Source organism: Candidatus Nomurabacteria bacterium (assembly GCA_023898465.1).
Lineage (GTDB): Bacteria > Patescibacteriota > Patescibacteriia > HK-STAS-PATE-3 > HK-STAS-PATE-3 > HK-STAS-PATE-3.
This window is the reverse complement of the sequence record CP060223.1, coordinates 980,235-1,037,905: the sequence shown is the minus strand read 5'-3', so window position 1 is coordinate 1,037,905 and position 57,671 is coordinate 980,235. Positions and strand designations below refer to the sequence as shown.

The 57,671-nt window shown below is 48.0% G+C and carries 53 protein-coding genes and 2 tRNA genes (1 of these 55 only partly in view); 22 read left to right on the top strand and 33 right to left on the bottom strand.

Annotation, left to right across the window (positions count from 1 at the left end; genetic code table 11):
* The first annotated feature begins 9 nt into the window (after nt 1-9).
* Nucleotides 10-735 carry a hypothetical protein gene (locus H6760_05165; protein USN53514.1) on the top strand — a complete coding sequence of 242 codons (726 nt, stop codon included), beginning with the start codon at nt 10-12 and terminating at the stop codon, nt 733-735.
* 176 nt (nt 736-911) lie between these two features.
* Here the strand turns inward: H6760_05165 and H6760_05160 are convergent.
* A tRNA-Leu gene (locus tag H6760_05160) sits at nt 912-997 on the bottom strand.
* A gap of 90 nt (nt 998-1,087) precedes the next feature.
* Here H6760_05160 and lgt point away from each other — a divergent pair.
* Genes lgt through H6760_05145 form a run of 3 tightly spaced genes read left to right on the top strand, consistent with a single transcriptional unit; the run spans nt 1,088 to nt 4,021 of the window.
* A complete protein-coding gene (gene lgt / locus H6760_05155; protein ID USN53513.1) occupies nt 1,088-1,972 on the top strand; it encodes a prolipoprotein diacylglyceryl transferase in 885 nt (294 codons plus the stop codon).
* Entirely contained in the window at nt 1,929-3,158 is a 1,230-nt protein-coding gene (locus H6760_05150) for a serine hydroxymethyltransferase (protein USN53512.1), read from the top strand. Before lgt ends, H6760_05150 begins: the two co-directional genes overlap by 44 nt.
* 2 nt (nt 3,159-3,160) lie before the next feature.
* A complete protein-coding gene (locus H6760_05145) occupies nt 3,161-4,021 on the top strand; it encodes a bifunctional 5,10-methylenetetrahydrofolate dehydrogenase/5,10-methenyltetrahydrofolate cyclohydrolase (protein ID USN53511.1) in 861 nt (286 codons plus the stop codon).
* A gap of 37 nt (nt 4,022-4,058) precedes the next feature.
* Here H6760_05145 and H6760_05140 read toward each other — a convergent pair whose 3' ends face one another.
* Entirely contained in the window at nt 4,059-4,274 is a 216-nt protein-coding gene (locus tag H6760_05140) for a hypothetical protein (protein USN53510.1), read from the bottom strand.
* A gap of 87 nt (nt 4,275-4,361) precedes the next feature.
* Nucleotides 4,362-4,895 (bottom strand): hypothetical protein, encoded by a 534-nt coding sequence (locus H6760_05135; GenBank protein USN53509.1) that lies wholly within the window; start codon nt 4,893-4,895, stop codon nt 4,362-4,364.
* Nucleotides 4,896-5,017: 122 nt separating this feature from the next.
* On the opposite strand from H6760_05135, the gene H6760_05130 reads away from it, so the two are divergent.
* Nucleotides 5,018-5,524: an NUDIX domain-containing protein gene (locus tag H6760_05130; GenBank protein ID USN53508.1), complete on the top strand. Its 507-nt coding sequence runs from the start codon at nt 5,018-5,020 to the stop codon at nt 5,522-5,524.
* A 52-nt stretch (nt 5,525-5,576) separates the two neighbouring features.
* Here H6760_05130 and H6760_05125 read toward each other — a convergent pair whose 3' ends face one another.
* On the bottom strand, nt 5,577-5,843 hold the full coding sequence (locus tag H6760_05125) for a hypothetical protein (protein ID USN53507.1): 267 nt from the start codon (nt 5,841-5,843) through the stop codon (nt 5,577-5,579).
* Nucleotides 5,844-6,321: 478 nt separating this feature from the next.
* Between H6760_05125 and H6760_05120 the strand changes: the two genes are divergently transcribed.
* From H6760_05120 to H6760_05090, 7 genes are all read left to right on the top strand, one after another.
* A complete protein-coding gene (locus H6760_05120; protein ID USN53506.1) occupies nt 6,322-7,023 on the top strand; it encodes a queuosine precursor transporter in 702 nt (233 codons plus the stop codon).
* Complete coding sequence (locus H6760_05115; GenBank protein USN53505.1) at nt 6,962-7,648, top strand: dihydrofolate reductase family protein; 687 nt, start codon at nt 6,962-6,964, stop codon at nt 7,646-7,648. Before H6760_05120 ends, H6760_05115 begins: the two co-directional genes overlap by 62 nt.
* Nucleotides 7,645-8,382 (top strand): coenzyme F420-0:L-glutamate ligase, encoded by a 738-nt coding sequence (locus H6760_05110; GenBank protein USN53504.1) that lies wholly within the window; start codon nt 7,645-7,647, stop codon nt 8,380-8,382. Before H6760_05115 ends, H6760_05110 begins: the two co-directional genes overlap by 4 nt.
* A gap of 4 nt (nt 8,383-8,386) precedes the next feature.
* Nucleotides 8,387-8,719 (top strand): hypothetical protein, encoded by a 333-nt coding sequence (locus H6760_05105; GenBank protein USN53503.1) that lies wholly within the window; start codon nt 8,387-8,389, stop codon nt 8,717-8,719.
* A gap of 18 nt (nt 8,720-8,737) precedes the next feature.
* Nucleotides 8,738-9,787 carry a redox-regulated ATPase YchF gene (gene ychF, locus H6760_05100; protein USN53502.1) on the top strand — a complete coding sequence of 350 codons (1,050 nt, stop codon included), beginning with the start codon at nt 8,738-8,740 and terminating at the stop codon, nt 9,785-9,787.
* 78 nt (nt 9,788-9,865) lie between these two features.
* Nucleotides 9,866-10,384 (top strand): transposase, encoded by a 519-nt coding sequence (locus tag H6760_05095; GenBank protein USN53501.1) that lies wholly within the window; start codon nt 9,866-9,868, stop codon nt 10,382-10,384.
* 1,315 nt (nt 10,385-11,699) lie between these two features.
* The gene (locus H6760_05090; GenBank protein ID USN53500.1) at nt 11,700-12,212 is read left to right on the top strand and encodes a hypothetical protein; all 513 of its coding nucleotides are present in this window, start codon (nt 11,700-11,702) and stop codon (nt 12,210-12,212) included.
* Nucleotides 12,213-12,262: 50 nt separating this feature from the next.
* On the opposite strand, the gene H6760_05085 is transcribed toward H6760_05090, so the two are convergent.
* From H6760_05085 to H6760_05070, 4 genes are all read right to left on the bottom strand, one after another.
* Nucleotides 12,263-12,646, bottom strand: coding sequence for a DUF2202 domain-containing protein (locus H6760_05085; protein ID USN54068.1), 384 nt, complete (start codon nt 12,644-12,646; stop codon nt 12,263-12,265).
* 367 nt (nt 12,647-13,013) lie between these two features.
* Nucleotides 13,014-13,271, bottom strand: a complete 258-nt coding sequence (locus H6760_05080; GenBank protein USN53499.1) for a hypothetical protein — start codon at nt 13,269-13,271, stop codon at nt 13,014-13,016.
* 331 nt (nt 13,272-13,602) lie between these two features.
* Complete coding sequence (locus H6760_05075; protein ID USN53498.1) at nt 13,603-14,289, bottom strand: rRNA pseudouridine synthase; 687 nt, start codon at nt 14,287-14,289, stop codon at nt 13,603-13,605.
* Nucleotides 14,290-14,984: 695 nt separating this feature from the next.
* A complete protein-coding gene (locus tag H6760_05070; GenBank protein USN53497.1) occupies nt 14,985-16,193 on the bottom strand; it encodes a methyltransferase domain-containing protein in 1,209 nt (402 codons plus the stop codon).
* A 332-nt stretch (nt 16,194-16,525) separates the two neighbouring features.
* Between H6760_05070 and rpsF the strand changes: the two genes are divergently transcribed.
* The 4 genes from rpsF to efp are packed head-to-tail and all read left to right on the top strand — an operon-like array spanning nt 16,526 to nt 18,278.
* Nucleotides 16,526-17,023, top strand: coding sequence for a 30S ribosomal protein S6 (rpsF, locus tag H6760_05065; GenBank protein USN53496.1), 498 nt, complete (start codon nt 16,526-16,528; stop codon nt 17,021-17,023).
* 12 nt (nt 17,024-17,035) lie between these two features.
* A complete protein-coding gene (locus tag H6760_05060; protein USN53495.1) occupies nt 17,036-17,476 on the top strand; it encodes a single-stranded DNA-binding protein in 441 nt (146 codons plus the stop codon).
* Nucleotide 17,477: 1 nt separating this feature from the next.
* Nucleotides 17,478-17,702 carry a 30S ribosomal protein S18 gene (locus tag H6760_05055; GenBank protein ID USN53494.1) on the top strand — a complete coding sequence of 75 codons (225 nt, stop codon included), beginning with the start codon at nt 17,478-17,480 and terminating at the stop codon, nt 17,700-17,702.
* A 3-nt stretch (nt 17,703-17,705) separates the two neighbouring features.
* On the top strand, nt 17,706-18,278 hold the full coding sequence (gene efp / locus H6760_05050; GenBank protein USN53493.1) for an elongation factor P: 573 nt from the start codon (nt 17,706-17,708) through the stop codon (nt 18,276-18,278).
* Nucleotides 18,279-18,375: 97 nt separating this feature from the next.
* Here the strand turns inward: efp and H6760_05045 are convergent, their stop codons facing one another.
* Nucleotides 18,376-18,885 carry a peptidylprolyl isomerase gene (locus H6760_05045; protein ID USN54067.1) on the bottom strand — a complete coding sequence of 170 codons (510 nt, stop codon included), beginning with the start codon at nt 18,883-18,885 and terminating at the stop codon, nt 18,376-18,378.
* 252 nt (nt 18,886-19,137) lie between these two features.
* Between H6760_05045 and H6760_05040 the strand changes: the two genes are divergently transcribed.
* On the top strand, nt 19,138-20,844 hold the full coding sequence (locus H6760_05040) for a cation:proton antiporter (protein USN53492.1): 1,707 nt from the start codon (nt 19,138-19,140) through the stop codon (nt 20,842-20,844).
* 61 nt (nt 20,845-20,905) lie between these two features.
* Here H6760_05040 and H6760_05035 read toward each other — a convergent pair whose 3' ends face one another.
* Complete coding sequence (locus tag H6760_05035; protein USN53491.1) at nt 20,906-22,039, bottom strand: polymer-forming cytoskeletal protein; 1,134 nt, start codon at nt 22,037-22,039, stop codon at nt 20,906-20,908.
* A 156-nt stretch (nt 22,040-22,195) separates the two neighbouring features.
* On the opposite strand from H6760_05035, the gene H6760_05030 reads away from it, so the two are divergent.
* Nucleotides 22,196-24,580, top strand: coding sequence for a hypothetical protein (locus H6760_05030; protein ID USN53490.1), 2,385 nt, complete (start codon nt 22,196-22,198; stop codon nt 24,578-24,580).
* Between the two features lie 49 nt (nt 24,581-24,629).
* Here H6760_05030 and recA read toward each other — a convergent pair whose 3' ends face one another.
* The 17 genes from recA to H6760_04945 all read right to left on the bottom strand — a co-directional run bounded on the left by recA (nt 24,630) and on the right by H6760_04945 (nt 44,664).
* On the bottom strand, nt 24,630-25,670 hold the full coding sequence (recA, locus tag H6760_05025; GenBank protein USN53489.1) for a recombinase RecA: 1,041 nt from the start codon (nt 25,668-25,670) through the stop codon (nt 24,630-24,632).
* A gap of 35 nt (nt 25,671-25,705) precedes the next feature.
* On the bottom strand, nt 25,706-26,416 hold the full coding sequence (locus tag H6760_05020) for a helix-turn-helix domain-containing protein (GenBank protein ID USN53488.1): 711 nt from the start codon (nt 26,414-26,416) through the stop codon (nt 25,706-25,708).
* Nucleotides 26,413-28,713, bottom strand: a complete 2,301-nt coding sequence (locus H6760_05015; protein ID USN53487.1) for a DNA translocase FtsK 4TM domain-containing protein — start codon at nt 28,711-28,713, stop codon at nt 26,413-26,415. The genes H6760_05020 and H6760_05015 overlap by 4 nt, the downstream gene beginning before the upstream one ends.
* A gap of 325 nt (nt 28,714-29,038) precedes the next feature.
* A complete protein-coding gene (gene rpoC / locus H6760_05010) occupies nt 29,039-32,950 on the bottom strand; it encodes a DNA-directed RNA polymerase subunit beta' (protein USN53486.1) in 3,912 nt (1,303 codons plus the stop codon).
* Nucleotides 32,943-36,395: a DNA-directed RNA polymerase subunit beta gene (locus H6760_05005; protein ID USN53485.1), complete on the bottom strand. Its 3,453-nt coding sequence runs from the start codon at nt 36,393-36,395 to the stop codon at nt 32,943-32,945. The genes rpoC and H6760_05005 overlap by 8 nt, the downstream gene beginning before the upstream one ends.
* 322 nt (nt 36,396-36,717) lie before the next feature.
* The gene (locus H6760_05000; protein ID USN53484.1) at nt 36,718-38,025 is read right to left on the bottom strand and encodes a UDP-N-acetylmuramoyl-L-alanyl-D-glutamate--2,6-diaminopimelate ligase; all 1,308 of its coding nucleotides are present in this window, start codon (nt 38,023-38,025) and stop codon (nt 36,718-36,720) included.
* Between the two features lie 30 nt (nt 38,026-38,055).
* On the bottom strand, nt 38,056-38,451 hold the full coding sequence (locus tag H6760_04995) for a DUF1003 domain-containing protein (GenBank protein ID USN53483.1): 396 nt from the start codon (nt 38,449-38,451) through the stop codon (nt 38,056-38,058).
* 6 nt (nt 38,452-38,457) lie between these two features.
* A complete protein-coding gene (locus tag H6760_04990) occupies nt 38,458-38,700 on the bottom strand; it encodes a hypothetical protein (GenBank protein ID USN53482.1) in 243 nt (80 codons plus the stop codon).
* Between the two features lie 81 nt (nt 38,701-38,781).
* The gene (locus tag H6760_04985) at nt 38,782-38,985 is read right to left on the bottom strand and encodes a hypothetical protein (GenBank protein USN53481.1); all 204 of its coding nucleotides are present in this window, start codon (nt 38,983-38,985) and stop codon (nt 38,782-38,784) included.
* A 389-nt stretch (nt 38,986-39,374) separates the two neighbouring features.
* On the bottom strand, nt 39,375-40,358 hold the full coding sequence (locus H6760_04980; GenBank protein USN53480.1) for a ribose-phosphate diphosphokinase: 984 nt from the start codon (nt 40,356-40,358) through the stop codon (nt 39,375-39,377).
* 161 nt (nt 40,359-40,519) lie between these two features.
* Nucleotides 40,520-41,095, bottom strand: coding sequence for a hypothetical protein (locus H6760_04975; GenBank protein USN53479.1), 576 nt, complete (start codon nt 41,093-41,095; stop codon nt 40,520-40,522).
* Between the two features lie 117 nt (nt 41,096-41,212).
* Nucleotides 41,213-41,605 carry a hypothetical protein gene (locus H6760_04970; protein ID USN53478.1) on the bottom strand — a complete coding sequence of 131 codons (393 nt, stop codon included), beginning with the start codon at nt 41,603-41,605 and terminating at the stop codon, nt 41,213-41,215.
* Nucleotides 41,606-41,763: 158 nt separating this feature from the next.
* Nucleotides 41,764-42,327, bottom strand: a complete 564-nt coding sequence (locus H6760_04965) for a hypothetical protein (GenBank protein ID USN53477.1) — start codon at nt 42,325-42,327, stop codon at nt 41,764-41,766.
* Between the two features lie 21 nt (nt 42,328-42,348).
* Nucleotides 42,349-42,425, bottom strand: a tRNA-Arg gene (locus H6760_04960).
* A gap of 164 nt (nt 42,426-42,589) precedes the next feature.
* A complete protein-coding gene (locus H6760_04955) occupies nt 42,590-43,597 on the bottom strand; it encodes a peptidoglycan bridge formation glycyltransferase FemA/FemB family protein (GenBank protein ID USN53476.1) in 1,008 nt (335 codons plus the stop codon).
* Nucleotides 43,597-44,169 (bottom strand): Holliday junction branch migration protein RuvA, encoded by a 573-nt coding sequence (gene ruvA / locus H6760_04950; GenBank protein ID USN53475.1) that lies wholly within the window; start codon nt 44,167-44,169, stop codon nt 43,597-43,599. The genes H6760_04955 and ruvA overlap by 1 nt, the downstream gene beginning before the upstream one ends.
* A gap of 102 nt (nt 44,170-44,271) precedes the next feature.
* A complete protein-coding gene (locus H6760_04945) occupies nt 44,272-44,664 on the bottom strand; it encodes a hypothetical protein (protein ID USN53474.1) in 393 nt (130 codons plus the stop codon).
* 913 nt (nt 44,665-45,577) lie between these two features.
* Between H6760_04945 and uvrB the strand changes: the two genes are divergently transcribed.
* From uvrB to rpsT, 3 genes are all read left to right on the top strand, one after another.
* Nucleotides 45,578-47,638, top strand: a complete 2,061-nt coding sequence (gene uvrB, locus H6760_04940) for an excinuclease ABC subunit UvrB (protein ID USN53473.1) — start codon at nt 45,578-45,580, stop codon at nt 47,636-47,638.
* Between the two features lie 135 nt (nt 47,639-47,773).
* A complete protein-coding gene (locus H6760_04935) occupies nt 47,774-48,247 on the top strand; it encodes an adenylyltransferase/cytidyltransferase family protein (protein ID USN53472.1) in 474 nt (157 codons plus the stop codon).
* A 42-nt stretch (nt 48,248-48,289) separates the two neighbouring features.
* On the top strand, nt 48,290-48,553 hold the full coding sequence (gene rpsT / locus H6760_04930) for a 30S ribosomal protein S20 (protein ID USN53471.1): 264 nt from the start codon (nt 48,290-48,292) through the stop codon (nt 48,551-48,553).
* Here rpsT and holA read toward each other — a convergent pair.
* The 4 genes from holA to H6760_04910 form a co-directional block, all read right to left on the bottom strand.
* On the bottom strand, nt 48,543-49,520 hold the full coding sequence (gene holA / locus H6760_04925; protein ID USN53470.1) for a DNA polymerase III subunit delta: 978 nt from the start codon (nt 49,518-49,520) through the stop codon (nt 48,543-48,545). The genes rpsT and holA overlap by 11 nt on opposite strands.
* A 404-nt stretch (nt 49,521-49,924) precedes the next feature.
* Entirely contained in the window at nt 49,925-52,711 is a 2,787-nt protein-coding gene (polA, locus tag H6760_04920; GenBank protein USN53469.1) for a DNA polymerase I, read from the bottom strand.
* Between the two features lie 14 nt (nt 52,712-52,725).
* Nucleotides 52,726-53,589, bottom strand: coding sequence for a CPBP family intramembrane metalloprotease (locus H6760_04915; protein ID USN53468.1), 864 nt, complete (start codon nt 53,587-53,589; stop codon nt 52,726-52,728).
* A 2-nt stretch (nt 53,590-53,591) separates the two neighbouring features.
* Nucleotides 53,592-54,611 carry a hypothetical protein gene (locus H6760_04910; GenBank protein ID USN53467.1) on the bottom strand — a complete coding sequence of 340 codons (1,020 nt, stop codon included), beginning with the start codon at nt 54,609-54,611 and terminating at the stop codon, nt 53,592-53,594.
* An 83-nt stretch (nt 54,612-54,694) separates the two neighbouring features.
* On the opposite strand from H6760_04910, the gene H6760_04905 reads away from it, so the two are divergent.
* The gene (locus H6760_04905; protein USN53466.1) at nt 54,695-54,850 is read left to right on the top strand and encodes a hypothetical protein; all 156 of its coding nucleotides are present in this window, start codon (nt 54,695-54,697) and stop codon (nt 54,848-54,850) included.
* A 31-nt stretch (nt 54,851-54,881) separates the two neighbouring features.
* Here the strand turns inward: H6760_04905 and H6760_04900 are convergent, their stop codons facing one another.
* Nucleotides 54,882-56,375, bottom strand: a complete 1,494-nt coding sequence (locus tag H6760_04900) for a VCBS repeat-containing protein (GenBank protein USN53465.1) — start codon at nt 56,373-56,375, stop codon at nt 54,882-54,884.
* Nucleotide 56,376: 1 nt separating this feature from the next.
* On the bottom strand, nt 56,377-57,671 hold the 3' portion of the coding sequence (locus H6760_04895) for a hypothetical protein (protein USN53464.1). The gene runs 532 nt beyond the window's last position; only the last 1,295 of its 1,827 coding nucleotides appear in the window; the start codon falls outside the window, past its right edge; it ends in the stop codon at nt 56,377-56,379.

Here is a 57,671-nt window from a genome sequence, read left to right as displayed (position 1 = left end):
CGGTAAGGAATGTCTCATTTGCAGTATAGCGCATTTGGGTTCTCAATAAAAAATCGCTATACTATTGTTATGGAAGCACTGCAACTTATCGGACTTGGCATGCAGTTTATCGGAGGTATTCTCCTCAGTTTCAGTTTGGTAAAATCTCCTCAACAGATTGAAGATGAGACACGCGGATTCTATGGCCAGAATCCCTTTGCGGCTGTGAATCTTTTAGCGGAACGTCGGGCTACCCGAAATGGCCTAGCTATGATTGTGGCAGGATTTTCCTTCCTCTTCTCAACCACCCTCATGGAAATGGTTGGCGCTGGCTGGCTCCAAGCACTACTCTTTGGCGTGGTGCTACTTGGCGCAGGTTGGTTGCTTCTCTTCCTTTTCAGCGTGCTGAAGGACGAACGCCACCGACGCATTCATCGTCGCTATTATCGAAGTGAATTACGCAATGAGCTCATGCGATTGCGCGATGAGTTAAGTGAAAAAAATCGAAGCGGTCGCGCTCTAATCAGTTGGCAAAAAAATGCGTTGCCAGATATTTTGCGATATGAGTCCCAGGTAAGTAAGGAACTTTGGGCGGAGGTAAAAGAGGATATTGTAAAAATCTTTGAAGCAAAACCGCAGGCCAACGCTCTCCGTACTGCCCTGAATCGATTCCTAGATGCACACTTTGCTGAAATGAAAGAAACAGCAACAAAGGAGAGTGAGGATAAGAAGGACGATACGCTCGCCAAAGCGTAGTGCGCTCACATTACGGGAAAAAGAAAGAGGCCAGCAGCGCGCTGACCTTGTTTTGTATGTATATTCAAGACTTGGGCCCGAAGGGTTAAGCGCGAGACGAAGAGGCACACGCGGGTGGAGGCTTCCGTAGATTCAACTTGTTTGAATCTACGGAAGCCGCAGCCCGCGATGGGCCGTGGTGCCGGAGAGAGGACTTGAACCTCCACGGGATTGCTCCCACCAGGTCCTAAACCTGGCGTGTCTGCCATTTCACCACTCCGGCGTGCCCGTCTGCCAAAGCGGCTTCGCGTAGGCAGACATGCCCTAAGGTAGCGCGAAGTGCAGAGATTCGCAAGCGTGCTACACTTGAGCTATGGATTTCCTCCACGAAACACTTCCCAATGCCGTCGCTTTTACGCTAGGAAATATCTCTATTAGCTGGTACGGACTCTGCTTAAGTCTGGGCATGCTGAGCGCGTATTTTATTACCTACCTCCTTTCTCGTAAGCGAAATATCCCGCTCGGCCGACTGACCGACCTCCTCCTGCTCACTGCCTTTCTCGGCTTCATTGGCGCGCGGCTCTATCACGTGCTGAACGAACCCGTGTACTATTGGCAACACCCAGGTGACATATTCCAAATTTGGCAGGGCGGCCTGGCTATCCATGGTGGCATACTTGTCGGATTACTAGTGCTCTATTATGGAGCAAGGCGCTTGCAACTTCCCCTCCTTCGCCTGACGGACCTCCTGGCGCCTGGCGTACTCCTGGGCTTAAGTATTGGGCGTTGGGGAAACTATTTTAATCAAGAGTTATTTGGACGACCAACAAGCTTGCCTTGGGGCATTCCAATTGCTGAATCACTTCGACCAGAAAGCTATATCAACGCCAGCTACTTTCATCCGGTCTTCCTTTATGAATCGCTCATTGATCTTTTCGGTGTAGTGCTACTACTTGGCTTTATTTGGCTGGAACGAAAACGTCAAAATGACACAGCGATTGGGGTTGTTACCGCCCTCTTTTTCCTACTCTATGGAGTTGGCCGTTTTGCAGCCGAGCTCTTTCGCTTTGATGCAACGCCACATATTATCGGTATACGTCTGCCGCTCATTGTGAGCGCACTTTTTATCCTGCTCGGTTTCTGGATGCTCATTCGTATTAGCCAGAAACGCTATCCCTTGCCAGTCCGCCCAGAGCATTCTACACTCAAGTCCGATGCAAACCCACGACCCAATTATCCAAGAAGCCATCAAGGCTGAGCTGGAACGCCAGCGCCACGGCCTTGAATTGATTCCATCCGAGAACTTTGTTTCCTTGGCTGTACTTGAGGCACTCGGCTCTGTGCTCACAAATAAATATTCCGAAGGCTATCCTGGTAAACGCTATTATGGCGGTACCGAACATGTCGATACGGTTGAGCAGTTGGCGATTGACCGAGCTAAACAGCTTTTTGGCGCCGAGCATGTGAATGTGCAACCCCTCTCAGGCGCACCAGCAAATATCGAGGTGTACTCTGCCTTGCTGGAACCGGGCGACACAGTGCTAGGTATGGACCTCAGTCATGGCGGTCACCTCACCCACGGACATCCGGTGACCTGGATGGCTAAACTGTTTAACTTCATTCGCTACAAAACAACCGCCGAGGGACAGATCGATTACGAAGAAATGGAGCGATTGGCAAAAGAGCATCATCCGAAACTCATCCTGGTTGGCTACTCTGCTTATTCGCGAGAAATTGAATATGCGCGGGTAAAAAAAATTGCTGATGAGGTTGGCGCGCTGACCATGGCCGATATTTCCCATATTGCCGGATTAATTGCTGCTGGAGAAATGGCGAATCCAGTGCCGCTCTTTGATGTCGTTACTACCACTACGCACAAAACCCTACGCGGACCTCGCGGCGGTATGATTATGTGCAAAGAGCAACATGCCAAAGCAATTGATAAAGCAGTCTTCCCTGGTATGCAGGGCGGTCCGCATGAACATAACATTGCGGCGAAAGCTGTTGCTTTTGGAGAAGCGCTTACTCCTGAGTTTAAAGACTACGCGAAGCAAATTAAGTTGAACGCACAGGCACTCTGCAATGCATTACAAGAAGGTGGTATGCGCATAATGTTTGGTGGCACGGAAAATCACCTTATCCTGGCTGATGTCACTCCGCTTGGTTTAGGCGGTAAAGAAGCCCAGGAATTACTCGACAGCGTTCACATTACTTTGAATAAAAACATGATCCCGGATGATCCGCGCAAGCCTATGGATCCGTCAGGAATCCGTTTAGGCTCTCCTGCACTGACTACCCGAGGCATGAAAGAAGCTGAGTTCACTCGCATTGGTCAGGCTATTGCCGCACTGCTCAAGAATCCAAAGAGCGAGGAGCAGCAAAAGCAGACAATACAAATGGTAGAGGAATTAACTGCCGCCTTCCCACTCTATCCTGAGTTGTAATCATGTTCACAACCCAACTCATTGATGGCCGAGCACTGGCCAAAGAAATTACCGATCGTACTGCCGCGCAACTTGCTAAAATCTCAGGCACGCCTGGTTTAGCTATTATCCTAGTTGGCAATGATCCGGCTTCTGAGGTATATGTGAAAGTAAAAGAGCGAGCCTGCGAAAAACTCGGCATTCATTTTGCGCTCCATCGATTTCCAGCTGATGCAAATGAGGCTGATGTACTACGAAAGCTCGAAGAGTTGAATAGTGACGCAAAAGTGCACGGCATTGTGGTGCAGCTGCCTTTGCCTTCGCACTTGAATGAAGATCGTATCACCCAGGCCATAGACTGGCGTAAAGATGTGGATGGCTTTCATCCAATGAATGTAGAGCGCTACCTGACTGGACAGAGCGGTCAAGCGCCCAGCCTGATTCGCAGCATTATGGCGCTTCTACAAAAAACCGATGAGCAAATGAATAACAAAGAGGCGCTGGTTTTAGCTTACTCTGACACCTTTTTCCTACCCATGCGTAAAGCACTAGAAAGCGTAGGCTTACAAGTGAGCGCGCAACGAGCTGATGAAATGCAAGTTGATGATGTAAAAAAAGCCGACGTCGTTATTATTGCTGCAGGGAAGTCTAAATACCTCCGGGGTGACATGCTTAAACCCAAGAGCATACTGATCGACGTAGGAATAAACGAAATGCCTGATGGGAGCGTGACTGGAGATGTTGATGCTGAGAGTGTTGAAGGTGTGGCTGCCTGGCGCAGTCCGGTACCTGGTGGCGTTGGTCCTGTAACTGTCGCAATGTTGCTGCAGAGCACGGTAGAGGCGTTTATAGTAAAAGAAAAAGCGCCGCACTCTCTTCGCTAGTAAGCGAGAAGAATACGGCGCGGTAGCCCGTCGATGGCTAGTTCCACCAGCCCTCGTCCACACCGTGGTCGTAGAGATCGCACATCTCATCGACGTGCAACTCCTTACACATGATGAGAACGAGATTCCAGGCCTGAGCGTCACCGCTCTGACTGATCTCGACGCTTCCGTTGTCAGCCACATCGACCTTCGGGATCACGGCCGGGCTGGCGAGGAGCGCAATCGCCGACAGAGAGATCAAAAGCTTCTTCATCTCCGCTCTCCTTCTTGTGCAGTCGTCGGACTGCGTTTCTTCCGTGGCTCACGATGTGTCTATCATGATGACGCCACGAAACCGGGGTTACTCGAATACCAATCCCGCGACTTCCTTGTCTTTCCAATCCTTTCCGTCGGCCTTCCGCTCCGGGAAAACCACAAAAGCGAGGTAGGACTTTCCTTGATTGTTCTCGCCACTCCTACCGCTAGAAATGGGTGAGAAATGCAAGTTTCCTGGATCACTCTGAACCATGTGACCATTCTCTTCGTAGATCCACTGCTGAGCCCAAATGACTTCGCCGCTCTTGAGCTGGAGACCGACGTTCCACCGTAGGCTGAGATAGTGCATCTCAGGAGTCGGGCGAATCCACCCGATATACGTGATGGTTTTCGGATGCTGGAGAATGTACCGGATGGTACTCGCCATGTCTGGCGCACCCTTTTCTTCCAAGTGACGCAGGCGGTCGATCTCGATCGGGTATTCACCCAATCGAAAAGCGAACTCCGATGTCTCGACGCACCACTTCTGGCCGTTGCAGCCTTCCGCGTAAACGCGAGCAGGCAAGTGAGCCAGGCAGAGAGCCAAGACAAACAACAAAAAAGCAAGCGATTTACGCATCGGCTGCCTCCTTTTCTGTCAAAGGACAATGGTGTTGTATCTATTTCATTTATTACCTCAAAATCGCAATTTTGTCAATCCTTGCTCTTTTCGCAAAACCATTTCCGCAGTACACTAGGGCTATGCGCACACGACAATTTTGCATGTACTGTGGTGGACGACTCGTACAATTTGATGGACAACATCTCCGCTGCAGCCAATGCAATACTATGCAGTTTCATAATCCCATTCCAGCCACTGTGGGTATTTTTTATCAAAATGGAAAACTGCTTTACGTCCGACGTGCTCGTGAACCACGGAAAGGATGTCTAGATTTTGCTGGTGGTTTTCTCGACAACGGTGAAAGTGGCGAATCATGCATACTGCGAGAGTGCAAAGAGGAACTCAAAGTTGATGTGGAGGTTCGAGATTACCTTGGCTCTTACATTGATACCTATCAGCATCCAAGTGTTAGTGATGGAACAAAAGTACTCAATCTCTACTACTACTGCGAATTACTTGATCAGAACATTCAACCATCTGATGATGTTGATGGCTATGAGTGGATTCCGATTGATCATACGCCTGAAAATATAGCTTTTAAGCATATGCTTGAGGCGCTACCAAAAATTCGGCGTATATTAAGATAGAGAAAGAAGCCTCATCCAAGTAGGATAAGGCTTCGTTACGATTCTTTCACGCTCAGCTAAGCGGCTGGCCGGGCGCATTCCAATCCCAAAACTTCACATCCCTGATCATCCGAGAGCTACAACTGGGAGCACGCAGGGGTCCAATGTCAACTCCCGGGTACACCGTCTCGACATACACGTTCCATCTCGCATCAATCGGATTCCAGCGAATGGTAGTGGCCATGGTGATCACGCTCGTCAGAGGTGCCGGGAAACGATCATGGTAAGCCGGTCGTACCCGATACCCGTTTGCATGCTTGTTGATCTGAAAGAGCTCCATATACCGCGGCTGCAAACTGCGCCAGAGCAGGTGCTCCTTGGTAATGGTTGAGGTCCAACCAATCGGCCCAACACTGCTCACGGAAAGACGAAACGTGTAGCCACGCCACGGTACCGGAATCAAGAACCGGATCTGTTCCTCGATCTTTCCCAGGATCTGTTCGCACAAGTCCTCAGAGAAAAGCAAACAAGCAAAGCCAGCTCGCATGATCCGTCCCGACAATGCCGCGTGAGTAGGGCGGAAGCAGGTACCGGCCAGACGCTCTTCCTGCTCTTCAGTCAGAATCACCTGATACCTCTGAAACGTTTTCCCCGGGGTGCCGAATCGGGGCCCAAAGTTCCAATGCACGGCCTTACCTCCTCTAGTCAGGGCACGTGGAAAAAAGAAATCTTAATGAACGACACGACAATTTAACAACACAACTGCAGCTTGTCAATATTACTTGCTTTTCTGAGAGCTCACTGATAAACTTGGCGAGATGTTTTCCATCCGCAAATTTGACCTACTGGTCGCCATCTACATCTTCTGCATCATGTGCTCTGAGCTGCTGGGCGCCAAGACTTTTCCATTGCTGCACCTCGGCTCCTACACCCTGAATGCCAGCGTAGCAATTTTTGTGATTCCAATCCTCTTCACCATTAACGACGTCATTGTTGAGGTGTACGGAAGCGAACGAGCTCGTAGCGTTATCCGCGCTGGGCTACTCATGATTTTCTTGCTTTTTCTCTTCACTGCACTGGCGACCAGCTTGCCACCCTCCACTCGTTTTTCTGGGAGCGAAGCAGCTTATGATACTATCTTTGTACAATCAATTCGCATCTCCGCCGCTAGTCTGATCGCTTTTGCTCTGGCTGAATTCCTTGATGTAGCTGTCTTTGCCCGCCTACGAAAAAAAATGCAGGACAAAGGTTTGTGGTTACGCAATAACCTTTCTAATATCGTGGCACAACTCGTCGATACAGTTGTATTCATGACCTTGGCCTTCTACGCATTTGATAAAGGTTTGGGAAATAACGCCAGCTTCCTCTTCAGTCTCATCTTGCCATACTGGTTGCTCAAATGCGCTATGTCTATTATTGAAACGCCATTTGTTTACCTAGGCGTTCGTTGGCTACGCAATGACAAAACACCGAGCAAACCAAGCACTTTACCGACGGCTGAAGCTTCCGCTGAAGTCTAAGCGCCCTTACTTCTACACGAACTTTGTTCAATCAGTAGACGGTGTAGTGCAATCAAGGAAACATCCCCGAGCATACTGGCCTCTCGGCAGCCAGCGTGATTTTGCAACGCTGCTTGAATTGCGGGCCCATGCTGACGTGCTTATTCATGGCCGCAATACTGCACTAAACTCACCCACTCTGCAGCGCCTGACTGACCCGAACTTTCAAAAGCGACGAAAGCAGCTTGGCAAACACCGACCGCTCCTCTATATCGTAGTCAGTAGGCAAGCGCAGATTATGCAAGGCCTTCGCAGATCTGCACCTGCCTATACGGCGATACAGCAAGTGAAGGATAAAAACTTTTCTGCAAAAAAGTTAAGCGCCAAACTCTATCGGGATGGCTATCATCACATCTTAGTTGAGGGCGGCCCGCAATTAGTACAGAGTTTTGTACAGGCAAAATTACTCGATGAACTATTCCTCACTTTCACGCCAAAGTTGCTAGGCAGTGAAAAAGGTAATAGTCTTCATTTGCTAGAAGGAAGCATGTTCCAACCAAAGCGCCTGCCTCAGCTGAAGCTTATCAGCCAAAAAGAGCTAGACAGCGAACTTTTCCTGCGATACGGTATACAATACCCTCGATGAATATCAAAGCGATCCGCACTCCACGTATAACTGAGGAATCCGGCCCACTGACCGGTATTCTTGATCGCGCAGTAAAAAACATTCCGGAAAAAAGCATCCTCGTCGTAACGTCAAAAATCGTAGCACTGTGTGAGGGTCATATAGACCGTAGGACAGATAAAGACACCTTGATTCAAAGAGAGGCTGAATGGTATTTACCACGACAGCGCAGTAAATATCACACCATGCTGACAATTAAATACTCGCACTTATTCCCTGCAGCGGGAGTTGATCACTCGAATGCGGCGGGCGCGCACGTGATGCTGCCAAAGCATCCTAAAAAAAGTGCTAATGCGATTCGAACCTATTTGCAAAAGCGTTTCCGGCGTCAGCAGATCGGCGTTATCATCAGTGACAGCACTACTCGACCTTTGCGCTGGGGAACCACTGGAGTTGCGATTGCCCACTCTGGCTTCTTGGCACTGAAAGATTATCGCGGGACTAAGGATTTATTTGGTCATCCCATGTACTTATCGCAGGCAAATCACAGTGATGCCTTAGCCGCTGCAGCAGTTGCCGTTATGGGTGAGGGTACTGAACAAACACCACTCGCTCTTATCACCAAGCTCCCTTTCGTGCAATTCCAAAAACGAAATCCTAGTCCAAAGGAGATTCGCAATTTGCATATCAACAAACGTGATGATCTCTATGGGCCGCTACTGAACGCGGTGCGTTGGCGTAAGGGAAAAGGGTAGCGCTATGTCTATGCAACTATCACATAATCCCAGCTTAAGCGAGCTCCAAGAGTATTTTCAACGAGTACTCACTGAACGGGGTTTTGATGATGAGTCAGTCAAAGATAAGCTCGTGCTCCTAATGGAAGAAATCGGCGAGCTCGCTAGGGCGATTCGAAAGTCAGAAGGCCTAGCAATGGCCGATGACACCAAGCGGTCAGAAGCAGCTGAGGAAATAGCCGACTGCATAATTTACCTGACTGATATTGCGAATAAGCTTTCTATAGACCTTCCTCAAGCACTGCGCGCGAAAGAAGAAAAAAATCAGCAGCGCGAGTGGAAGAAAAATGTTTCATAATTTGTAACCCACTCCTCTATGTCACTGCAGGTCGGAATTGTCGGACTACCCAATGTCGGTAAATCAACCCTTTTCCAAGCGCTAACCAAAAAGCAGGTTGATACCTCTAACTATCCTTTTGCTACCATTGACCCAAATGTGGGCGTCGTTGCCGTGCCTGATGATCGATTGGAGCCTTTAGCAAAACTCTCAGCATCGCAGGAAATTATTCCTACGACAATTGAGTTTGTCGACATTGCCGGTTTGGTCAAAGGTGCTTCGCAAGGTGAAGGCTTAGGTAATAAATTTCTCTCAAACATCCGAGAGGTTGATGCAATCTGTCACGTCGTACGTGGATTTGAAGATGCGAATGTCCATCATGTATCCGGTCGAGTCAACCCAGATGAGGATGAACAAACTATCCTCTATGAACTGGCTATGGCTGATTTAGATCAGGTGACAAAAGCTTTAGATACACAAAACGGTAAAGCTCGATCAGGTGACAAAGAAGCCAAGTTGCAGGTGGGTATATTAGAGCGAATAAATGCAGCTCTGAATGAAGGGAAGCCAGCCAATACTGTCGATCTCAGTAAAGAGGAAAAGGAGGCGATTCGCTACCTCAATCTACTTACTATGAAGCCTATCCTCACTCTCTATAACGTGAGCGAAGATGAGGTAAGTGAGGCCACCACTCCGCTAAAAGTATGCGTAAAAATGGAAGCTGAACTAGCCGAGCTCCCCAGCGAAGACGCAAAAGCCATGCTGCAAGAATTGGGATGGAAATCGAGTGGACTTGATCGACTCATTCGCGCTTCCTACGAATTGCTCAACCTCATCACCATGTTGACCACGGGTCCGAAGGAAACCCGCGCTTGGACTGTGAAGCAAGGAAGTCCCGCCCCGCAAGCTGCTGGAGTGATTCATACCGACTTTATTAAGGCTTTCATTCGAGCTGAAGTGATTAACTGGAAAACCTTACTTGAGGCTGGGAGCGAAGCTAACGCAAAAGCAAAAGGCCTCATGCGCATGGAAGGCAAGGAGTACATCATCCAAGATGGAGACGTTGTGCATTTCCATATCAGTCAGTAAGGGACTCAGTATCGCGCAGCTTTACTTTTCCAGAACAGCAGTATAGGCTGGAAATGTGGCGATCTTTAAGGAGACGCCATGTTGTTTATTAGTAAGCTTAAACGAATCTATATTCCGGATGGAATATATTTTGTCACAATTGTAACTCACAATAGAATTCCCTTCTTCAAAGATTCTCATCTTGCGAATATTGTTATCTCCCGACTCCAAATAACAAAAAATATCCAACCTTATTATCTATACGCGTATGTTGTAATGCATGATCATGCACATTTTTTGTTACGGCCTCGTTATGAAAGTAATATTTCTGATCTTATGCATTGCCTAAAAAGAAACATTTCAAGGAGTATTAATATTATATATCCACACCTCATAGCCGAGGATGATCATCCTCGGCTATCTACGAAATTTATTTGGCAAAAATCATTTTACGACCACATCATCCGTGACCAACAAGATCTAAATCATCACGTGAACTATATTCATTATAATCCAGTGAGGGATGGGTTGGTAAATAAACCTGAGGACTGGCCGTGGTCAAGCTATAAAGATTTTGTAAATGCTAACTACTCTTTGATTGATTCGATCCCATACTAACTCTCTTAGCGAGGCGTTTTTGCAATAAAGAAAAAGCGACCATCCTAGGACGGTCGCTCACGAGTCTTGGACTTCAAGAGTCCATGCTCTTTCAGTGCTCTGACCACCTCTCTCTTTGGCCAATGAGGCCGGAGAAAACAGCCGCTCGAACCCGCTTGCGCATCTCGAAGGTCTCGTTGAGCTCGCTTGAGCTCTTCCCACCCTTCAGGCGTGCCGATCGAGTACTCGATCGATCCGCCAGTCGATTCACCATCCGCCACGGTAACACCTCCTCAGTTGCTTGATTCACCGTCACATACCTGAAGCCGCGGTCCAGGACAGGTCATCTTACCGTCCGGGGTGAGATGATCTACAAGTGGTCGGATATCTACCTGTCGGCAGATCGGACATTGCTCAAACTGAGCGTTCTTGGCCTTTACTGATTTGGGCATTTTCTCAGCCATGTGCACCTCGCCTAAAAAGAGCCTAGTAAACAAAACCACCTTAGCAATTCATGACCCTTTGTCAAGAATATACTCGCAGGTTTTTATTGACCTAAAGGTAAAAACTAACTACCATGCAAATGGCTGCAAACTCGGAGGTAGTCATGCTCTTTTACCTTGACCCTATCTTTGGACTAGTCGATCCGCCTCAGCCTGCGCCGGACCCCGACTACACCATACTTATGGTGTGCTTTCTCTGCGCACTGTCCATTTTCCTCGTCGTCGTACTCGTCGTGACTCGTCAGAAGCCCGATGTTTCCACCGGAAACCACGAAACCGACTGCGAAGAAGATTCTTGTCCGGCTTCAGCCGCGCACTCACTCTGAGTTGCGCGGCTTTACTAATAAAAAGGCAGGTGAGTATATTGCAACTCACCTGCAGACATCTCACCACCAGCTTGGCCTCTGCTGAGTGGACGAACCGTCCCGCCCATACTCCCTCGGTCGATTCGGGAAACGAGATCCTGACCGTTCGAGCGGCTTTGGGAGGCCCTCGAGACCAAGGGCTTCTGGACGCTCGCGAGTCAACTCCTGATCATTGCGATCATAGAGCACGCCATGCACCCACCTCCACGGACCAGGAGGCATGGTTCCGTTCCGTTGAAGTTGCTTTTCGCAACTCTTGCGCAAACGCTTCCTATTCCGCTGTTCCGGTGACACCGCAACCTCCTTTACTTGAATGTTTTGCGTTCACGGGATAAAGAGCTTCTTTGCTTTACCACAGGGAGCTAAAAATTTGCAAGTGCTACTTTAGACTTGGCGAAAATACAAAATCCAGTTAAGCTGTGCTCTATAGCAATTGCTCTTTAGGAAAACCTGCACAGGAGGTGCGTAGTGCGAAAGGCTTTTGGCTGGATTTCCCTTGTGATCGTCTCACTACTGCTTCTCATCGGCGTATTCCCTGCTTCGGTGACCTGGGTCTATGATCATGTCTATGGTCCGAAGCGAGTCCAAGTGACTCCTTATCCACGGATCGCCGTCTTTGACCCCGAACTCGAGGACATCGAACCTGACTCGATTCAAGTCTATCACTGTAATCGCGCCTTCCTTGGCTCGCGAGTTACACTCACAACCGCAGCAGGGAAACATACGAGCTCCTTTCCTTGGAGTCCGTCTGTGCACGATCAGTCAATCACTTTTGCAAATCCAGGTCATATGCGAGAGGGATGGACGCTCATCATCAAGCCTTGGTATCGCGACCCCATCATCTTCCGGTCAAAACGTACCGGTGATGAGGATCTACTTCACATCAGCCTGCTCATTCGCGATCCCACGCTCACCCCTGCACTCTGCCTAGCTGACGTGCCAGATGTTGACCGCTCATCGCTCGCCCTCTACCCCGAATGACTCGACCAGCCGCGCACGCTTCTCACAGGCTGCGCGGTTTTTCTCATTACTCAACTACACTTTTGAAATGCCGGAAGATGCTTCTCTTGTGAGGCATTCATTAAGCTTTCAAACACTGAGATTATGTCGGCGTATGCGCTCACCTCTGGTAATAACTCATCTCGATATAACGCAGCATTTGCAATTTCCGCCTCTACTCCAAGTTGACACGCTTCCGCAATTGTATCGGGGATGTCGAGAGCGTCGACCTCATACGGATCAACCGGGATATCTACTCCATACTTATCATATATAGCTTTAAGTGAGCTAATGTGCTGCTCCTCAGCCCGGATGATCATGGAGAAGGGTCGAGTGGAACCAAATTGATCAATTACCGCTTCGTAAGTCGCTCGCGCTTTATACTCATCATCAATTGCTTTGCCAAGCGCGGTGATTACATATGAAGGAAGATTGGCTGCTGGGTATTCCAGGTTATCAACCAAGAGACAATCATCAGCCAAACAATTCTTTTCGGTCACCGTATCAACCAAGACACTAGTGTTCGTTAATGAAGAATTTGTTGTCGCCGTGGTCTGACTCTCCTTATTTGTTCCTAATAAATAGATAATTACACCCGCCATTATGATAATAGCTACAGAAAGTGTTGCGGTGAGTATTTTTGATTGCATATGCTATTTGTTTAATGCTTTCTTTTATTATACTATTCCAAACTAAATTTTTTTTCAAAAAACTATTATAAGAAAAAGGTCGTTCCTTGATAGGACGACCTCTCTATTGGATGTTGATGTCGTGCATGCCGACTCACCATTCATGCGACTGGCGATACCAAGGTGCATACTTCGGCCGCTGCATTGATGCGTCAGGTCGCAACCACCTCGGCACCTGAGCAGGCGGCACCACTTCCATTCGACGACTCGAACCAGCCAAGGGCAGACCAAGAGCATCTGACATAGCGTCCAAGCGCGCTTGCATCTCGAGATAGCGATAGCCTTCCTGATGCTCCTCCCAGGACTCACCAGTCCGGATGCGTTCTCCACCAGTACATTCTCCGGTTCCCATACTGTCCCTCCTTAGCTCGACTCAGGCTTCTCTTCATTCAGGATCTTCGAAAAACGCAAAAGGCTAGCCCAGAAATCCTGTCTCAGACCTTCATCGATTCCAGAAAATCCGCTCGATTCTCGAGGTACATCCAACAGCGGAGAAGTTGGCTTAGGTCCCTGCAAAAACTCCACCCAACTTTCCCAGTCGGCACAGTCATGTGCATCGGGGCCATTACTAGACTCATGACAACCCATAACTCACCTCCAGGTTGAAAAGATCCATTCCCTTTTTTAACACATAGCAAAAAAATAGACAAGCAGCTGTTACAATGCTTTTTCTTCAACAATATCTAACTTAAAAAGTCATCCCTTTTCACACCGCGGGATGCGCCAAGTTCAAGTGTATCAAGCTTCAGACTCCCCATGCGAATTCGCTTCAATCGCAATACGCTTAAGCCAATCACTTCACACATACGACGAATTTGCCGTTTCCAACCTTGATGAAGTACTAGTCTTATTTTCTTCTCACTTATTCGTTGTACTTTATCCGCTTTTGCCAAACCTTCCTTAAGCGGCACTCCACGAAGCAGTTTGGCAATATGAGCATCAGTGATTCGCTGCGCAGTTACTACTTCGTATTCTTTCTCATGCTGGTAACTAGGATGGGTCAGCTGCTGCACTAATGCGCCATCATTGGTGAGTAGTACGAGACCCTCTGACTCTTTGTCCAAGCGCCCAGCAATCACCAGGTCTCGACTATTTGGCACAAGGTCGTAGACTGTTTTTTCTTTTGCATGACGCGCCCGTGTACACACATACCCGCGCGGCTTATGTACAACTATGTAGCGGATCCGCGTTTCTGGATTCACCCTCTTACCAAGCACCTCCACCACGTCTTCTTCTGGATTTACACTGGTGCCGAGTTGGCGAATAACCTGGCCGTTTACTTTTACCACACCGCTTTTCATGAGCTCCTCAGCTCGGCGTCGCGAATACTGACTCGAACGGGCAATAAATTTCTGTAATCGTTCTGACATATGTGCATTGTACGCTATCCACTTGCAGTCGTATAGGAACGCGCTATACTAGCTATGTTAGTGGAGGGAATGCACTTTCCACACTGCAACGAAAGGACTGGCATGATCGCCACGAACAGGAGAACCCTGTGGGCGAATTTCAAATACGGACTTCGCCCTTGTGTTGACGGACGATTTGCTGTACGAATGGCGGCCCGCCTGCTCATCCAAAGCAGACGCACCACTCGACCCTCGCCACCTCCCCGCGTCATTCCGCGGCCCCGTCAACAAATGATGGGGACTCGTGTTCGATAACGCGATCTGATTGAATTCCAAAGAGACTGGCCTCTGTGTCAGTCTCTTTTTCGTTCATTTTTTGAAACTAGTCACTATCTCAGCTTTTTGCTTTTTATAAGAAAAAGGCGACCATCGTCCTGATGTGTCGCCATACGCCGCCTCATTTCTTCTTGCCACTCCTTTTCTTTCGAGATTTCGACTTCTCCCCGAGCTTCGACTTGATGGACCTTTCACTGGGCACACCCGGACGCGTACGGCCTCTATATAGAAACTTCCCTGATTTGGGATCCCAGTAGACTTCCGTAAGTCCAGTCCTAACGCCCTCGTGTTCACCCTCACAATCTCCCATCGACTCTTCCCTCCTCTTTAAGGTGCAACAAACACTGCCAACATAAGTAATGCCGACATCAATGTCAAGGCTATTTATTTGGGGAGAGTATCACAATCTCACGAGCTACAAACTGACCTGGTCGCTCATAGAGCAAGGTCTTTTCACCATCCTGCGATACTAGATCACCATAGGGCCAAAGTAGTGTCCAGCCGTCTGGTAGTATTTTCTTTGGATGCAAGTGATAACGAGTATCCTGCAGAGACCAAACGGGCCAAGCCATAACCACCCGACCGTTTGCCTTCAACACCTTGGTCGCTGATGATAAGAAAGATCGATACAAAGCAATGGCTTCTTGTCGTCGTTCTTCTATTTGCTCCTCGTTACGCGCCGGTCGCGGCGGACCAAGGTCTGGCTCGGTCACAATCACATCAACCGACTCTGCGACATAGGTAGGACGCAGCTGACGAGCGTCAACTTTACGTATCTGCACAGTGCCAATCGACTTCTCCTGCGTACTAAGCCACTGTACATTATTTTGCGAATCTTTTACCGCCTTCTCGCTAATATCCGAACCATAAACTTTTTTGCATCCCAGCAAAAGTGCTTCTTGCAGTACAGTACCTGATCCACAAAAAGGATCGAGCACGACGCTTCCGCTTTTTGCGCCCGCAATATTAAGCATCATGAGTGCCAACTTTGGCGGAAGCATGCCATTGCGCGCATCACGGTCAGGTCGGCCATAATCCCGCTCACTAAACTTGCGGAATGATTGCACTGCCTGACTAAGTCCAAGCCAATGTTGAGTGGCACTTTCTAACACGCAAAGCTCAAAACCCTTACTCAGTAATCCATTCTTTGCTACGGTAACACTGCTGAGTTGGCCGCTTGGATCAAAAATCATCCGCACAGAATGTCCAATTGACTGCAATGCTTTTTTTAAACCTAGACCATAGCGCTTACTTAAGGGTCCAGACTTTTTTGTCCCGTAGACGCTTATACCAAATTCTGCCCGATGTTTTGTGAGCGGTAGTTTTTTCTCTGCCCAATCTACATTTGCGCAGATACTTTGTACTTCATCTCGTGAAGAAAGCCCTTCAAGTATTTGCCCTGCCTTCAGTGTACCTCCCAAGTGCTGCAATAACTCCACCAGATTTAACTCTTCTTTGGTCTCCAAAATACAGTAGTCAGAAGCACGAGCCACCACTTCGCTGGTAATGGCACGAGTCTGCAGGGCTTGGTCTAGCTCTGCTAAAGAGAGCTTCGGGTTTTTACCAAGAATAAAGTAATACTGGGGCATAGGAGAAGTGTAGCACAGTCTCATAGATAAATTCTAAATACTAATATCGAATATCCAAACAAATAAGAAATTTCAATGACCTAAATTCAGTCTATTTAGTAAATGTTTTGGATTTAGAATTTGTTTAGAGCCTTGTATTTGGAGTTTCGTGCTTTACTTTCTCTACCCTTGCCAAAAAAATAACCCTGTGTTAGGGTGCTTTTACAACGAGATTGCGGACAGTCCTTCGAGCTCTATGCGAAGTAAGGATTACCCCTCAAGGGCCCCCGCACGATATAGCTAAGTCTACATCGCCCGGGTCCGCCATCCGTGCGATATTCTTAATTCAGCATATGCAACACTACGAATTACTCCTCCTCATCAACCCCCGCTTTACTGACGAAGAAGCTGAACAATACGCTTCTACGTTGCAAAAGCACATCAGCGATATTGGTGGACAAATCACCAAAATCGAAAACATGGGCAAGCGCCGCTTAGCCTATGAGATTAATCACTTAAAGCAGGGCTTCTATGTCCTTCTTGAGCTTGATATCGACGGCACAAAGTTAGCTGAGCTCGATCGCATTTTTCGACTCGAGCAAGACTTAGTACGTCATCAGATTATCCGTTTGCCAGTCCGCACTCCAGAAATGGAAGCAGCCCAGCGGGAATTGCAAGAACGCATTCAAGCCAAGCGACGCGCAGAAGCGCAAAGCGAGGCTGAAGAGTCACGCGATGAAAAAGAGGAAAACACCTCTTCTCGCAAGGTGGAAAAAGAAGACGATCGCGCTTCTCTCGAAAACTTAGACGAAAAAATCGACGAGCTCCTTGAACAAGATCTCATCAAATAAGCAAACACACCTATGGATTTCAATCGCGCACAAATTATCGGCAACGTCACTCGAGACCCTGAGCTCCGTAACACTCCAAACGGACAATCAGTCTGCTCATTCGGCGTCGCTACAAACCGCACTTGGAAAGACCGAGACAGCGGAGAACGAAAGCAAGCTGCTGAGTTCCATAATGTTGTCGCCTGGTCTGGTTTAGCACAAACCTGCAGTCAATATCTCAAAAAGGGTAGCCGCGTCTTCATCGAAGGTCGCATGCAAACCCGTAACTGGGAAGACCCATCAGGCAATAAGCGAAACCGAACAGAAATCGTAGCTGAGAATATGATTATGCTTGACCGACCTGGCCAAAGCCCGATGTCTAGCGCACCGTCACAGGACAGTGCTGGTGCAAGTGCTCCTCAATCGGCCCCAGCTGATGACGGCGAAATTAATGTAGAAGAAATTCCTTTCTAGTATGAACAACACTCAAAAAATCCAACCTCACTCATGTCACTTTTGCGTCAACGCAATCGAAGACATTGATTACAAAGATACTCGCCTCTTGCAGCGTTTCACTTCTTCATATGGGAAGATTGTGCCGCGGCGCCGATCAGGTGTCTGCATGAAGCACCAGCGACGCCTGGCCGAAGCAATCAAGCGTGCTCGCTTCATGGCGCTTATCCCATTTGTGGTTCAATAGTATATGGCTGACATTCTACAAAACCTCACCGACCTAAAACTCGGCGTGGTGATTAACTGGAGTGGTGCACCATATAAGATTGTGGAAGCATCCTTCATGCGCAAATCGCAGGGTAAGCCGAACATGCGTACGAAGTTGAAAAACTTGTTGGATGGCCGGGTTATCGAGCAGACCTTTAAGTCAGGCGACCGAGTAGAGCGGGCTGATCTTAGCCGTGGCAAAGCAAGTTTCCTCTATGTCGAGGGCGATCAGTGCGTGTTTATGGACTCGGAAAGCTACGACCAATTCTCCCTCCCCCTAACACAACTCGAACACGAAGTGCAATTCATGACTGAGGGACTCGATGTCGATATCATGAACTACAACGGCAAGCCAGTTACTATTGAATTGCCAATGAAGCTAACTCTGACGGTAACAGAAACCACAGACGCTGTCCGTGGTGATACTGCCCAAGGTGCTGTTTTAAAAGAAGCAAAAGTGGAAACTGGTGCGACTATCCGCGTCCCGGCATTTGTGAAAAACGGCGACGTCATCCGCGTCAACACTGAAACCGGCGAATACGTCGAGAGAGCGTAGCGAGCGAGACTTCGAGCAAGTTGAGAGGTCGAGCGCGCATAAATTTGACTAAATAAAAATCAGCTTTTTACGAGCTGATTTTTATTTTTTTGCTAAGTTATTCTAACAAGCTTACTTTTGTAATGGTCACCGGATCCACTGGCATGTCACTGGCATCAGTTTGCACTGCAGCAACTTTTTGCACTACATCCATACCTTCAACAACCTGACCAAAAACTGAGTAACCACCATCAAGCATTGGTAACTCCTGCAAAGCGATATAGAATTGACTACCAATAGAATTCGGTAGGCTTGATTTTGCCCAGGCCACCGCACCAACTTCATGCGTAAGCGCTAAAGCACCTGGCTCATCGGCTAAGCCCTGACCCTCACCTTTATAGCTATGCCCGCCTGTACCTGTACCATTTGGGTCACCACCCTGAATAACAAAACCCGGGACAATCCGATGAAAAGTTAATCCATCGTAATACCCGCTCTTGGCTAGCTCAATAAAGTTTTTTGTTAGCTCTGGCGCATCATCTGCATAAAAGCGAATCTTCATTGTCCCGAAATTTGTTTCTACAACAGCTGTCGGCGACTGGGCAAGCTTCTCCTGCTGACTAGACATAGTGGCTACTCCTTCAACGCGACTTGTATTGGTATTTGATTCACTCACATTTCCCCCGGAACGAGTGAAGGCGAAAATCAAACCAAGCAGACCAAGCGCGCTTATGCTAAGAATGAATGTTTTACGTGTGAACATAACAGCAAAAGTATAGCAAGTAACTTGCCTTTCTCACAAGTAAACAAAGAGAAATTGCTTTGTATCTATTGTCACTTATTACTTGTCACTTATTACTTGTCACTTTATACTATGTATATGCCTGCTGCATTTGCCGACGTAACCCTTGTCATCGTTCTCGCTGCAATTCTCGGACTCGTTGCCCGAGTGCTACGTCAACCTACCTTAGTGGCCTACTTGGTTGCTGGGATTTTAGTTGGAGCATTTGGCTTACTCGAATTTGATGGGAGCGCACACGTTCTCGACCTGATGGCATCTTTTGGTATTACCTTGCTCCTCTTCTTAGTTGGTATGCAGATGCGCTTTGATACATTAAAAACGGTAGGACGGGCAGCGCTCTTAACTGGGGTAGGACAAATTCTTTTTACCTGTTTGATCGGCTTTGGAATTGTGAAGCTACTTGGCTACAGCACCGTTTCTGCACTTTACATCGCAGTGGCCATCACCTTCTCGAGCACAATCATCGTGGTGAAACTGTTATCGGAAAAACGAGATCTCCAAAGCCTCTATGGCCGCATCGTGGTAGGCTTCTTGCTTGTCCAAGATGTGGTGGCTATTTTCATGCTTATCTTTTTGGCCAGCTATCAGCAGAACGCCACTGGTCTACAAATCACTCCCTTTCTCTTAACTTTAGCGAAGAGCGCCGCCCTCTTTGGCATCATGCTTTGGTTATCGCAAAAAGTTCTGCCCTGGTTTTTTGAAAAACTTGCCCGATCGCAAGAGCTCCTCTTTGTCACGAGTATTGCCTGGGCCTTTGGCATTAGCCTCTTTGTTGCCAGTGATATTATTGGCCTCTCTATTGAAATTGGTGGCTTCCTAGCCGGTGTTGCCTTGGCCAAGTCGCTAGAACAATATCAAATTGAATCACAAATTCGACCTCTGCGTGATTTCTTCATTGTTATTTTCTTCATTGTACTCGGCTCGACACTTGTCATCTCTGATTTCTCGTCCGTACTTGGACCAGCAATTTTACTCTCATTCTTTGTCCTGATTGGCAACCCGCTCATTGTGCTGATTATTATGGGGCTTTTGGGATACCGTAAAAAAACTAGCTTCTATGCCAGTGTCACTGTCGCCCAGATTTCTGAATTCAGCCTCATTGTCATGAGTATGGGATTAACGCTTGGGCATATTGGATCACAAGAGGTTTCACTTGTTACTCTGGTCGGCATTATTACCATCGTACTATCCACCTATCTCATTCTTTATAGTAAAGAGCTCTATCCTAGACTTGAAAAAATACTCGGTATTTTTGAAAAAAAGAATGCGAAAGAAGAATCAGCCATGCCGGCAATCCCAGCTGGATCAATTGTTATTGCTGGGGCAAATCGCTTAGGTGGACACCTACTTCGAAAGATACAAAAGAAAAAAGTGGTTATTGTTGACCTTGACCCAGTCGTAGCAAAACGACTAGAAGAAGATGGTTATCGAGTTGTATTTGGCGATGTGACAGAGCCGGACATCCAAGAACATATTCGACTAGAGGATGCGTCAGTGATCATTTCAACTATTCCGGATTTAAATGACACGCTACTTTTGCTGGGCATACTCCGTGAACAGGACCGCAAAAAAAATCGTCCTACTACTATCGTAACTGCGTATACAAATTGGGAAGCGCAGCAACTCTATGACGCTGGAGCAGACTACGTTATCCTGCCACACTTTGTGAGCGGTCAACACTTAGCAACCTTACTGAAAAGTGGGCGTCTTAATACGGCAACTATGCAGCAATGGCGACGACATGACGTAAAAATTCTTGATTCGCTAAAAAAGCAACTGAGCTAAGATATCTAGGTAATAACAAAAGCCCCTAGTACTCACCGGGGCCTTTGCTTTATCTACTCAGTTATTTTCCTCTGATCGTCACCCATTTATCAGTGCAAATACTACCGAGGGCGAGCAGGAAGAAGAAGCATCCGACTAACCAACCCACGATAGGGATCAGGACAATTAGCTGCAAGACTAATACTCCTAGGAGGGCGGAAACCCAGTCGCCATTTTCTGGGTAATCCTTTTTCAAGAAGCGCATACCCATAGCTCCAAAAAGGATGCCAGCAAAGATGCCAGCCCCAATCAGTACGGCTATATAAATGCTAAGGAGGAGAAGTCCAAGCATACTCCCTATAACCGTGCTAAAGAGAATGGCAAAGGCGATTGGAGTAACAATGAAGACGAGTAAGCCAATCACAAACTGCTTACCAATTTGCATCCGTCCGAGGTGTACAATCTTCTCGCTGTAGCGTCGGAAACCAGCCGCCACAACAACTGCCGCTACCATCAAGGCAAGGAATTTGATAATCAGACTTACAATAGTTAGACCGAGTAAGCCATAGCTTAAGCGATAGGTGGTTTTGTCATAATGCACTGTGCCTACAATATTCGCTCCAGCGGCAATACTTGCTTCATGCTCCGAGGAATAGGTAAGGTCACCGTTTACCACCGCACCATCAGCCACGCTAAGCGCACCAGCATACACGCGAACATCACCGTCAATACTTCCAGCTAAGGTGATATCTCCACCCGCTGCTCGTACTTTACCGTGGATCTTGCCGTGCAACATTTGGTCACCGCCGGCCACTAGCACATCTCCCATCACCTCGGCATTATCTTCTAAGGTAACTGATCCACCGGCAACTGTTACATCTCCCGGCACTGTTGTGGCAATGGTTAACTGACCACCAGCTAAACGAATATCTTCACTTACACTACCAGTCACTGAGACCGTCCCGCCTGTTGCAAGAACGTCTCCGTTGACTGTGCCGGAGATTGTAACTGTGCCACCAGCCACCATCACATCTCCGTTGACTGTGCCATCCACATTTACTGTACCAGCTGCCACATACAAAGCCCCTTCCAGGGTTTCACTAGTGGCTAAAGTATAGGTATTTCCACTCTGGATAGTAGCTGCCAGAGCTATGCCGGGAATTAAAAAGACTCCTGCGACGGAAAGAACAATCTTCTGCCAGCGTTTCATAAGCATACTAGTTACTAATCTTTAGCTTTAGTTTACTCCTGACGAAACAAAGAAACAATATGGTTTATCACCAAAGCAATAGTAATATTTTTGCAAAAAAAATAGTAATTATTAGCGTTATTGCTAAAAATATAAGAAAATGCTATATTTTTTAAGAAAAATATGGCAAAAAAATCTGCAAAATTTTCTGTAGCAGTGCTCTGCGGAGGCCCCTCACTCGAACGGGGTATCTCTTTAAACTCGGCTCGCTCGCTCATGGATCACTTAAAATCTGAGCAAATTGAGATTGTGCCAATTTATTTTGATAACAAAAAACAAGCCTATCAAATTTCTCAAGCCCAACTCTACAGTAACACCCCTTCGGATTTTGATTTTAAACTTCAACAAACAGCCACACCACTCACCACAGCAGCGCTAGTGAAAAAGCTACGAGAAGTGGCTATCACCTTCCCGGCGATGCACGGACCTTTTGGGGAGGATGGTGGCATCCAGCGTTTCTTAGAAAAACATGCTATCCCTTTTGTTGGCTCCGGATCAAAGGCTTGTCGACTGGCTTTTGATAAGCACACGGCAAATACATTTATTGCTGGGCACGATTTTTTTACCCTTCCCTCCGCGGTATTAAAAATTTTTCATACTGATCACGAAAAAATACTCAAAGATTTTTTTGCAAATAACAAAGTCCAGCGCGCAGTAGTAAAGCCCGCTAGCGGCGGATCAAGTATCGGAGTATTTTCAGTGGCAACACCTCAGGAAGCACTCGAGAAAACAAAACTCATTTTCTCAAAGCGAATGGATACCCGGGTGGTTGTGGAGCCTTTTGCGCAGGGCAAGGAATTTACCATGATCATACTAGAAAACCAGTTTGCCCTGCCGGTAGCCCTACCGCCAACTGAGATTGAAACAGACTATACAGAGCATCAAATCTTTGACTTCCGCAGGAAATATTTACCAACTCGACAGGTAACATGGCACTGCCCTCCTCGCTTTAGCCAAGAGATTATTGAACGCATTCAGGCGCAAGGGGAACAGCTCTTCCGCCTCTTTGGCATGCACGATGCTGCTCGTTTTGACGGATGGGTGTTACCTAATGGAAAAATATGGTTCTGTGACTTTAATACCGTAAGCGGTATGGAGCAAAACAGTTTTCTTTTCCAGCAGGCCGCTCGAGTAGGACTAACGCATCGGGATGTTTTGCAATACATTGTACAGCACTCTAGCGCGCGTCAAGGTGTTCACTTCCCTGAAATCTCTTCACAAAAAAAGAAAGGGAAGACGGTGACAATTCTCATGGGTGGGAGCAACTCCGAGCGCCAGGTTTCTCTCATGAGTGGAACAAATGTCTGGCTAAAGCTACGGCAAACAAAAGAGTATGAGCCACAGCCCTACTTGCTTGATACACATGGCGATGTGTGGAAGCTGCCCTACCATCTCAGCTTGAATCACACGGTAGAGGAAATAATGGAAAACTGTCAGCAATACCCAAACGAAAAACATCGGCTGGAGGACTTTGAGCGTCGGGCCCGAATCAAGCTAGGTTTACGAGAAGAGAAGAATGCACAAGACTTTTTTGACCCGAGAAAACTGAGTCTGAATGAACTCCTTCACTCATCATCTTTCCTTTTCATTGCACTGCATGGTGGTAAGGGTGAAGACGGGACACTTCAGGCAGCCTGCGAAAAGGCAAAGGTAAAATTTAATGGCTCCCCAGCCACGACTTCTCAACTCTGTATGGATAAATGGAAAACTGCGGAAGCCATTCGCCAACTCAACATACCCGGGGTGCAGGCAATTGCTGGAGAAAGCTTCTTGACGAGCACGCTTTTGCATATGACAAGTAGCCAAATTGAAGCGCTCTGGAAAAAATTACATACAGAACTTCATTCAAAAACCTTTATTATCAAGCCGCAAAGTGATGGCTGCACAACTGGAGTCGCACACATCTTCACCGCGCAGGATCTTAAAACCTACTTGGCGTATCTACAAAAAAGAGCTGCGTACATACCTAAAAATACTTTCCACGGACAGGCTGATATTATTGAGTTACCAAGCGCCGCTCCGAAGCGCCTCCTCATTGAACGCTTCATTGCCACTGACAAGCTACGGGTCAAAGCGAATAAAATGAAGCACCTGCCAGTATCAGGTTGGGTGGAAATGACTGCCGGAGTGATTGAGGTGCGAGGAAAAATACACGCCTTAGCTCCGAGTATCACGATCGCGGAGGGTGAAGTCCTCACTGTTGAAGAAAAATTCCAAGGTGGTACTGGAATTAATATCACGCCACCGCCTGAACATTTGATTCAAGGATCGACGGTGGAGAAGGTAAGGCAGCGTATTGCTGAACTAGCCACTGCACTAGGCATACGAGGCTACGCGCGGATCGATATCTTTGTTCATCTCAAAACTGGGGCAATACATGTTATTGAGGTAAACACCTTACCAGGTTTAACTGGATCTACGGTTATTTACCATCAAGCCTTAGCCGACCAGCCCCCGAAATTTCCGGCTGAGTTTCTCTCTACGATCATCGCGAATACTGGCTACTAAACAAAAACGCGGCATATCACCGCGCTTTTGTTTTTATCTGCTACAATAGCTATTTTTTGTCTGCTTCTTCCTGCTCTGCTTTCACGGCAGCGAGAATTTGCGTACGAATTTCTTGCTGTAATTTCTGCTCATTTTTAAGGAAGTCGCGTGCTGCGTAATTACCTACTCCCAACTTGGCTTCACCAAAGGAATAGGTATTACCTCGTTTTTCAACCACGCCATATTGGAGACCAGTATCAATGAGGTCGCCGGCTACGGAGATTCCTTCGTTGTACATGATATCGAACTCGGTCACCTTAAATGGTGCGGCCACTTTATTCTTCACTACTTTTGCTTTAGTGCGGCTACCAATAATCCGTTCGCCCTGCTTAATTTGACCAATACGTCGAATCTCGATGCGAACTGAGGAATAAAACTTCAACGCCATACCACCTGTGGTTGTCTCAGGATTCCCAAAGAAGACACCGATCTTCATGCGTGTTTGGTTGATGAAGATAACAATGGTGCGAGATCGAGAAATTAGAGCGGTAAGCTTACGTAAGGCCTGACTCATGAGGCGAGCTTGCAAACCCATATGTGAGTCACCCATTTCTCCTTCAATTTCCGCCTTTGGTGTTAAGGCAGCAACCGAGTCAACGACGATAATATCTACTGCGTTTGAACGCACCAAGGTCTCTAAGATATCCAAGGCTTGCTCGCCGGTATCAGGCTGAGAAATGAGTAAATCATCAACCTTAATGCCAATCTTACGAGCATAGTCAGGGTCAAGCGCGTGCTCAGCATCGATAAAAGCCGCTAAACCGCCTTTCTTCTGTGCCTCGGCGACAATGTGCTGAGCAAGGGTTGTTTTACCTGAAGCTTCCGGTCCATAAATCTCAATAACGCGCCCACGGGGTACGCCGCCAACACCAAGAGCAATATCAAGGGATAAGCATCCAGTGGAAACTGCTTCCACATCAGATTTACGTGCTTCTCCCAGCTTCATAATCGAACCGTCGCCAAAACGCTCGCGAATTTGCTCAATAGCTATTTCAGCTGCTTTGCCGCGTCCGGCGCTATCGTTTTCCTGACTGCTTGTTTTTGTTGCCATAAATTTGGTACTCCTTATGTGCCACCGCTCTAAGCCTATCGGTTGTCACTATTCGTGTCAACGTCCTGGATTTCCGGGATGGTCACTAATACTTGTCGGGTTATGGTGCTGGCCTGACTACGCTTTTTCTTCGCCACCACCTGAATGGTATTTAATCCTTCATGTAAATCAATTAACTCGCTAAAACGCCCTTCGGTATCAATTAAAACTCGCTGTCCGTTGATAGTTACTTCGCTCTCTGCCTCGGTCATTCCGCCCACCTTAATAGTCCGTTCGATGGTTGTCAGTTGTGGCTCCGGGCTATCTACCACAAGTTCCGGCGCCCGAATAATTGACCACGCTTGTACAACTAAGTACGCAAGAACGACGACGACAATGGTAGTAAAGCCTAGGATGCGCAATCTTCGAGGAGTGAAGACTGGCTTCACATCTACGTGTCGTTGGACAAACTTCTTATCTTTATTTAACAGATGCTTAACCAGGCCTCGCTCTTTTTCATATGAGCTAATAACATCATCAGGACTCACGCGAAGAAAGTTTGCGTACTGGCGGAGAAAATTTCGAATGTACACTTCGCCAGGCAATTGACCATAGGCGCCTTCTTCTAGGGCTTGAATATATTTCTGTGCAATATGAGTAGACTCAGCTACATCAAAAATTTCCCAGCCCTGTTCAAGGCGATGGGATTTTAGGCGCTCACCCAAAGTGATGCTAGCTCGCAGTTGCTTTCTCCGGAAGGTGCTCATGCGCGCGACTCTTCTTCGTCCTCTTCTTCATCGTCATCTGCCACTTCTGCTTCTTCGCCATCATCCTCAACAATTTCTTCATCATCTAGCTCCTCTGCTACATCAAAGCCATCATTACTGACCGGCACTCCGCCCAAAACTTCACGCGGCTTTGCTCCTTCACCTGGACCAATGAAGCCTTCCTCTTCGAGTAAGTCGAGCAAACGAGCAGCTCGAGCATAGCCAACGCGTAAACGCCGCTGGAGAAGAGAGGCCGAGGCTTTACCAGCCCGTAAAATAACTTCTTTTGCTTCCTCGAGTAAGTCATCCTCGCCGCTCATATCGGATCCACCCGCCCCAATGGCTGATTTCGGACGAGCGGTCACTTCTTCAACATACTGCGGTTCAGCTTGATCTTTGAGATAATCAACCACTCGCTCAATTTCCTTTTCTGAAACAAAGGCACCCTGCAAACGTTTTGGCTTAGAGAGGTCGGAAGATAGGAAAAGCATATCACCTTTACCAAGCAGCTTCTCAGCGCCACTCAAATCTAAAATCGTGCGTGAGTCGATAATTGATGCAACGTTAAAAGCAATACGTGCAGTGATGTTTGCCTTAATAAGCCCAGTAATAACATCAACCGATGGTCGTTGGGTTGCTACGATTAAGTGGATGCCAACTGCTCGAGCCATTTGAGCTAAGCGAACAATTGCTGCTTCTACATCACGAGAGGCCACAGCCATTAAATCAGCTAACTCATCGATGACAACGACAATGTATGGCATGCCATCGTCGATTTCCTCGCGATACATTTTAATATTTCGCTTGCCCGTCTGAGAGAGTGTTTCATAGCGGCGATCCATTTCACCTACCACCCATTTCAAAGCGTGCACTGTTTTATCAACATCAGTAATGACTGGCGTGAGCAAATGTGGAATACCATTATAGTTGCTTAACTCCACCCGCTTTGGGTCAACCATGATAAGTCGCAAGTCGTCAGGTGTATTACTGTAGAGCAAGCTCATCAGAATTGTGTTGATACAAACCGACTTTCCTGATCCAGTTGAACCAGCAATCAACAAGTGAGGCATGGGATCGAGATCGCTTACCCAAGCATTGCCCGCCACATCCTTACCTAGAGCGAGGCTTAGGTTTGATTTACGCTTGGAGTAATTATCCGAGCTGAGCATTTCGTGGATAGTTACCACCGCGCTGGCTTTATTCGGCACTTCAATACCAACCAAGGACTTACCGGGAATCGGCGCCTCAATACGAATTGGGTGGGCCGCCAAGGCAAGCGCGAGATCGTTCTGCAGTGTGGTTATTTGAGCCAATTTCACACCCTCGGCTGGCTTCAGAGTGTACTGAGTGACTGTTGGACCTACGTTGACTTCATCCATTTCTACGTCGATGCCAAAAGTCTCAAGTGTACGCTTAATTTTTTGCTTGCCTTCTTCAATGTTGCCGCTCATCGGCTTTTCGTGTTTCTGTTCTAAGAGATTAATCGGCACGTCAGCCTTGCGCTTCTTGCGACGGACTTTTGGAAATATTTGCGCTTGAGTGCCTTCACCATGAGCTGGGATGTCCTCTTCTCCTTCTCCCTCTTCCTCACCATCTTCTGCACCAGCAATATCACGAGCAGTGAATTCTCGCTCATCCTCCTCTACATCTTCTTCCTCTTCTTCTGGTTCTTCATCTTTGTGAGACTCAAAAGCAATCTTCAGACGATAAAACCAGAAGCGTAGACGGTTCATGCTGCGATCTACCACCGTGCGCTGTCCGGCAATAGCGTGCAATGTAGTGTTGAACATAACAAGTACACCGATGATCAACAGGGCTAAGAGAATAGTGATCGCCGCGATCTGGCCAAACATGCTTTCTAAACCTTGTCGCATAACATATCCTATTCCGCCGCCGCCGCGCCCGTCAGTTATCGCATTTTGTATTTCTGCTTCATCAACCAGGAGGTGAAGTAGACCAGCAAAAGCAATCATAAATAGCCCAGCGCCCACATAGGCCCAGGCGCGCAGGCGAATCGTGTCAGGTTTCAGTAGCGCGAAGCCGATAGCCACCAGAAAAAGAGGTAGGAGATACCTTGACCAACCAAAAAGCCAACCTAGACCTTTGTCTAGCCACTCGCCCACCACACCAGCCAAGTCAAAAAATCCTAAAATGAAAACAAGGGCGGCCACAAAAATCACAACTACTATAATTCCGCGCTTCGTCTCTGGACTGAGTTGTGATTCCTCTGGGGCCTGCTCTTCGTCAGTATCCCAAGGCGTCGGACGGCCCCGACGTCGGACATTTTTCGTTGCCATAGCCTGCGTATTGTACCACTTTTTTAGGCAATAAACAAAGCAAGAAAAGGAGCGGCCATACACGGAGTATGGCCGCTGTTCCAAGAGCTAGCAGGGATGCGCTAGTCCTGGCCGCCCGACTTCGTGACGCTGGCGATCACACCTTGATCGAGCCAGGCCGTCGTCTTCTTCTGATACCGCGCCTTCGTTGTCGACGTCGTCGGTCCCCTGAGTCGAGTCGTCGTGTGCATCTAGTCCTCCTTCGAGGCTCGTACCGCAACATTGCGGCAACTCAAAAAGCATAGCATGTGACATGCATCTAGGCAAAGGGAGGGTAGAATAAATCCTAGGCCTTTTCGGCTTCTTTCTCTGCCTCTGGTGCTGGATCGACTTCAGTCTCGTCAGCCTCTGCTTCTGCGTTCTCTACACGCGGCATAGTGACGCCAGTTCCAACCGGAATAAGCTTACCGATGATCACGTTTTCTTTGAGACCGCGCAATGTGTCCATCTTACCTGAAACTGCGGCATCAATGAGGACGCGGGCGGTTTCTTGGAAAGAAGCAGCGGACAAGAAGCTTTCGGTGGTCAAGCTAGCCTTGGTAATACCGAGCAAGAGATGCTCATAAGTAGCTGGCTTGGTCTTTTCTTTCTTTGCCTTGTCATTAGCCTCTACTAATCGAGTGTATTCAACAATATCACCATCAAGCAATTCTGTTTCACCGCGATCGGTCACGTACACACGTGAGAACATCTGGCGCACAATAACTTCGATGTGCTTGTTATTAAGCTTCTGACCCTGAGATGAGTAGATGTACTGAATGTCCTTGATAACGTATTTCTGGACTGCTGAGACGCCCTTCAGGTGATAGAGCTCGCCCAGGTTCACGCTACCTTCAGTTAAGGTGTCACCAACGCTCACGAGATCACCGTCTTTTACCCAGAGTGTATACCCGGCCGGGATGATATATTCCTTATCAGACATGCCTTCGGTAATCACTGTCACAGCGGTTTTGTTTACCTTACACTTACCAGCCGATTTGCTAAGCGTCTTATCCCCGTCAATTTCATAAAGCACATCGCCTTCTTGGACCTCAGACCCATCCTCTACGAGCACTTTTAAGCCGGCCTTCTTACGAGGGAATTTATACGCTTCAGGAGTGGTGCCAATACCACGGATAGTCACAATGGTTTGACCATCGCGCTCTTCAACTCGAGCGGTTCCAGCTTGGTCAGCTAAGATAGATGGCTTGCGGACTGGACGTGCTTCAAATAACTCTTCAACGCGAGGTAAACCTTGGGTGATATCTTGTCCGGCCACACCACCAGTGTGGAAAGTACGCATTGTCAGCTGAGTACCAGGCTCACCGATAGACTGTGCAGCGATAATACCGACCGCCACGTGCATATTCACCATGCGGTTGTAAGCCAAGTCATATCCATAACACTTCTGACAAATACCGCGTCGGGATACACAGCTTAATACGCTGCGAATCGTTACTGACTCAAGCTGCACTTTTTCAAGCTTAGCGTATTCTTCATCGGTTACGAGGGTGCCGGCTGCGATAAGGACTTTCTTGGTCTTTGGATGGACAATATCAGCTGCCAACACGCGACCGTGTACAAAGGTTTGCAGACTCTCACCCATCTGTTCAGCCTCTTCGGCAACATAGGTGAAGCCTGCGGTATCACCACAATCCTCTTCACGGATAACAATGTCCTGCGCTACATCAATGAGACGGCGAGTCAGATAACCAGCATTTGCAGTACGGAGGGCGGTATCAGACAAACCTTTACGTGCACCGTGAGTGGAGATGAAGTATTCCAGTACATCGAAACCTTCTTTGAAGCTACCTTTTACCGGCAGTTCAATAATGCCTCCGGATGGGTTGGTTACCAAACCTTTCATACCCATCATCTGAGTAATCTGTTCCCAGGAACCACGGGCGCCTGATTCAATCATCATGTAGACCGGACCGGACTTATCTAATCGGTCTCGGCTAATAGCCTGCAGTTGCGATTTCACACTTGCCCAAATCTCGATGATCTTGGCGTGACGTTCTTCTTCAGTCAGTAATCCTGATTCGTAGTGAGAGTGAATCTCATCAACCTTCGTGGCAGCTTCTTTGATAACATCCTGCTTTGCTTCAGGAATTGGTAAGTCATCCATACCCCAGGACAAACCGGATGAGGTCAGGGTTTCAAAGGAGAGTCGCTTCACTGCATCCAAAAATTCTACTGTGCGATCGTTGCCAAGGAGACTGAGGATGCCACCTACCAACTTTGAAAGGGTCTTCTTATCAAGTACCTCGTTCACAAAACCCATTTCCTTCGGCACGATTTCATTGAAGATAACCCGACCAACTGTTGTTTCAGTAAGGGTGCTTGGCGTGAGACGGATCTTCACTTGCTGGTGGAGTGTTACTCGGCCAGTGTCATAGGCTAGTTTAGCTTCTTCTGGTGAAGAGAAGGCAATATTCTTATCAGACTCATCCATTAAGCTGAGGTAGTACATACCCAAGACCAAGTCCTGTGAGGGGCTAACCACTGGTGAACCAGTAGCCGGCTTCAGCAAGTTCTTGCTCGAAAGCATTAATTCCTTAGCCTCCCATTTGGCTTGTTCAGTTAACGGAACGTGGACGGCCATTTGGTCACCATCGAAGTCAGCGTTGAAAGCTGCACACACCAATGGGTGAATTTGAATAGCCTTACCTTCAATAAGGATTGGTTGGAAAGCCTGAATACCAAGTCGGTGCAAAGTAGGAGCACGGTTTAAGAGCACGTGCGCGCCTTTGGTAATTTCTTCTAGGATATCCCAAACTTCCGGACGGTTTGCTTCAATGAAACGGGATGCGCTACGAACGTTATGGACGTATTCGCGCTTAATCAATTCAGAAATCACGAATGGTCGGAAAAGCTCGAGGGCCATGCGCTTTGGCAGACCACATTGGTAGAGCTTCAGGTGAGGACCGATAACAATAACCGAGCGACCGGAATAATCAACGCGCTTACCAAGCAAGTTTTGGCGGAAGCGACCTTGCTTACCCTTAAGGGTGTCAGCAATTGATTTCAGCATGCGCTTCTGACCGGTTGAAGCAGTTACCGTCTTACCATGTCGAGCACCATTATCAATCAAGGCGTCAACTGCTTCTTGCAACATACGCTTTTCGTTGCGACAGATAACTTCAGGTGCATTCAATTCAATCAAACGCTTCAATCGATTGTTACGATTGATAACGCGGCGATAGAGATCATTCAAATCAGAGGTAGCAAAGCGACCGCCATCCAATTGCACCATCGGACGCAAATCCGGTGGGATAACCGGGATAGCAGACAAAATCATCCATTCAGGTCGCAAACCATTGCGGAGGAAATTCTTTACCAGCTTCAAGCGACGAACTAAACGACGGGCCTTATTTTCTGGCGCATCAATTAGTTCATTTTCGAGTTGCTTTGCCATTTCCTTGAGGTCGATTTCCACCAAGAGCTGACGGATTGATTCAGCACCAATACCGGCCTCAAAAACCTGGCCGTATTTCAAGGAAAGATTATGATACACGTTCTCAGAAACGATCTGATACTTTTGCAGATCCTTTAATTCCTTCTTAGCAATGTCAACCACTTCGCTCAAATTCTGCAGCTGCTCTTCTTTCATCTTTTGCAAACCGTCGAGCTCTTCATCAAAAGCTTTAGTATCTTTACCATTCTTATCAGCATCGGCTCGGCGCTGTTTCACAGACTGGATCTGCTGATGCAATTCAGACTCGATGGCCTTTTTCTTTGCTTGAGCTTCTTGATCAAGCTGCTCCAATGTCATCTTACGTAACTCTTCGTTGACATCGGTGATAATGAAATTTGCAAAGTAAATAACGCGCTCTAACTCCTGTACCGAGAGATCGAGAATCAAGCCGATCTTGGATGGCACGCCGCGGAGGAACCAAATGTGTGAACATGGAGCAGCTAAATCAATGTGACCCATGCGTTCACGTCGAACCAGTGAGCGAGTAACTTCTACTCCACACTTGTCACAGACAATGCCCTTATAGCGGATGCGCTTGTATTTGCCACAGTAACACTCCCAGTCCTTGGAAGGTCCAAAAATTTCCTCGGCAAAGAGACCGGATTTTTCCGGTTTTTGTGTCCGATAGTTAATCGTCTCTGGTTTGGTGACTTCACCATAGGACCACGCATGAATCGCGTCCGGGGAGGCGAGCTTTAATCGGATGGCTTTAAAATCTGCTGGCTTTACTTCTTCAATCATCGCTTGATTCTTTAGGTTCTTCGGGGACGTCCTCTCCTCCACCTGTTTCAGCCGTTGCTAGTTTTTTCTCTTCTTCAGAGGGTTGGCGAGGTTTTTCTTCTTCTCCATCACGTGGTTTGGCGCCGATCAAATCAACATCCAAACCAAGACCCTTTAATTCACGGACTAATACGTTAAAGGATTCTGGAACATTGAGTCGGGTAATTGGTTCACCCTTAATGACTGACTCATAGGCCTTGGAGCGACCTGGTACGTCGTCAGACTTAATGGTCAACATTTCTTGCAGGGTATGGGCGGCACCATATGCTTCGAGTGCCCACACTTCCATTTCTCCAAAGCGCTGACCACCGAACTGAGCTTTACCACCGAGCGGCTGCTGCGTAACGAGAGAGTATGGACCAATGGAACGTTGGTGAATCTTATCTTCAACCAAGTGATTCAATTTCAACATGTAAATGTTACCCACGGTAGCTTTTTGATCCATTGGCTTACCAGTACGACCATCAATCAAGGTCAGCTTACCGTCAACTGGATAACCAGCCTTGGCTAATTCTTCACGAATGGTTTCTTCTGGTACGCCATCGAGAGCTGGACTGGCAACCTTGTAACCAAGCTTCTTTGCGGCGAGCCCGAGGTGGGTTTCCAAAATTTGTCCGAGGTTCATACGAGAGGCAACACCCAACGGGTTGAGAATAATGTCGACCGGGGTACCGTCCTCTAGGAATGGCATATCTTCTACAGCCACAATGCGAGAAATAACACCTTTGTTTCCGTGTCGGCCAGCCATCTTGTCGCCAACTTGAATCTTGCGAAGTTGGGCAACTGAAACTTGGATAGTCTTGATCACGCCGGATGAAAGTTTGTCACCCTTTTCTCGTGAAAAGACTTTGATGTCAACCACTTTACCGTGCTCACCATGCTCTAAGTAGAGTGAGCTATCTTTTACATCCTTCGCTTTTTCACCAAAAATTGCCCGGAGTAATTTTTCCTCAGCTGAGAGCTCGGTCTCACCCTTCGGGGTGATCTTGCCGACCAAAATATCACCTGAAGAAACTTCTGCTCCGATGCGAATCACACCGTCTTCATCCAAATCCTTTAACTTCTCTTCAGACACGTTAGGAATATCGCGCGTAACTACTTCTGGTCCGAGCTTTGTGTCGCGTACATCAATTGAGTAGTCCTCGATGTGAATAGAAGTGTAGCGGTCGCCCTGCACCAAACGTTCAGACAAGAGAATAGCGTCTTCGTAGTTACCACCTTCCCATGGCATGAAAGCCACAAGAATGTTTTGCCCAAGTGCTAATTCACCGTCTTCAGTGGAAGGACCATCAGCCAAAAGCGCACCGGCTTCTACTTCTTGTCCACGATCAACTAAAGGCTTCTGGTTAATTGATCCGGAAGCGTTTGATCGATTGAATTTACGCAAAGGATAATCACGAATAGTACCATCAGCTTCCTTAATCTGTATAAGGTTACCTTGCACCTTCACAATCTCACCGGCATTCTTCGCTAAGACAACCTGACCAGAATCACGTGCTGCGCGACCCTCAACACCAGTACCAACAATCGGTGATTGTGGGTTAATAACAGCCACAGCCTGGCGTTGCATATTGGTACCCATCAGGGCACGTACCGCGTCATCGTGTTCCAAGAAAGGAATTAAGGACGTGGTCACACTCACAATCTGCTTCGGTGAAACGTCCATGTAATCAACTTCCCACGGTGTACCAATGGTTGGCTCACCATGACGTCGAACCTCAACCCGCTCGCTCATGAAATAACCGTTTTCATCAATCGGGGTGGTTGCGGCAGTGGTCACAGCACGCTCTTCAGTAAAGGCATCCAAGTAAAGCACATCGCTTAACACACGTGGCTTAATCGGAATAAGCTCTTTGCCAGATTGCTTTAACTTCTCAGCGATATCCTTAGTGATTTTTGTGCCGGCACTGGCCACAGTCTGACCAGCTGCATCTTGTACATCCTCACGTAGCTCTTCACCTTCAGTTTGCTTAGGATCGTTTGGTATATCATGAATAACTCGGCGGAACGGTGTTTCGATAAATCCATAGTCATTAATACGTGCGTAGCTGGCCAAGTGTCCGACCAAACCAATGTTTGGTCCTTCTGGAGTGGCAATTGGACAGATACGACCATAGTGGGTGCGGTGCACGTCACGCACATCAAATCCGGCTCGTTCGCGTGACAAACCACCAGGACCCATAGCAGACAAGCGGCGCTTGTGCTCTAACTCAGCCAATGGATTATGCTGATCCATGAATTGGGACAACTGGGAGCTCATGAAGAACTCTTTTACTGCACCAATAATTGGACGCGCATTAATTAATTGGTTTGGAGTGAGTGTAGTGATGTCGCGAGTGGACATGCGATCTTTTACGATACGCTCCATGCGAGCCAAACCAACGCGGAACTTGTTTTGAACCAATTCACCGATGGCGCGAACTCGTCGATTACCTAAGTGGTCGATATCATCCGGCTCTGCTTGGCGGTTATTCAAGGTGATGATTTCGCGAACAATGGCGATCACATCATCTTTTTGCAAGACACGATGCTCTTTGTCATTTGGGAAATCAAAGCCGAAGCGATGATTCAGCTTGTAACGACCAACTCGACCGAAGTCATATCGATCGAATGAGAAGAACATCTTGTGAATCAATTCACGTGCGTTGTCAGTTGTAGCCAAGTCACCTGGACGAATACGCTTGTAGACTTCCTTCAAGCCCTCTGCCTCTGAACGAGCGGCATCCTTAGCAATCGTTGCTTCTAGATATTTATCAGTCGCGTGAGTATCAACTTCTTTAAAGAGGCCGAGCAATTCTTCATCAGAACCAAGGCCAAAGGCGCGAAGCAGTGATGTGATCGGTACTTTGCGCTTACGGTCAATCTTTACTGAGATAACATTATTCGCATCAGTTTCTAATTCCAGCCAAGCGCCACGGTTTGGAATAATTTTTGCACCATAGTAATAACGTCCGCGCAAGTACTCAGCAGTAAAGAAGGCGCCAGCTGAACGAATCAGCTGTGAAACAACCACGCGCTCAATACCGTTGATAATGAAAGTGCCGCGATCAGTAATGAGTGGGAAATCACCCAGGTAAATTTCCTGTTCCTTGATTTCACCAGTCTTTTTGTTAACTAAACGAGTTTGTACGCGAAGTGCAGCCTCATAGGTTACGTTCTTTGCTTTGGCAGCTACTTCATCAAACTTTGGCTCATCCAGGTAGTAGTCACCAAAATATAACTCAAGGTCACGACCGATAAAGTCGCGGATAGGTGAAATCTCCTCGAAAAGCTCTTTGAGCCCATCGCGGAAAAACCATTCATAGGAACGCTTCTGAATCTCGATGAGATCAGGCAGCGGAATGGCTTCGTGAAGTTTTGTAAAAAACTTCCGTTCTTTAGTTACCCCTGATGAGTTTTTTTGCATTAAAAAATTACCACGTCCGCTCGGTAGTCCCGGGGACGTAATATACTGTCGCGTCGCCTATTGTGTGCCTCGGACTGAGGAAATGTTCTTCCGCAAGGTCAGGAATCGCGATTTAGGGTCAAAATAGATGCTTCAACACCATACCAATCAACTTGACAGCTGTCAAGGGTAGTGTTCTCAGGGCTATTTTTTGTTATTTTCTGCTAATATTAGCAAAATATGTTTTCGGATTGCCCTATTTCACTTTTAGTGCGTGCACACTTATCCACATTTTATCCGAATTCCCCCCTTGCGCAGGGAGAAAGCTGTAACGAAAAACTTCTTAAAGTCTATTCCCGAGTTCTTCGCGCACAACCTGACGATCGTCCCAGGCCTGGCGCGTACCTTTTGGGCCCATCAGCCATTGTTCAGATGCTTTGCCGGTAATTACGACTAAATCGCCTGATTTTGCTAGGGAAAGTGCATGGGCAATGGCTTGCCGACGATCAGATACCCGTTCAACTTGGGCACGAAGGGGTGAGGCCTCTTTTGTTCCGGCTACAACATCGTCAATTATCTGCTCTGGGTCTTCGTCATAAGGATCCTCGTTTGTCACAATAGCAAGGTCTGCGTGTTCGGCCACCCATTTGCCGAGCACTGGACGCCGACTCTTATCACGTCCACCGCCAGCCGAACCAAAAACATGCAATATACGCTTTGGATGGAGCTGCTCAAGCACTTGATAAAGCGCCTGCATAGAAGCTGGTTCAGGCGCATAGTCGACTAAAATCTGAAAATCGCGCTTACTTGGAATAAACTCTAAGCGTCCCGGTACCGGCACTAACTGCGCCAATGCAGGTACTAGCTTAGCTAATGGGAAACCATATTGCTCAAGCACGGCTACTGCTTCCAGGGCATTCATCACATTGAAGCGCCCAAGAAAAGGTAAAAACACCTCATGCTCCTCAATACGAATGCGGGTTCCTTTTTCGTTTTGCTCAACAATTTCGGCTCGACGATGCACGTCAGCTTTTGTGTGCACGCTTCCATACAGAGTACATACAACCTTTTTATCCGCTGGGTAGCGAAGAAAGGCATCAGCCACTGGGTCGTCTCCGTTTACCACACTCACTTTTGGGGCATCTGTTACACGAGCACTCGACATGAGTCTTTGAAACAATAGCTCCTTAGCCCGTTGATATGCCAACATCGATCCGTGCCATTCAATATGTTCTGGTGTGAGATTGGTAAAAACTGCACCCTGAATCGGCACCCCGTTCAAACGACCTTGCGCTAAGCCCTGAGAGGAAGCTTCTAGAACTGCATACTTTGCGCCTGCTCGCACCATTTTAGCAAGATGAGACTGTAAAAAACTCGTATCAGCCGTAGTCAACTTCGTTGTATTTAGCTTTGTCTCATCGCCGATACGAACCGATGCGGTAGAAATCCATCCTACCGGCTCACCCATGAGAGCAAGCAATTGCCCGATCCACTCTACTACTGTTGATTTCCCATTTGTGCCGGTCACCGCAATGACGCGCAGCTTCTTACCCGGATAGCCAAAACGAAACGCGGTCAAATGCGCTCGGCAACGATGATAACTTAAAAGGATTGATCGTGGGATAAAAGGTCTGAGTAGCTGTTTCAACATATGCCGGCCGGAATTACAAAGAATCAGGAACTACTTTTGCTTTGTTTTTTTGCTGCTAGTATTGAGTTTGCGTTCAATGCGTTCCAGGCTCTTCATAATGCGTTCGATTTGCTCCTGAGCCTTCACATCAATTTCATAGTCAAGCTGATCGCGCACATCGGTCCGCTCAGATTCACGGTTTTGTGAAATAAGCACAAAGGTGGAAAGGAAAATCGCTTCCAGTGAAACAATCAGAGTGAGGAAGTTGTATGGATAGGGATCCCATGGCTTTGTTCCCTCTAAACCATTCACTATTAACCATAAAATAAACCATCCGATGTGGAGGTAAACAAAAGTCATTGAACCGGAAAAACGAGTTATTGTATCGGCGATTCTATCTTGCCACGTAGAGCGCTGCTCAAATTCTTTTTTTACTCGTTTTCGCATATGGTATTAAAACCAGCCTCGAGATTCTTTACGGTACACTAGGGTGTAGGTTCCGTTTTTATTATACACTAAAGTGAAGTTTCTCCGATCTTCGTCTTCGAATTCACTTTCTCCATGTGATTTTGCATCGCGAAAAAATACCTCAGCCTCTTTATAATCAAGAGCATTATCTAAATATTCCACGCCGCGTTTTGCCTCCTCGGCATAGAATACTTTGTGGCCATGCACGTCACGATGTTTTTCTTCCATGGTAAAAGTGTAGCATTTTTTCGAAAATCCTGGAAAAAGAAAGGCGACGCACAAACGCACGTCGCCAATTGCGAAGATCGTCTAGGCAATGAGTCCAATGCTCTCATCATCGCCTGATTCTCTGGGTGGCCCCTGAGGGAACATTGCTTCTGGGATTGTTCCCGGACTCAATTCTCCCACCTGCCTTCGTAGCTCCTGAAGCTCGATTACTTCAGGCATGGTCAACTCTCGGCGGTCGCCGAGGGCCAGCAATTCACGCATGCGTTCTATTTCCTTTGAGTCCATCTTTCCCTCCTCATGACAAAGGGCGGTGTTTTGCTATCACAAAACAACCTCAAGGCTTTTTTGTCAATGAAAACGCCGGCGACCTGCAATGCAGTGCCGCCGGGAAGTGGATGTCGCCTCATCAATTGGCACATCAAGGAGTTATCCCGTCCTATCCAGGAAAAAGCCGCCGGAACCAACCAAAGATGCCCTTAGGGCAAATGCAGGACTTGAGCTTGTACCCGCATCGCAGGCAGCGCTCGTTACGACGACTCCCTTTTAGCGTAGTCATGCGCCCTCCAATACTCTCGCTACACACGCCAATGCGTTAGCGTTGTAACATAGGTATTTTCCTGGGTCAATATGAGAAAAACGCCCGGCTCTCGAAAGAGACGGGCGTTGCTGCTGCGTCATTCGCTTTTCACATCCGATCCATCCAGCCCAAAATGGTGGGTGAGTGAATTCGAGTTGTGAATGTCCATGATGGCGTCGCCGAGCAACGGTGCCACCGAACAAACGCGGAACTTGCCTGGAAGGCTGCTCGGGAGAGGCAAGGTATCGGTCACATACACTTCGGTTATCGGCGCCTCCTCCAACCGACGAATACAGTCTTCACAGAAAACTCCGTGGGTCACCGCTGCACGAACACTACGCGCGCCTCGCTCTTGCATAGCCCTAGCCGCTACCTCCATGGAAATGCCACTGCTAAGCACATCGTCAACCAGAACCATATCGCGGCCTTCAACTTCGCCGATCACTTGCCTGATCCTGGTGCTTCGATCGCCCAATCGCTGCTTGTCGATCAGCACCACATCAGACCCCGGAATACGCGAGCGCCAGTTCCCAACCATAGTTGCTCCGCCCAGATCGACCGACCCGATGGAAAGTGCCGCAAGATTGAGGGACTTGATCACCGGCAGCAAGACGATCCAACCATAGAGATGGTCAAAGGGAGCGTCAGTGAAGCCCTGGATCTGGCCCGAGTGCAAATCAATGCTGAGGAAGCGATCAGCGCCGGCATGCTGAATCATGCTCGTCACCAACTTCGCAGTGATAGGCACCCGAGGTTTGTCCTTCCGATCCTGTCGGGCGTACCCGAAGTAAGGAAGAACAACAGTGATGCGTTCGGCCGACGCACGCCGTGCAGCATCAGTCATGATGAGTAGTTCTAGCAAGTTGTCCGAGCCTCGATCAGCAGTTGCATGCGTTGGCTGGACAATGAAAACGTCCTTACCACGAATGTTTCCGCCGATCTGCACTTTGATCTCATGATCCGGAAAGCGACCGACATTCATAGCCCCCGGATCTAGTCCCAGGTTTCTGGCAATCGCAGTGGCTAATGCCGGGTGTGCACTACCACTCAGGATTACAGGACTACTGTCAAAGAACGGCATGTCACACCCTCCTTCTGTTTCTACCCCGCTCAAGAAACTCTACGCCGACCTTAGCACATAGTTGTACGCAGTCAAGAAAAAGCCCCGCCCACTACTACTGTATGTAGATCGTGGCGGGGCAAAGAACCGAGTGGATGTCACTGTACGATCCTGAGATCAGGCTAACGGCGGTACTCATTGAGATACATTGCCAGGGAAGCGTAGTACTCAGCCACCCTGGCTGCCGCCTTCCACCACAAGGTGGCCAGGAAGCCGGGACCATCCGATAACTCGCCCTTCAGGTAGCGCACGAGCTGGGGAATATCGTTCAGGTCGACCACGACAATGCGTCCACCCTTCACTGCAGACATCACCATGGTCGGACCACCGATGTCGAGCGACTGCAGCACAGATGCCAAAGTACGGCCCGGGTCAACCAGCGCCGCGTGCAGTGGATAGAACCCGACGATGAGGATTTCGATCCGTGGGATGCCCAATTCATTCAGCTCAGCTTGCTCAGCCTCGCTGGCCAGAAGACCTGCGTGAACCTCACGGGACAAAGTCACTACCTTGTGTCCCAGGATCGGTCCTCCGCCGACCAAGCTCGCTACGTCATCGGTCGGCATACCAGACTCGGTCAGTAGTTTCGCCGTACCCGCCGAAGCCAGTCGCTCCGTGTAGCCGAGCTTATGAAGTGGAGCAAGGGCTTCAACCAATCCAGACTTGTCGAATACAGAGATGAGTGTTTTGCCACTCATGAAATCCTCCTTCAGTAAAGTAAATGTGCAAGACTAACTTCACGGTCTCTTTACGCTGTTCACTGCTGAGTGTCAAGAAAAAGCCGCCGTAACAAAGAGTACGACGGCTCGTTGGGCCTAGGCTCTAGGGCGTGATTGGCACGACTCCATGGGGACGCAGCGAATCACGAGCACCTTGCCGCAGACGGCCTCGAAGTCGAAACCACAACTGACGCTTCCTTTACCTTCAGCCAAATCGAGATCCAGAAGCATCGGCTGCCAAGGCGTCGGATCGTCCTCACTGCCTCGCTCGACTGATACCCGACCAGTCATGACAACGGGCTTGCCGTCGATGACGCACTTCACCTCGAAGTTGATGTGCCGGATTCTATCACTGCCGGATCCGTCTTCATTCACCAACTTGAGCGCACTCACTTCGAGCTTGCACAGGAAGGCAACTCCTCGCAGAATTGCCGTAATGGCAACCAGCAGCGACTCGGTCAACTCCAAGTTAATCGGCTTCGGGTACATCTATCCCTCCCATCTCGGGAAGTGTCCTCAGGACATCTGAGAACAGCTGCCATCTCAGCAGCGAGCTAAGCAAGACGCTTGCCCACCTCGCTACTGAGACTATGCTAAAGAACGACTTGAGACACTAGCAAGTCATGCATATGCAGTCAAGTAATGTATTATTGTCGCCGAATAAGTAAACTCAGTAGCGCTGTAACAACTACATAGCCAAGGAAAATGACGCCAGCAATCGCCCACTCACTTAGGGCTGTAGGGATGTCCTGAGAAGAGAGTGCTACATAGCTCAACACGGAGAGAAAGAGGCCGCCGTAATACTCCACCGGTAAACCCAGGAAGCGTTTAGGAAACCACCATACATGAGCTTGGGAGTAACGACGCAATCCGTAGTGTGGATTCAAAACAAACCAAAGAAAATCCCAAAACACTGTAAGGAAAAAGAAAGAGGCAAGGGTCACTGCCTCAGCTTGTCGCGACCAACCAAACCACGCCTGTGGTAAATGAAAGAAGAGGAGGAGTAAAGCGCCAAGGGCAATGTGATAGCCCGTGAGAGGTCGTCCATTGGTGAGCCGCAGGAGCCATGGACGTGCATAACGCCAAGTCGGTAACTGAGTTGCCCAACCGTGCTTCCCCTCAATTTGAATTTCCATGACTGCTAGGGCCAGGGCAATAAAGAAGAGATAGGTAAGTGTCAGGAAGCCAAACTGCATGTTATGTACTGTCACTTAGTAATAACGTACTTCGCGTGGTGCGCCCGGCAGGAATCGAACCTACGACCTTATGGACCGGAACCATACGCTCTATCCAACTGAGCTACGGGCGCATATATAATGCGTAAGATTTTAATATTGTCATCGAGATGGCCGAGGGGCCAACTGCCCACTCGCCATCGCTTCGCTCAGGCGTAGCGGGCGAGAGCTACGGGCGCAAAGTAAGGAAGCAAAATCAGCATAGCGGGAAGCCTGCGTATTGTAAATTGCTGCAGAGCTAACGGACCAAGCCGACTAACTTCCTACCAAACATATAGGCTTGATACCAACCTTTTTCAACTGGGAAATCATAGGTGCCAATGAGATGCACCGCCTCGCCACCGAAGCCGGCTTTGAAACGTGTAATACCAGCCCAGGCATGTTGTGGATCGTCACTCGGTGCAATACCACGGAAGTCATACCATTTCAAAGCTGACTGCGCTGCGTGTTGAATTGATCGCCATTGGGCAAGATAGGGTGCCATCACATTTCGATGCTCATTTGATGAAGCACCATGACTATAGGTCATGGTATCGCCATAACGAATCATGAGATTGGCTGCTAGGGTCATGCCGTTGTATTGCGCCAGCACGATGGAGCGCATGAGCTCTGGTAAAGTCGCAAACATTGTGCGGAAGTAGCTGTCTGGGAAGGGGCTAATGTTATCGCGGCTCGCGGTCACGTGCTGGAGCTGTAAAAAGGTCTCGAGGTCTTTTTCCGCGTGTGTCGTTATCACCTGCACACCCTTCTTCTCAGCCAAGCGAATATTGTAGCGAGTCTTCTGATGCATTGCATTTAGGATGTCATCCTCGCTTGTGTGAAGGGAAAGGAGTCGTGTATCAGCCGGCTGCATTGCCTCAGTCTGTTGATACCCCAACTCAACAATCGATGGTGCTTCAGCGCTGCGGAGCATGAGTGGCTCTATCCGAATCGCCAATGCACGAGCTTGTTGCGCCCGCTCCAATAAGGCTTGATGAAGCGCCTGCCACACTGCTTTGTCAGTATAGTCCAGCATAATGGGGCCACGAGGAATATAGAGATAGCGTTGATTCATCGGCAGATGATAAATGGCACCTTGGGCGGCTGCGAGTTGCCGCGCTCCGTCAAAGACACCCAGGCGTACTATTTGTCGACCTAGCGCTCGCTGAAATTCACCCCAATGCCAAGACTGTAAAAACTGCGCTTGATTTTGCGCTCCGATAAATCCATCCCAAGCTACCGCGTCACTTATTTCCCTAACGTCCATTATGACTTTCCAATCATCTTTAAGGCCACTTTCAATCGCTCATCAAAACCCTCAATAGTAGCCGGGATCCCGCGAACTGCCTCACGTGCTTCCATAAGTGAATACCCTAAGCCTTGCAGCGCTTCCAAAATACCACTGTCGCCGGCTGTGGCGCCTTGGGATTCTAATACTTCTCCGACTAGTTTTTCCTTCAACTCAACCACAATACGCTCAGCCGTCTTACGCCCTATACCGGCCACCTTGGTCAGCATACTGGCATCACCAGAGGCCACTGCTCGTTTCACCTCATCCAAGCTTGCTACTGCCAACACACCCAGCGCACTTTTTGGTCCAACACCGGAAATCGAAATAAGCTGCTTAAAGAATGAACGCTCGGCCGCTGATTGAAAACCATAGAGTTCCATGGCATCTTCCCGCACATTCAGATAGGTATGCAGAGTAATATCTTGATCTACGTTCAACGATGCGCGCACATTTGGACTGAGAAAAAGCTCATAACCAACGCCCTGCACATCGAGAATGGCAGTTTTTTCACCAAGTTGAATAACTTTTCCGCGGAGTATGGCAATCATGTTTGGAGTATAGCGTAGGTTTATCTCTTTCGGCTACTAAGCAAGAAAACAGCGCTCTATCAATCGACAAAGCGCTGTGCGTAACCCTCCGAGTAATCCTGGCTAGCCCCTTTGTCTCGCGCACCAGCCAAGATAGCGCTCACTGAAATCGCTACTGTAATGCCCGAGACTCATCATTGAGATGTTGCCAGGGTCAGTGCCTATTCCCTGCAAAGATTCATGCAGTGCAGCAACAAGCTCCCTGCCACTGTCATCCAGGGACCTCCCACCGAGGCGCTGATGAAGACCCATCAACATCTCGCCCATGCAGTGGCACGCGGCTCCATAGCCGGGGCTCTCTCTTTCGTCGAGAAGAGTAGTTGCGGCTCCCCCTATCCGCTGCCAGGTTTCCCCGATCTGCCCCATGAGTTGTTCCATGGACATCACCGGGCTTGCCTCTGGTCCATCATCATCCTCCGGGCTCGGAGTCGACTCCTGACTTTCGTCCTGAGCCATATTGTCCACCTTGTCGTCCATGCGAACAATGTCATCGCTCAGACTGACCAAAGTTCCTAAATTGCTCCGCAGGCTCAGTACCAATTCGCCTACTTGGATTAGCCTCATATCTTCCCCCAGCCTTTTGTTCATTCAAATGCAAGGAACCAGCCACAGTGTGCGAAAAAAGAGGAAGAAAGTCAAGATAAAGAGCAGCGGGGTGTACCACACTGCTCTCAAATACTCTTCATGCTGCGCCTCAAGTTCAGCCCACTGAGATGCGAGTCTCTTGCAAATCTCGCAAAACCATCCGTGACTCTGTCGAGGCAGCCTCATCCACGAAGCAGGAGAATGCCTGCCGACCACCTCTCACGAGTTGAAGCTCGAGGATGAGCTGCTCGCCTGGTCCAGGCCTGTGTGTCAGCCACACATCTTGTGATTGCACGACCTCTTCATTACCTCTCACCTCCACGCGCTGTTGCCAACTCATTGAGCATCCTCCTTTGTCAGCTTCGGCCGCCTCTTACTGGTGGGACGTCGGATAAGGACTTGGCGAGTTGCTTGAACACTGAAGTAGCCATACGCGCCGATGAGCACCGCGAGGGTGATCAACCTCAATCCGGCCTCATACATGAGATGAGCGACTTGTGTCGAACTCAGCACTGTATCAACCTTTAGATCAAGGCACCACTCCAGGAAAAGACAGAGCCAAACAAAGGCTAACATCCATACAAAAGTCGCCAAGCATCCGAAATGCTGCTGGTGACCCGTGAGAGACACCTTCCTCAATATGACCGGGTAGCCAACTCTCTTTTTTCGGGTTTCCTGCCGAAGTGCTCGGTATGCCATAGTCCCTCCTTGGCAAACTCAAAAGAACTGCAGCAACCATAGCGGACCATACATGAATGTCAAGACATGCTACACTACCTAAACTATGTCTTCTCCATTTACGCTCGTCTCTCCATTCCAAGCAACCGGCGACCAACCCAAGGCAATCGAGGGCTTAACCAAGGGTCTGCAAAAGGGTAATCATTATCAAACCCTCCTGGGCGTCACGGGCTCAGGTAAAACTTTTACCATGGCAAATGTCATTGCCAATATTGGTAAACCAACCTTAATCATTTCGCATAACAAAACATTGGCCGCTCAGCTGGCTTCTGAGTTTAAAGAATTTTTCCCGGAGAACGCCGTTGACTACTTTGTGTCCTACTATGACTACTACCAACCAGAGGCCTACATCCCGCGCTCTGATACCTATATAGAAAAGGAAACACAAATTAACGAGGAGATTGAACGATTGCGCAATGCAGCCACGCGTGACTTACTCACTCGCAAAGATGTTATCATCGTCGCCTCTGTTTCTTGCATCTACGGTATTGGTTCACCAGAGGAATATCAAGGTGTTGCGATTGACCTAAAGCTTGGAAAACAATTAGCGCCCTATGATTTTCAGAAGCAGCTGGTAGAAAACCTGTACCAGCGAAATGAGCAGGATTTCCGGCGCGGTACTTTCCGGGTGCGTGGCGATACAGTGGATGTGTATCCAGCCTACGCAGAAACCGGTTTGCGAGTGAGCTTCTTTGGAAATGAGATTGACCGCATTGTTGAGCTCGACCCTCTGAGCGGTGATGCGCTCGAAACTATGCAGTCCACCACTATTTATCCGGCTCGCCTCTTTGTCACTCCTAAAGACAAAATAAAAGAGATTCTCCAGGCTATTGAAGCTGAAATGGTCGAGCGCGTGCAGTGGTTTAAACAGCACGATAAGCTGATTGAAGCGCAGCGTATAGAAGAGCGCACTCGCTTTGATATGGAAATGATTGCCGCTACTGGTTATTGCAATGGAGTGGAAAATTATTCTCGCTTTTTCTCCTTCCGCAAACCTGGCATGCCACCCTACACCTTGCTCGACTTCTTCCCAAAAGACTTCCTCCTCTTCATTGATGAGTCGCATATTACCCTACCGCAAATCCGCGGGATGTACGAGGGCGATCGAGCACGCAAACAAAACCTGGTGAACTTTGGATTCCGCCTGCCAGCTGCACTGGATAACCGACCGCTGCGAGTAGATGAATTCGAACAACGCACCGGGCAGACTGTTTACGTCTCAGCCACGCCAACCGATCTAGAGATACAGCGCAGTAGTCAAGTGGTAGAGCAGGTTATCCGCCCGACCGGCTTACTCGATCCGGTGATAGAGATCCGACCAACCAAGCATCAGATCGATAACCTGGTTGAAGAGGTGGAAAAGCGTATTCACGCAAAGGAACGCGTCCTCATCACGACGCTTACGAAACGAATGGCTGAGGACCTGGCTGAGTATTTACGCGAGCTGCGTATTAAGGTGCACTACCTTCACGCCGATGTGGACACAATGGAGCGATTGGAAATCCTCCGTGACTTACGGCTTGGCACCTATGACGTGGTGGTGGGTATTAACCTGCTGCGGGAAGGGCTCGATCTGCCAGAAGTTTCTCTGGTAGCTATTCTGGATGCTGACAAAGAAGGCTATCTTCGTTCTGAAACCTCCCTCATCCAAACTATGGGCCGCGCCGCGCGCCATATCAATGGCACCGTTATTATGTACGCTGATAAAATGACTGGCTCGATGCGCCGGGCTATAAAAGAAACTGAACGACGCAGAAAAATCCAGCAGGACTACAACACAACTCACGGCATCACTCCAAAAGGAATCAAAAAGGCTATCAAAGAGGATCGCCTCTCGGGCCAAAAACGCGTAGAAGAAGAAACACCCGAACCAAGCATGGGTGACATCCCGGCCGAGGAGCTGCCTAAACTTATTCGAGAGCTAGAAGGGCACATGGACTTAGCCGCTCGGAATTTGGAATTTGAAAAAGCTGCCCGGCTGCGCGATCAGATTAGTGAACTGCGCGCGCAAATGAAACCGACCAAGCGGACAAGCAGCCTACGCGCGCGGCGCGGCAAACGAAGTCACGCCAATCTACCCGGTCGGGGTAGGTGGGGAAAGAAATAACAAAATAGGAAGTGATTCAAGTCGGGACTTAGGATAGACTCTTATCAGTCCCTACAGCTTGCCACTTTTCCTTTTTATGCTACACTCGTGCACGCAATGCCTACCCCAAATACTACAACTCAAATGCCGCGTACAATGCCCCGAAATCAGAGTCGGAAACGACGGGTCTTAGCATTTGGCACTTTTGATTTACTCCACCCTGGACACAAGTACTACCTAGAGCAGGCCCGCAAGCATGGTGAAGAGCTCATCGTGGTAGTTGGTCGTGATCGCACTGTGCTGACCGTGAAAAAGGCCTGGCCGCTCCGGGATGAAGAAACGCGTCGGATTTCAGTCGAGCGCTTGAAGCCGGTCACTAAGGCTGTCCTGGGCAATGAACGCCATGTCTATCGCGTCCTTGATGACTATCGACCAGATGTTATTGCGCTTGGCTATGATCAAAAAGCCTTTACCCGAAACCTAAAACGCGAATTAAAACGCCGTCGCCTCCGCTGCTCGATTGTCCGGATTGATGCGTATCGACCTGAGGAGTTTAAATCATCTATCCTCAAAAAACAGTTCCAAAATGGTAAAGGAAAGGCGCCAGCGGCCCAGGACTTGCCAAAATAAGGATTGACTGGTACACTGGCCCGCGTATTCATACCTATTGCTATGCCAAACTCTAAAGCAGCCGCTAAGGCACTCCGACAAGATGCTCGTAAGAAAGATCGCAACGATAAGGTGAAAACCGAATTGCGCTATCTTGTGAAGCACACTCGCCGAGCAGTTACCAACAAAGCAAAAGATCAGGCACAAGACTTTTTGAAAAAGGCTCTCAAGGCCTATGACAAGGCTGTCCAAAATAAGGTCATCAAACCAAACACCGGCAGTCGAATGAAGTCCCGCTTGAGCAAGTTGGTCAAGACTATCGCTTAGTCGAAAAACCTAGTATATATTCCTCAACCAGCACGGTCGGATCGACTCGGCTGGATTTGAGTTTGTGATCAAGCTCAACTAAACGCTCATGTAAGGTGAGAAGCTCGGCTCGAGTGAAGCGACGAACCTGCTCGAGCGATTTTTTTGCTACAAAAGGGTGGACGCCGAGTCGCTTAGCGATCGTGGCCGAGTTTTGAGTGTCCTGAGCTGCCTCATCTACGAGAAGTAGCGTTTGCAACTGACGAGCAATCATCTGCACCAAGGCTAAGGGATGCATGCCATCATGTAATAAGCGTTGTAACTCAATAATTGCCCGACTGGGATTGCGCGCGGCCAGCGCATCGCTGAAGGCAAAGATTTTTACCTCAGCTGATTGTTGAGCTATTTGCTTGGTAAGCTCGACGCTAATCGCTCCTTCTCCGGCTAAGGCAATCAGTTTTTCTAGCTCACTTTGCATGCGCCACAAATCAGATCCGATGCGATCAATAAGTTGCTGCACGGCTGCCGGAGCAATCTTTGCCTGAGCGCTTTGCACATATTGGGTAATCCACCCATGTACATGTGCAATATCGAGTAAGGGAAAAGTCTCAGTTTTTTGTTTCAGGAGATATGTGTGCAAAGCGCTCTCGCCGCGCGCTGCCTTTCCTTTTGCAACTGGTAAATCAGCTTCCCAAAAAATAAGCACAAAATCTTTTGGCACGATATCTTGCTCAAGCGCCTGCAAGACTCCATCTTGGACAGCTGCTTTACCCTGTCCGAGCAGCTCCTCAATAAGAATGCAGCGACGTTGGCTAAAGAGACCGACTGTATGGACTGCCTGACGAAACTGTTCCACACTTAATTCAGCCCCGTGTAGACGAACAATACTCTGTCCGTCTTTGTCATACTTCTCCTGAAAAGCCGTCCGCAAAGCCTGTAAGCGCTGCTTTGAACGATACGTGTCTGGACCGTGCAAGAAGATAATCATAGCTCAGCTATCTTGACACAAGTAGGCTAATGAGTAAATCTGACGTCGTATGTTACGCTCTTTAGCTCATGGGGCGCATTTTTGACTTGCAGCAGAGGAGGAGTCATGTGCTTCGCGGATATCCAAGAAACAGTGAGACCTGAAAGGAGTGAGTTGATGTCGGGTACAACGGTTGGACCTTGCGTAGTGCAGGGCTGCAAGGGAACGGTCATGCGGCACGATGTACCTGGCCGTACGGTGCAGGCTTGCTCTGAGCCCGGTTGCCGCTCGCCTTTTGTCCAGGCAAGCGCCGAGACGGTGCGGACCTGTGCCAAAGAAGTTGACTATGACCTCGCCGCACGCCGATTCGCTCATGCGAGCTGAACTCGACTATGGAGCCTGAGAAATTTCTCGGGCTCCTTCCTTTACTCCAATGCCTTCATCTCACCCCAGTTCAAGCCGATTTCTGCTTCGGCTAAGACTGGCACACGTAGCTCAGCTACTTCTTCCATAAGCTTCTTCACCAAGCGAGCGACCGCTTCTGCTTCATCAGCCGGCGCTTCAAATACCAACTCGTCATGTACTTGGAGTAACATGCGCGCCTTTGGAAACTCCTTTGGCAGCTCTTCAGCTACTTTTAACATAGCTAGTTTCATCAGGTCCGCTGCTGTGCCCTGGATCGGCATGTTGACCGCAATACGCTCAGCCTGCGCTCGGATCATATGATTGGAGGAAACGATTTCTGGTAAGTAGCGTCGTCGTCCATACAGCGTCTCAACATAACCCTGCTCAGCAGCCAGGAGTTTCGTCTGCTCAATCCACTCTTTCACTTTGGTATAGGTGAAAAAATACTTTTCAATAAAAGCGCGCGCTTCATCTCGGCTAATACCTTGCCGCTGGGCCAGGCCTACATATCCTAGGCCGTAGATCACGCCAAAGTTCACTTCTTTTGCTGTACGACGCAGCTCTTTGCTCACCTTTTCTGGCGGCACATCATGAATAGCACTGGCGGTCATGGTATGAATATCTTCTCCGCGCTGGAAAGTAGCAATCATCTTTGGATCATTCGCAATTGATGCAATAACTCGCAATTCGATCTGCGAGTAGTCAACGGAAATGAGTCGGTAGCCACGCTCGGTAACAAAGGCCTTACGAATCTCATTGCCTAATTCCGTGCGGATAGGAATGTTTTGCAAATTAGGATTTACCGAGGAGAGACGCCCGGTGGCAGCAATGGTCTGATTAAAGTCGGTGTGTACCCGGCCGGTTTTTGGATTAACCAATTCAGGTAAGGCATCCAAGTAAGTATTTTTTAACTTGGCTAATTCACGAAATTCTAAGATGAGTGGAATGATAGGATGCAGGTCCTTCAATTTTTCTAATTCACTTGCCGCAGTTGAAAGTCCGGTTTTCGTTTTGCCGATACCTCTGGTATCAAGCTCAAGTTGCTCAAACAAAACTTTTTTCAACTGGAGAGGAGATTGGATATTAAACTCACTTCCAGCCACCTCATGAATCTTCTTTTCTAACTTTCCAATATCTTTACCAACCTGCTTGCCCATTTTTTCTAAAAACTCTGCGTCAATTTTTATCCCGCTTTGCTCCATCTCAGCTAACACGCCAACTAGGGGCATATCAATTTTACTAAAAAGACCGAGAATATTTTGCTCCTTTAACTTTGCTCGCAAATGTTGGGCCAGACGTAAGGTGTAGTCAGCATCTTCACAGGCATACCATGATACTTCTTCTACCGGCACCTGATCCATGGTTTTTTGCTTTTTGCCTTTCGGGCCGATCAGCTCTTCAATTGGCTGCATCTCGTAACCCAACTCAGTGAACACCAGATCATCGAGCCCGTAGCGTCGCGTGCCCGAGTTAATGAGATACGCAGCAATCATGCTATCAAAGCTCAATGGCGCAATGCTTAAACCGGCTTGGCATAACACCTCGAGATCAAACTTGATATTATGACCGATCTTCGGAAGATTTGTATCGACCAGTAGCCCTTTCAGTTTATTGAAAGTAGCAGTCTTCACTAGATCTGGATGAGCATCAACCGGGACATAGGCTGCTAGGCCGGGCTTCCACGAAAGGCTGATACCAATGAGGCGATCTCGGAAAGGATCTACGCCTGTGGTTTCGGTATCAACCGCTAACTCAGGCGCCTTTTCTATTTCTTCAAGCACTTTTTTGAGACCAGCTTCGGTGGTAATGCACTGATATGTTGCGCCATTATCTTTTACTTTCTTCTTCGGACTTGCCTCGGTGGTAAACTGTAAACTCGCCTGCGTGCTAGTAGGCTCTAGAGAACTTTTTTCGCTTGTCGCGATATCTGGCAAACGGTTTAATAAACTCTTAAATTCAAACTCCTGAAAAAGCTTTGCTACTTCGCTGCGATCATAGTGCTGCACTGCGCAATCCTCTAGTTGAAGTTCCAGCGGCATGGCAATATCAATGGTGGCTAGTTTTTTAGAAAGCTCCGCTTCTTTCTTATGCTCGTGTAATAATTTTTGGATGCGCTCTGAAATTTTCTCTGCTTTCTTCCCTCCTGCATCAAGAGCGGCGTATATTTTTTCTAGAGTGTCGAAGTCTTGCAAAAGCTGCGTTGCGGTTTTTTCACCAATACCACGAACACCTGGGATATTATCAGACGGATCACCGCGCAATGCTTTATAGTCAATAATTTGCTCCGGCGTGAGTCCGTACTTTTCTTTTACATCCGCGACTCCAAAAAGCTTTGTGTCAGTGATACCCTTTTGGATTTTATAAACCTGCGTCTGTGGACTTACTAGCTGCAGACTATCGCCATCACCTGTCACAATAATGCTCCTGACATTTTTTACTTGATGCACGGCTGTACCAATCACATCATCAGCTTCGTAGCCGGCTTTTTCTAAAACAGGGATATGAAAACTCTCCACCACCTGTTTCACCATGGGAATTTGATCATACAATTCCTGCGGTGCTTTTTGCCGAGTAGCCTTATACTCCTTATACATCTTATGACGAAAAGTCGGGCCAGACACATCAAAGGCTACTGCCCAGTATTCAGGCTTTAACTCCTTCACCACTTTTAAAAGCACAGCAGTAAATCCATAGACCGCATTTACCATGCGTCCATCTTTGATTGTTAAGGGCGGAAGTGCGTGAAAAGAACGGTGAATTAACGCATTGCCGTCAAAGATAACAAATGTTTTTTCCTTTTTTGCCATATTTGCAGAGTACCTTAGTTCAGCAGAAAGGTGTAGAGCAGAGGGAGGAGAAATCCAAAGAGTGTAAGAAATACAAGTGTTTTTGGCTGGAGATCGCTTGAGGAAAAAGATAAACTTTCACGTAATGCTTTCCAGGCTGGCTTAAGGGTCCAGAGAAAGGCTAATCCCCAAAGACTCCAAAGCAGGAATTCTCCTACGCCATCGCCCCGGGCGTGCAAACTAATCTGAATAGTGATAATGAGATTAAAGCAAAAATGAAAAAAGAATGTGACAAGTATATTTTTCGTACGGAGATAAAGCACAGCCAGAAGGAAAGCAATAAACGCTACACTCACCACTGAGCTGACGCCATAGGCCACGGGAGTAAAATAGTGCGCCAAGGCAAAGCTGCTTGCCATAACAATCGCAATACTCAAGTTGCTCAAGTGCTCCATGAGCATCCTTTGCATGAAGCGTTGCAATAATTCCTCTTTCAACACTGAAAAAACTAAGGTTACGACAAAGGCGCCAACACCTGCCCAGCTCAGCAGGCCAGCTCCATTGGCATACCATGCATCAAAATCAGATACGATTAATCGACCAAGGAGCGCAATGGGAAAACTCAATGCAATAAACAACCCTATACTTGATACTGTATTTTTAGGAAGTGCCTCGAATCCTAACCAAACAAAAGATTTTCCGCGTAGAGCAAGTCCCACCATTACCAAAACCAGTGTAGCAAGACAGAGAAAGAGCATTTGTATATTAAACCAAGCCAGGAAGATGGGAATATGTACGAGGCTGGAGTTTACCCAGCGATACGTTGCCCCTAGGCCATGAAAAAAAATATACTGCAGTGCTAGGAGAAAAAATACATCGAGTAAAAATATCTTTTTCATATTCATTCCACTCGATCACTGGTTAATCCTAATAAACTGCGAAGGGTAGCAAACACGGCATACTGATTGTCATCGCCGTAACGCCACGCACCGTCCGTGCTTTGCGATCGCAAGAGACCTTCGCGTAAGCCACTCACATACGAGTCAGTGGAAAAGTGACTTAGGGTTAACATTTCAAGACTGTTTGCCATTGTCACCGCATCAAGTTGTGTGCTCGCGCTCGCAATAAGTGCGGCAGCTGTCTCTTGTAAAACGGGAATTTGTTCGGCTGATTGGGTAATTCCCGGCTCTTGTATCATAAGCAATACATGATAGACTGCGGCTATTTTTTCAGCGACCGGTTTTTGCGATTGGAGAAAACCGCGAACCTCAATAGTTTTTGTTTCAACCATGTTGGCAAACTGCTCCGGATAGGTTTCGGTTACAGCAAGCAAACGAATGCACCATGTTTCATCAGCAATATTCCGCCACTGATCACTAGTAAAATGATCAGCTGCAAACCACTCGCCTGATGGTGAGAGATATTCCAATGCGTGCTCTGCCATTGCTTTATCTTTAGTGAGATAGCCGAGAAGACAATAGGTATCCAAGGCTACACTCTCGCTACTTGCCGCTTCACTTCGTAAGGTGCCTTCGATCGGTGCAGTGCGCCATGTAGGCAAGAGGATTTCAAAAACTGCCTCTTGTTCCTCAAGCACGTCTTGGATGCTCTGCTTTTCTTTTGCACTTAATCGATCACGAAGCATGGCAACGGCGAAGTATGCATCAAGCAGACGATAACTAAGCTGACAATTAGGTAAAGGACACGAGAGATTCTCGTCTGGGTAGAGATACTGCAAATACGCATCATCAAAAGTATAAGGATGATGGCTTTGTGCTAAAAAATCCAAGCCTCGTGAAATAGCTTCCTTGGTCTGTTTATCCTCCGCTCCAACCGATTGGACAGGATCACCCACGTACCACGCTAAAGCAACAATCCCGAAGGTGAGAATAAGGGCTCCTAAGAAGTATTTTGCGCGCATAAGTATATTGTAGCACGCTCTTGTGCGGGATTTTACATACCAAATAAGCCGTACTATACTAGCGGCGCTCCTGGGAGGGAAACATGAAAATTCTGAAATTGTTGACCTGTGCCGTTTTTGGCCTTTGTGGCCTCTTGCTCACTGGTGTGGGCATGCTCATTGGTCTCACCTTTGGCACGCTTTTCTTCCTGGTTCCTTATCTCCTCCTGCAAAGGCGCGCCCACCGAGCCGGTCTGTAGCTATACAGACTGGCTTTTCTTTGCAACTAGATTACAACTTCACTCCAATCTTCCATTCAGGCGGATAGGCATAAAACTGGCTAACGAGGTCGCCGGTATTGGTAAGCGCTCGCACATGAGCAGGATAGCCTGGCATAGTACCGACGATAACCTCATCAACCCCATCACCATCCACATCAGTCGAGGAGAGTGTTAGTCCGCCACGATAATTTGGATCATAGGCATTAAACTGACCAACGACTGATCCATCTAAATCCAGTATACGGACATGCGGTCGATAGCCTGGCCCTGTGCCAGTAATTATTTCATCCTTCCCGTCCCCATTTGTGTCACCGGTGGCGATCGGGACCCCACCACGATATCCTAAATCATAGGCAAAAAATTGTCCGACTAAATTACCAGTACCAGAAAAAATACGGACATGCGGCGTATAACCCTCAGTAGTAGAAACAACAATCTCGTCTTTCCCATCTCCGTTTACATCTCCACTCTCTAGATTTAATTCCAGTCTCCACTGGGAAGGGAAAACATAAAATTGATTTTGTAATTGTCCGGTGTAAGAAAAAATTCGCACATGGGCAGGCGAGCGAGTATTCGGTAAAACAATAATCTCATCCTTTCCGTCGCCATCGAGATCACCGGTACTCACACTCACTCCTATGCGCCACTGCGCTGGGTAGGCAAAAAATTGCGAAAGGAGGCTTCCATCCTGGCGAAAGATTCGGATATGCGCGGCTGATTTTCCAATGGTTCCTACGACGATATCTTTTTTGCCATCACCATCAACATCACCAAAAGAAAAGTTTACCCCGTTACGGAAATTTTCTGCGTAGGCATAAAACTGACTCATGAGACCGCCGTTGCTATCTAGCACCCGTAGGTGTGGCGGATATCCAGTATGTGTACCCACAATAATCGGCTCAGGTGATGGACCCCCCGCTCCGCACGCTCGGCTTTCCTCTGGTCTACCCTCATCTGAAGCACAGCTATTTGTATCACTACAAGTCCTCACCTGCTGACCGTCCACACAAGCTGACCACTCATCGCAGGACCACGAAACATAGCAGGCTGTCGTTATACTTGGTACATTCGAAATCTCTCCGTAGTTACCCACCTCATCATACGCCCTCACTGCAAAATAGTAGGTTTTGGCGGACAGGAGGCCGGTCACTCGAAACGATTCAGATGCCCCAGCAACTTTTGGTTGCAGTGTGTTGGCTACCTGAGTGGCTGAACTCCAGCTTGCGGATGTAATGGGAGTCTGAGCATAGCGAATATCATAGCCGCTCGCTTGTCCGGTATATCCATCATCACCTGGCGCCGTCCATATTAATTTTGCTGAATTGCTATTATCGTATTGACTCGTCGCTTCTTGCTGTTGGAAAATGGGAAAAATATCTGATTGAAAAGAAATAAGCCCCATACTCAAACCGGTTAAAGAAATGAGTATAAAAGAGGCTAGAGTGCTACTGATAGACACTTGCAACCATGTCTTTGTCGCAACGATTTGTTCGGTTTGGGGCATATTACTCGACGCGTAAGTTAGTTATTCTGCCCGGTACATAGGAGTCGCAGGATCTGCTCTGACTCGGTCGTCCACTCTCAGTGCCACAGCTATTACTATCATGGCAAGTTCGCGTTTGATTGCCATTGCTGCACGATGCCCAAGCGTCACATTGCCAATCAGGTGTACATTCTTCTCCTCCTGAATCTACAACTGGTAATTCGTCAGCGCCAATGTCGTATCTAAGCCCTTGTGGTCGAGTGTCGCCTTCGTAGTCAATACTTGAGCTAGCTAATGAAGATCCGGCATCAAAGGCTACACTACTTTCATTTGGAATATGAATATCCCAGAGCGGTGTTTCACCTGGCCACTTACCACCCTGAATAACGTTAGTATGGTTTGTATCGATCAACTGAACGTTATTTAAGGTCATACAGTTGTCTCCACAATTTGCCTGATATGCAGCGATCGAGGAATAGGTCTCAAGATTTCCTGGTGCAACGCAATGCTGAATCTCAAAATTCGAAATATTATCACAGAAAAAAATCGAGTTTTCTATTGTGACTGTGCTTTCATAGCTACACTCGTTAACGCCATATCCTCCGGTAATAATCTTACAGTCATTAAATAGCATATTCCGAAAAGTAAGATTGCTATTTGGATAATGTGCAGCAACAATTAGGTCTTGAAAAAGAATACTCGACTGCACGGTCCCATTCTCAAAAACTGCATTAGTAACATCACCCGAGATATATCCATAGCCATCTTGGCAATTCCAAGATTTTAGATTTTGTATGGTCAATCCATCATTGTGTTGAGGTTGAAAACAATGATTTGGTGAGCCATGAATCTCGCCGCTTTGAATAGTGATGTTGCTTCCATTCACTCCAATATTATTCCAATTATGAAATACGTGAATATCTTTTAAGGTGTTATTTGTACCTCGGATAAACAAACCGTAACCACTTGCGCCACTGTAAAAGCTCCCACTAGGAGCATTCCGAGTTATTTCGTGGCTCGCGGTTATCCCTTCAGCGTAGTTATCACTTCCTCGTATTTCAAAGCCACTTGTTTTTTTAATATTATAAAATGTATTGTGCGTGCCGTTTACGACAAAGTTATACTCTCCGTTGTAGTGAAATTGGAAACCGTCAAACACAAGATAGGAAATTGATGCCCCAATTCCTAATTGCCATTTATCGTAGGTATACACAAAATCTGTTGATGCAGTGCTTGGAACACGGCTGCCATAAGCATGCGCATAAATAGTCTCACCACTAATCATCCAGGACCCCTCGTTTTCATCGACAAGGGTCA

What these genes read in the sequence shown, in the direction of transcription:
- H6760_04900 (USN53465.1), bottom strand. Translation starts at nt 56,375, where the DNA reads ATGCCCCAAACCGAACAAATCGTTGCGACAAAGACATGGTTGCAAGTG.
- H6760_05140 (USN53510.1), bottom strand. Translation starts at nt 4,274, where the DNA reads ATGAAGAAGCTTTTGATCTCTCTGTCGGCGATTGCGCTCCTCGCCAGC.
- efp (USN53493.1), top strand. Translation starts at nt 17,706, where the DNA reads ATGGCTGACATTCTACAAAACCTCACCGACCTAAAACTCGGCGTGGTG.
- holA (USN53470.1), bottom strand. Translation starts at nt 49,520, where the DNA reads ATGATTATCTTCTTGCACGGTCCAGACACGTATCGTTCAAAGCAGCGC.
- H6760_05145 (USN53511.1), top strand. Translation starts at nt 3,161, where the DNA reads ATGTTCACAACCCAACTCATTGATGGCCGAGCACTGGCCAAAGAAATT.
- ychF (USN53502.1), top strand. Translation starts at nt 8,738, where the DNA reads ATGTCACTGCAGGTCGGAATTGTCGGACTACCCAATGTCGGTAAATCA.
- H6760_05005 (USN53485.1), bottom strand. Translation starts at nt 36,395, where the DNA reads ATGCAAAAAAACTCATCAGGGGTAACTAAAGAACGGAAGTTTTTTACA.
- H6760_04995 (USN53483.1), bottom strand. Translation starts at nt 38,451, where the DNA reads ATGCGAAAACGAGTAAAAAAAGAATTTGAGCAGCGCTCTACGTGGCAA.
- H6760_04970 (USN53478.1), bottom strand. Translation starts at nt 41,605, where the DNA reads ATGTACCCGAAGCCGATTAACTTGGAGTTGACCGAGTCGCTGCTGGTT.
- H6760_05135 (USN53509.1), bottom strand. Translation starts at nt 4,895, where the DNA reads ATGCGTAAATCGCTTGCTTTTTTGTTGTTTGTCTTGGCTCTCTGCCTG.
- H6760_05105 (USN53503.1), top strand. Translation starts at nt 8,387, where the DNA reads ATGTCTATGCAACTATCACATAATCCCAGCTTAAGCGAGCTCCAAGAG.
- H6760_04905 (USN53466.1), top strand. Translation starts at nt 54,695, where the DNA reads ATGAAAATTCTGAAATTGTTGACCTGTGCCGTTTTTGGCCTTTGTGGC.
- H6760_04955 (USN53476.1), bottom strand. Translation starts at nt 43,597, where the DNA reads ATGGACGTTAGGGAAATAAGTGACGCGGTAGCTTGGGATGGATTTATC.
- H6760_04985 (USN53481.1), bottom strand. Translation starts at nt 38,985, where the DNA reads ATGGACTCAAAGGAAATAGAACGCATGCGTGAATTGCTGGCCCTCGGC.
- polA (USN53469.1), bottom strand. Translation starts at nt 52,711, where the DNA reads ATGGCAAAAAAGGAAAAAACATTTGTTATCTTTGACGGCAATGCGTTA.
- H6760_05095 (USN53501.1), top strand. Translation starts at nt 9,866, where the DNA reads ATGTTGTTTATTAGTAAGCTTAAACGAATCTATATTCCGGATGGAATA.
- rpsF (USN53496.1), top strand. Translation starts at nt 16,526, where the DNA reads ATGCAACACTACGAATTACTCCTCCTCATCAACCCCCGCTTTACTGAC.
- H6760_04990 (USN53482.1), bottom strand. Translation starts at nt 38,700, where the DNA reads ATGGAAGAAAAACATCGTGACGTGCATGGCCACAAAGTATTCTATGCC.
- H6760_04975 (USN53479.1), bottom strand. Translation starts at nt 41,095, where the DNA reads ATGAGTGGCAAAACACTCATCTCTGTATTCGACAAGTCTGGATTGGTT.
- rpsT (USN53471.1), top strand. Translation starts at nt 48,290, where the DNA reads ATGCCAAACTCTAAAGCAGCCGCTAAGGCACTCCGACAAGATGCTCGT.
- H6760_05165 (USN53514.1), top strand. Translation starts at nt 10, where the DNA reads ATGTCTCATTTGCAGTATAGCGCATTTGGGTTCTCAATAAAAAATCGC.
- H6760_05125 (USN53507.1), bottom strand. Translation starts at nt 5,843, where the DNA reads ATGGAGCTCTTTCAGATCAACAAGCATGCAAACGGGTATCGGGTACGA.
- H6760_05020 (USN53488.1), bottom strand. Translation starts at nt 26,416, where the DNA reads ATGAGCACCTTCCGGAGAAAGCAACTGCGAGCTAGCATCACTTTGGGT.
- H6760_05015 (USN53487.1), bottom strand. Translation starts at nt 28,713, where the DNA reads ATGGCAACGAAAAATGTCCGACGTCGGGGCCGTCCGACGCCTTGGGAT.
- H6760_05040 (USN53492.1), top strand. Translation starts at nt 19,138, where the DNA reads ATGCCTGCTGCATTTGCCGACGTAACCCTTGTCATCGTTCTCGCTGCA.
- H6760_05070 (USN53497.1), bottom strand. Translation starts at nt 16,193, where the DNA reads ATGCCCCAGTATTACTTTATTCTTGGTAAAAACCCGAAGCTCTCTTTA.
- recA (USN53489.1), bottom strand. Translation starts at nt 25,670, where the DNA reads ATGGCAACAAAAACAAGCAGTCAGGAAAACGATAGCGCCGGACGCGGC.
- H6760_04915 (USN53468.1), bottom strand. Translation starts at nt 53,589, where the DNA reads ATGAAAAAGATATTTTTACTCGATGTATTTTTTCTCCTAGCACTGCAG.
- H6760_05120 (USN53506.1), top strand. Translation starts at nt 6,322, where the DNA reads ATGTTTTCCATCCGCAAATTTGACCTACTGGTCGCCATCTACATCTTC.
- H6760_04945 (USN53474.1), bottom strand. Translation starts at nt 44,664, where the DNA reads ATGGCTCAGGACGAAAGTCAGGAGTCGACTCCGAGCCCGGAGGATGAT.
- H6760_05000 (USN53484.1), bottom strand. Translation starts at nt 38,025, where the DNA reads ATGTTGAAACAGCTACTCAGACCTTTTATCCCACGATCAATCCTTTTA.
- H6760_04910 (USN53467.1), bottom strand. Translation starts at nt 54,611, where the DNA reads ATGCGCGCAAAATACTTCTTAGGAGCCCTTATTCTCACCTTCGGGATT.
- H6760_04980 (USN53480.1), bottom strand. Translation starts at nt 40,358, where the DNA reads ATGCCGTTCTTTGACAGTAGTCCTGTAATCCTGAGTGGTAGTGCACAC.
- H6760_05115 (USN53505.1), top strand. Translation starts at nt 6,962, where the DNA reads ATGACAAAACACCGAGCAAACCAAGCACTTTACCGACGGCTGAAGCTT.
- H6760_05110 (USN53504.1), top strand. Translation starts at nt 7,645, where the DNA reads ATGAATATCAAAGCGATCCGCACTCCACGTATAACTGAGGAATCCGGC.
- H6760_05150 (USN53512.1), top strand. Translation starts at nt 1,929, where the DNA reads ATGCAAACCCACGACCCAATTATCCAAGAAGCCATCAAGGCTGAGCTG.
- lgt (USN53513.1), top strand. Translation starts at nt 1,088, where the DNA reads ATGGATTTCCTCCACGAAACACTTCCCAATGCCGTCGCTTTTACGCTA.
- H6760_05030 (USN53490.1), top strand. Translation starts at nt 22,196, where the DNA reads ATGGCAAAAAAATCTGCAAAATTTTCTGTAGCAGTGCTCTGCGGAGGC.
- H6760_04935 (USN53472.1), top strand. Translation starts at nt 47,774, where the DNA reads ATGCCCCGAAATCAGAGTCGGAAACGACGGGTCTTAGCATTTGGCACT.
- H6760_05130 (USN53508.1), top strand. Translation starts at nt 5,018, where the DNA reads ATGCGCACACGACAATTTTGCATGTACTGTGGTGGACGACTCGTACAA.
- H6760_05055 (USN53494.1), top strand. Translation starts at nt 17,478, where the DNA reads ATGAACAACACTCAAAAAATCCAACCTCACTCATGTCACTTTTGCGTC.
- H6760_05060 (USN53495.1), top strand. Translation starts at nt 17,036, where the DNA reads ATGGATTTCAATCGCGCACAAATTATCGGCAACGTCACTCGAGACCCT.
- ruvA (USN53475.1), bottom strand. Translation starts at nt 44,169, where the DNA reads ATGATTGCCATACTCCGCGGAAAAGTTATTCAACTTGGTGAAAAAACT.
- H6760_05045 (USN54067.1), bottom strand. Translation starts at nt 18,885, where the DNA reads ATGTCTAGTCAGCAGGAGAAGCTTGCCCAGTCGCCGACAGCTGTTGTA.
- H6760_05075 (USN53498.1), bottom strand. Translation starts at nt 14,289, where the DNA reads ATGTCAGAACGATTACAGAAATTTATTGCCCGTTCGAGTCAGTATTCG.
- H6760_05035 (USN53491.1), bottom strand. Translation starts at nt 22,039, where the DNA reads ATGCTTATGAAACGCTGGCAGAAGATTGTTCTTTCCGTCGCAGGAGTC.
- uvrB (USN53473.1), top strand. Translation starts at nt 45,578, where the DNA reads ATGTCTTCTCCATTTACGCTCGTCTCTCCATTCCAAGCAACCGGCGAC.
- rpoC (USN53486.1), bottom strand. Translation starts at nt 32,950, where the DNA reads ATGATTGAAGAAGTAAAGCCAGCAGATTTTAAAGCCATCCGATTAAAG.
- H6760_05080 (USN53499.1), bottom strand. Translation starts at nt 13,271, where the DNA reads ATGGGAACCGGAGAATGTACTGGTGGAGAACGCATCCGGACTGGTGAG.